Origin of the sequence: Plantibacter lichenum (assembly GCF_050587525.1) — a bacterium.
Classification (GTDB): Bacteria; Actinomycetota; Actinomycetes; order Actinomycetales; family Microbacteriaceae; genus Plantibacter.
In genome coordinates, this window is the sequence record NZ_JBOBFT010000001.1 from 687,471 (window position 1) to 744,387 (window position 56,917).

The following is a 56,917-nucleotide window of genomic DNA, read 5'->3' on the forward strand; positions in this document are numbered from 1 at the left end:
CGCACGCATCTGCGCGAGGAAGAACTGCAGTTCTCCGCTTTTCTCGCAATACTCCTTCGAGTTACCGGAGCTCGTGTGAATGTGGCGGCATGGTCCGTTGGCCACAGCACTTGTGAGCGACTTGTCGTGGAGCGCCCGGACACTGAACATGAACCGCCCTGCTAGGCGCCGAGGATTCAGAGGTCCGCGTCGGAGTACTGGGAGGTGTCGATGCCATCCAGCGCTCGTTCATACACATCAAGGTCGACTGCCATTGCGGAACCGATGGTTTGGAGCCTACGGAAGAGGCGCATGACGAAGAAGATCAGCTGTGTGCCCTCGTTTGAAACAACTAACCCGGGTGTCAGCATGTCTAGGTTGGCGGCGTCTGAGGTGTGGTCGAATGCGGCATCCGTGAGCGCGATGCCCAAGTCCAGGTGGGACTGCCCGTCATGCTTGGTGATGTTCGACGTACCCACACTTGAGCGGATGCCGTCCCTCCATCCGGTTCGGAGGCCGACGATGCCGCCAAGAATTGGACGTTTGTCCGGGGTTGGGCCGGGCTGCGTACCGTAGATGTCGACGATCTTCGCTGATGTGCGCCTCAGAGCTCGCACGCTGGCGACTTTCGCTGCCGCGTACGCCATCGTGGTGGCATTGAGTTCCTGTTTCACCTCAATGACGCAGTAAATACTCTCCACCGGAACGATCAGGCTGGTGCCTGCTTTGAACCACAGCGGCGAATACTGCCGATCGTAAATCGCGAGGTCCACTTGCTCGCTCTGCGCGCCGGTGGCGTCGAGGGCGAAAACGGGTCCAATCGCATACCGGCCGGGAAGAAACGATTTGAGCATTCGGCCCCAATTCGCCTCTGATGCGTCGCCGATGGTTGTTGGGTGATTAGTGAACTCAAGGGGTATCTCTAGCTCCGCCGACAGTAGTTTCTGTCGTTGTAGAAACGCTTGCTCCAAGTCCACCGTCTTCGGTCGCGCCATCTCAGCCTCAATCGTCTGTGACGCCACAAGCAATGACTCGGGCGCTTCTTACCCACGCTAGGCCATCACTTTGGCCAGATTGAGGATTGTCAGCTCGTATTTCGGGTTCGCCCGTCGGAGGAGACCGCCGCGGCACGTAGAGGTTCGCTTCGCGCAGCGTGTACGGCATGTCCGCGTCGGCGTCCCACAACACCTGGTCGTTCATATCCGGGGCGGCGGCCGCGATCCAGCTCCTGACAATCTTGGCGTTCGTGGCCGACATGGCCTCTGACGGCGCAACCTCGGCTCCGTAGGCCCTGAGTCCTCCACAGCGATCTGCCGCCTGGACCTACATTGCCTCGGCGACGCCCCAGCCGAACGCCATCACACCAAATGCCGGCGCAAACAGCACGGCCACGACGGCCGCTGCACCTCGCCAGCCGTATTCAGCTCGCGCCCGAGTTGCCTCGTTCGCACCGTCTCGATCACTCATTCGCCGCTCCAAAATTGAAATTAAACAATATATATAAGATACCGCAATCTACTGTGAAGCTGCTGGGCGCGTCGAGGTTCGTCCTTAGGAGAGGCGGCGTGCACGCCGTGACGCGCAAGCTTGCTGCGTGCTCACCGCCTAGGCCGCCGAAGAGCTCCGCGACCACAGGCTCGAGAGGCTCCGCGCCATCGACCATTTCCACCAGGCCTGACCCGGACCAGCCATGAGCGTTCGATCGCTTGCGCGCCAGAGCCCTCGTTGACGTGGAAAATTCCACAGCTGCCTAATCCTGAGCCCAGGCTGGGCATGATCCAGCAGACGGCTCGCGTTCCAGCCCGGTCGCCTGCTCGCGAGGCACCCTAACCGATCGTGTCCGAAGGACGACCTGTCGCCGCAGGTGCCGTGCGCCTCAGTTCAGGGGACCCCGGGCCGGCGCAGGAGCCTTCCGGGGACCGTACGCGGCGCAGGCGCTCCTTCTGTGAAGCGCGATTTCAGGCTGCTTCACCCTCGCCCTGGCGTTCATCGCCTCCTATCCCGGACGAATCTGACCTCGCAGGGCCGAGCTGTGATAGTTTGCATGAGACATTTAGAACAATATATCAATTGAGGTGGGCATGAAACGCAGGTTAACAGCAGTTTTGGCAGCGACAAGTCTCGCGATGGCCGGATCGGTGCTCGGGGCGGTACCTGCGCACGCAGTGGACTCACCGTACCTTGAGCTCGTGACGACCATTCCGGGGACACCCGCTCCTCCGGGATCGGCGGGCGATTATGGAATCTGGGTGAGCGAAGACAGCTCGCGAGCATACGTATCCAACCGGATCGACAGCACAGTGCAGTTCATCGACCTCAGCGACAATAGCGTCATCCAGACGGTGCAGCTCCCCGCCGGCGCGACACCGAACGGCGTGACCATTTCCCCCGACGGCTCGAAGGTCTACGTCGCTAGCGCCGTGTCGGGGACGCTCACGGTCATCAATACCACAACCAACCCCGCGACCATGCACACCATCGGCGCCGGCACGATTGGGACGAATCTGCCGGTCAGGGTTGTGCTGTCGGCGGATGGAAACTACGCATACGTCTCAGAGCAGACGACTGTTGCGGGCGGCTCACGGGTCGCCGTCATCAACCTCGCCACCGAGACCATCGCCACGACGATCTCAATTCCCGACCAGGCGTACGGGGTCACTGTCTCACCGAGTGGCTGGGTGTATGCCATGAGCACGAGCAGCAAGATCACGGCTATTGATGCTTCTAACCCCACTGCTTCTACATACCCGACGGTGAATGTGGTTCCGGTGGGAGCTGCTTCTTTGCCGGCGGGCTCGGTGCCATACGAGACCGATACGACGCCGGACGGAAAGCAGGTCTTCTACACGGACCGCGGCACGAACAAGGCCATCGGCGTCATTGACTCCGATCCAAGCAGCCCCACCTTCAACAAGGTTGTCGATACGATCCCAATGACGCCCTCGTCGGGTGGCCTCACCCCCGACCCCGTAAGTATCGTCGCGGAGAGCAAGTACCTGTACATCGGCGGGTACGTCTCGAACGAGATTTTGGTGTTCGACGTCGCCGCGCACACGCTCGCGAACCGGGTGCCGCTCCAGGCCGTGGGTCCGCACGATATGGACTTCTCGCAAGAGCGGTCCACGCTCTATGTGGCGGACGCCAACTCCAACGAGGTCTCCGTTTTCGCCGTTCCGCCGATCGCTGAGATCACCAGCCCGGCCGTCGGTTCCACCATCGATACGGAAACTCCTACGGCGTCCGGCAGCGGACAGGCCGGGGCGACCATTCAAGTGCAAGACACAAGCGGTACGGTTCTGGGATCCGCCACTGTCGGCGCTGATGGCACCTGGACCACGCCGCTGGCAACTCTGGTGACTGGGCCTCAGACGCTGACTGTCGTTCAGGAGACCACCGGCGGCAACCAGACAAAGAGTACGACGAGTATCACCGTCGCGCTCCCGGCAGCGGTTGTCATCACGAGTCCTACCAATGCATCGACCGTGGAAACGCTCACCCCGACCGTCACCGGCACCGGCCAGCCGGGCGCCACCATCACGTTGACAGACGGCTCTGGCGCGACTCTTGGCGCCTCAACGACAGTGGGCACCGACGGCACGTGGAGCATCCCGGTGACCTCACCATTGGTTGCCGGCTCGAACACGATCGTCGCGACCCAGAAGACCGCTCTGGGCACGACCACAACTCCCGCGAAGGTGCAGGTCACTGCTGCCGTGCCGGCGAGCGTTGCGATCACGACACCCGCAGCTAATGCGATCGTTGACACCCTCACTCCGACGCTCACCGGCACCGGGGCGCCGAACGCGACCATCACGTTCACCGCTGACGACGGCACGGTCGTCAATGAGGTCACGGTTGCCGCCGATGGCACCTGGTCGGCTACGACGTCGGCGTTGACTCCTGGAGTGCGCACGATCACAGCCAAGCAGACAACCGTTCTGGGCACTGAGAGTACGACGGACGTGACCTTCACGGCAGACGCTGCGGTGGCTGTCGCGATCACGAGCCCAGTTTCTGGCACGAGTGCGGAGACGCCGACGCCCACGATTTCCGGAACCGGGCAGGTGGGTGCCACGGTCACCCTCACGGACGGCAACGGCGACGTGCTTGGGTCAGGAATCGTCGACGCTAGCGGGAAATGGAGCATCACGACTTCGGCTCTGGCAGCAGGGAAGCACACGATTACGGCCACACAGGTGACGCCTGGAGGCACTAAGACGACGTCGAGCGTCACCATCAACGACATCGTGCCGGTGAACGTCGTGGTCACCGGGCCTGCAGGCGGGGCGGCCGTCGACTCCCTGACCCCAACTCTCACGGGCATAGGACAGCCATTCGCGACCGTCGTCTTGACGGATGACAACGGCACGGAGATCGGTCGCGGGACGGTTGCACCCGACGGTACTTGGTCGGTGATGACGTCGGCGTTGCCACTCGGCTCTCAGACCATCACCATCACCCAAACCACCCAAGGCGGGACGGAGAGCGCGACCGACGTGACGTTCACGGTTGTCGCGCCCACCCCCACCCCGACTCCGGGCACCGCGTCAGCAGACTCGACTGGCGGGCAGTTGACGTCAACAGGAATCGATCTCGCGGCCGGCACGGGCGTCGCTGCAGCCTTGGTGCTGCTCGGCGCACTGTATCTGTTGGCACACACTCGCGCTGCCAGAAAGACCCAGTAGCGGGTCGCTCACCTCGAGCCACTCCGACACACGGAAGCCCCGGGAATCTTGCGCTGAGCGCTGGCCCCCGGGGCTTCCCGTCTTCCCCTGGGCAGCCGCTGGCGAAGCTGTGCGTATTTCAGACCCTGCCCCGACGCTTTTCTGACTCCGGAACCCATCACCGCACCGGGCGCTCCGCCGTGACGACGCCGAGACTGATCTCGATCGATGACATCCGCTTGTCTCACATGCCCTCGCCGGATCATCCCGAGGAGAAGGCCCCTCTCACCGCCTGGGTGGCCGTGCGTGATCCGTTCGGCAGTCAGGGCGCCGCGAGCACATCTGGAGTGTCTCTCGATATCAACGGGGCCTCTCGAGATCCCGACGACACCCAAGTGACTGATGGGTTCGGCTACCCTCAGCTCACTGGGACTGCTGTTGCAGCCTGTATGCGATGAAGCCTCCGAGGGTGACCGCGACCACTAGCGCCGACCCGCCGATGAATGCGGTGAGGAGCAGGATGACGAACTGTGTGGGTTCGGCGTCGTCAGCTTGTTCGAGAAGCGCACGATGCTGCAGCGCCAAACTGATCAGGAGAACCGTCGCGCCGACCGCGAGGCTGAATGCCATCCAGGGGAGCAGCCGATCGTGGAGGCGGTCCGCGGCGATACGCGCGTGAAGCGCGAGTCCTGCTGTCAACAGCCCAAGACCGAGTAACCATGCGCTGATTCTGATACCGCCCTCACCAGCGATCCCCGAGAGCCCCATCACTGCGAGGCCTGCGAACGTCAGCGTGAGCGCTGCGGTTGACGTCGCCCCCGTTTGGCGGCTGGGATTCATGTCGTTCTCCTTCGTGCCACGACCGCTGGCGGTCTAGTGGGCATGATCGGCGCGCCGCGCGAGCGGTTTCTGCGAGTGGGGTTGCGGCCTTGCGGACCTTCCGCCCGAGCAGGGCACCCAATTGGCGCTGTTGCATGCGAGCCGGACGCAGCGAAGTTCGCCGTGCCCGAGCTGAGGGCCAAACGCGGGTGCGCGCACCGCATTCTGCTCACTGATCGAGGGAATGATGTGGGTTGCCGGCGCGCCGTAGACGAGCCAGTCCGCTCCCCGACGGGCATGTCCTGTTTGCGGTACCGGGGACGCCAATTGGAATGAAGTCGCGCCGGTCGAGGCGGCTTGATTCGTCCACTCGAAACTGAGGCGATACGCGCCGCCGATGTGTAGTGGTTTAGTCGGCATAGGATCCTCACACCCGTCATCGGGAAACAGCAAGATATTATTTACTTTAACACTACATGTTAATTCGCTGCGGGTGACAGCGTCTGAGTAAAAGCGAAACTATTGACAGGTTGTGTATTTTATTCCGTATACTAGGTGCATGCCTGTTCCTTCAGTCGTTGCACGTACCGGACCCCGCCGCACCATGCGCGATGAGGTGTACGACAAATTGCTACAAGCGATTTACATGGGCGAGGTGGCACCTGGGGAGCGGCTGGTCGACGCGGATATCGAGACACTCACCGGTGCTTCGCGGACGCCGATCCGCGAAGCGATCGCGAAGCTCGTCGAGGTGGGCTTTGTTGAGGTCTCGCCGCAGAGCGTGACTCGGGTCGCCCCGTTGGACCTTGCTTGGCTGCGAGGTTGCGTGCAGTTGATGGGCTGGATGTTCGCCGACATTGTTGCGAAGGTATCCGACGAACTCACCGACGAAGATCTCGCCGACATTCGGGCAGGCTTCAGCTCCGGAGTTCAGGCATCATCGTGGGCTGAGGTGCTGGAATCGCCCGACCCCCGCGGAGAGTCACTGGGCGTCCTCGTGCGCCGCAAGGGGAACGCGAGTTATGCCGCTTTTGAGGGCATCTACAGCCCCCATATCGGACGCGCTCTCAACTTGCACCCCGAGCTGCTTCCCCTGTCGGCGATGCAGCCGGCCGTGGAGTCGTTCCTCGCCGCACTGGAGGCCAAGGATGCAGCGCTGGCTTCGGCGGAGATCGAGTCGATCTTCACCGTCGTGTTCGGCGGCTTCCTCGATCGCCTCGACACCAAACTCGCAGAACAGGATGAGAGCTGATGCCCCTTCGTGATTCGGTCCAAACAACCGCGAAGCCGAAGCGTCGCCTGATGCGCACTCGGGCGTACGAAGCTATTCTCGACGCCATTCTGGATGGCCGTCTCGAGCCTGGCGAGCTCTTGCGCGACAGCGACCTGAGTGCATGGTTGGGTCTGTCTCGTACACCAATTCGCGAGGCATTGAATCAGCTGGCCGCGAAGGGGTTAATCGAACAGGAAGTCCACCGGTACACGCGAGTCGCACCTCTCGACGCCGCACGGTTTGAGCAGTCTTCGGAAGCCCTGACCATGCTCGTGAATCGGCTCTCATCCGAGTGCGCAAGACGTGACGTTCCACTGGCCGAGCTGAACGCCGCGTTTGCCGCAACACAGGATCCGTCATCATCTCTTCACGAGTTCACGACAGCAGCAAGCACCTACTGTGTGGCATTGGCTGACGTGGCGGGTAACCCCGTCGCTGCGCACGCCGTCTCATCGCTGTTGCCGTCGATGCAGCGCATGGTGCTGGCACGACCGGAGCGCTTCGACCGAGAGCAAGCCCGACGCGACCTGGCCCGGATGCACGAACACATGCTGCAGCAGCGGGCCGCTGCCGCGTAAGGTTCAACCCCGCTCCCAGGCGGGACCTGGAGCCCCGTCGTGGAGTGTCTACTCGGTGGCTCCCCCGGAGGCTTGGTGCGCCCTGTGCGCGGCGCACCTGGGGCTGCACTCATGTGCTCCCGCTGTGCAGCGCGAGTTTTGGCCGGATTCACCTTCGTTCCGTCGCTGGACAGGCTCGTTTCACACCGATGCGCGCAGGATCTCAGCCCTTCCAGTTGAGGGCGACGTTTCGCGTAGAGATTGCCTTCAGCACGCAGCACGCCGTGCCCGTTTGAGGCGCCTGGACCCTTGAGATTGTGGTCTGACACATTCCCCGATGCGGGACGGTGCGACGCCGCGGAGAGGTCACACATCGTTGCAACGTGATCTGCGCGGCCGTTTGGGGTCACCCCACGTCAAGGCTCCCCCGTTGATTTAAGCAACGCGAGCAGGTCGTGGCACGTGCCCTGACCCGCTTTGGGTGGCTCCGGCGGCCCCGGCTGACAGGCGCGCCCTTCGCGTGTCCACGCTCCAACTCCATTTCAGACCGTCAGCGCCCCCTCCTGCACGGCGCGGCTCTTTCGCATGCCAATAATCCAGCTAACATGTGTCAGGATATGTTAGATATGTCCAGATGGGTGTTTGTTCGCTGCCCGATTTGAACTCGCGTGGTCACGAGGCGAGCGGCGATGGAAGGGAAGTCATGCCGGTTCCAGAGGTCGTTGAACCCTGTATGCGCACGTCCAGCCGGACGATGGCAGCAGAGCGGCTCCGTGCGGCTATTTTTGACGGGACATTCGAACCGGGCGAGCGACTTCGGGATAGCGAGCTGAGCCACTGGCTTGGTGTTTCCCGCACCCCCCTGCGGGAGGCACTCCATGATCTCGGACAGGTCGGATTGGTTGAACGCTGCCCGCAGCGTCACACTCGCGTGGTGGAAGCCGAGCCCGGCCGCAAGACCGTACTGGCGGAGGCGCTTGAGGGAGTGATGGTTCTTCTCTTGACTTCTTCGCCGGCGCCCTGGCCATCAACGACGGTGACAGAGCTCAGCAAACAAGTCCGCCTTGCGGGCCAGGCCGTGCGGAGCATGGACGTGCGCGGGCACAATCGTGCATTTCGGGAACTTCTCGCCGGACTCAGCCACTCGGGCACGAACCCGGTATTGAGTTCGGTGCTGTCCCCCCACGTTCCCGTTCTCGCTCACCGAGTATGTATCGCGTGGGAGTCTCCTGCTGCCGGGCCAGTCGTCGAGCGGCGTTCCCTCCTTATGCAGGCGTATCAGGAGCTGTCTGTCCGTGTGAGCTCGCAATCCACGGAAGCGATCATCGAAGGCACCGCAACTCTCATCCACGCATTCCGCGGCTAGACCAGATCATGAGCCATGCATCGGTTGCCACTAGGTGCGCGTTGCGACAGAAGTTCTGCTCGTGGCCCGGCGTCGGCTCGGCCAGTTCAAGGCGTGGGGCAAGAACACGGACATGCTCGTATGACGCGACAGGGCCGAACGTTTGTGAGCTGGGTGCGTGGCTGTGGACACGAGCGAGACCTCCATACTGCAGGACACGGACGGCCCAGGCGTCTTTACTGCCTCGCTGCGATGGGTTTCGCATATGAGCTTCACGGGCGGGCCAGTCGGAGCGTCTCTCAGGACGGCTCGTCGCTGCGTCAGCTTCGGTTCTCCTCCGGGGACTCCGAATGGTGGGCAGGGAGTGGAGTCATTCCAGCCGCACCCCTCAGGATGCGCCACCGGCAGTTGACCGCGACCAGTGTCACCTGTGCCACAAAAAGGGAAGCTGCCCCGATCAAGGTGGCGCTCCCGATGCCATGCGGGTGGGTGGTGACGAAGAAGGACATCGCCACCGCCCACGCAACGAGGGCGTCGACGGAAGCCGTCCCGATGAGGAGAATCACAACGACCAAGGCCCCCTCAACCCGCCGACGCTGACTCATACCTGACACCGATCTACTCGTGATAAATTTAACATTATATTTGCAGAACATGCTGGGTTTTCGCTGACCACGCCCCTCGGGGTGAGCTGCTGCTAGACAAAGGAGAACGGACATGCCAATTCCCAAAGGCACCTTGGTTGAGCGGGTGTCGCTCCGTGAGGCCGCGCTCATTCGGATTCGGGCGGCAATCTTTGACAACACCCTGGAGCCAGGTGAACGCTTGCACGACCATCAACTGCAGTCCTGGCTTGGTGTCTCGAGAACTCCAGTACGCGAGGCTCTCAACGACCTCGCTCGAGTCGGACTCATCGAGATGTCCGCTCAGCGATTCACCCGCGTGGCTACCCCCGAACCGGATTCCCAGGCAGAGCTCGGGGCAGCACTGTTCTCCCTGCTGTGCGCTGGCATTCCCGAGGCGATTCCCGACCTCGACACCGTTCAACGGTCCCGGTTGATGGAGGCGTTGGATGACGTCGCCGCCGCCGGCATGTCGCCCGCAAGGTTCCGTCAAGCCTTCGTGCAGTTCGCTACCCACCTCGCCGACTCGGTGCCGAATCAGTTCCTGAGTTGCGCAACCTCAGCCCATATCGAGGCGTTGGCCTACCGGTTTGCTGTGTGCGCGACCACCAGCGGCCGGTTCGAGGCGGTGAACGAGGCATCGCTCGCGACACTTAAATCTGCGCTGGCCACCAACGACCCCGCATTCATCCGCAGCAGCCTGTACGCCTTTGTCCATTCAGTGGCGTAGGAAGCTAGATCGCGGAAGTTCGTTTCCGATGGGCTCCATCGTCATCGCCGTCATCGATTGAAACGGCTTCCTCCTGTCTTGAGGTCAGCCGAAACGAGCGCCAACGAGGGTCAGCCAGATGGCCCGCGTCGGCAAAGCGGGCCTCCCTGCGCATCGTGGGGTTGTTCTCCCGAACCGTACTTCAGCCCGGCGTTCCGAGACTCGAGCAGGCACACGGACGCAGGCATCGAAAGCGCTGCCGTTCACCATCCCGGCCGAGGCGAACTCGGCCGCGTCGCTGTTCTGCACTGAGAGGGCAGTCGCGGAATGCCTGCGGGCGAATCAGTTGTACACGCAGCACTCAGACACGACATTGTAATGTGAAATAACATGTTAGAAATCGACTTGTAGGAGCGTCATGCTTGCCATTCTTCTCGCTGTGGGCACCATTGCCTGCCTCGCGCTCGTCATCTCAGCTCTCATCGAGGTGTCGGGAGCCGAACTCACTGGAAAAACGAAGGCGCTCTGGATCATCGCGATCCTCGTTGCGCCCTTCTTAGGCGCCGGTGCCTGGTTCCTCACCTCCAAGCGAGACGCCACAGCTGACAACAGCTCTCAGTAGTCTTCAATGCTCGGCCTCACGGTACTGCTGCATTGTGCCGCCGAGCCCTGGTCGACGGGCCGCTTCAGTCTTCGACCGGGCTCGTGGGTCGCCTTCAACCGGCAGCAGGAAAGCGGTGGCGCAGATCATTTCTGGGCCACCGCTCCTGCGCTTAGATGGTGTGCAAGTGCGGGGTCAAGGTACCGAGTTCCGGCGTCTTCTGATCCACATGACGACGGCGTAGCCGCCGGCGAGGACAACGAGGCCTATGCCGAGAGCGAGAATTGCGCCGAGTCCCGCGTCGGCAGGCCGCCGAGCTGGAGCGGGCGGGGAGCTGCTGCCCGCCTCAGGGAAGCGTATTTCGGCTTCACTGCGCTCCTTCACGAGGCCGCTCTGCAGTTGCAGGTCCGCTTTCCATGGGCCGGCCGCAAGGTCATCCCCCGGCAAGATTTTGATTGGTTCCGATTGCCCTGGCGCGACGGTCGTGCCCAGCGCGGCGTCGTAGGGTCCGGCGGTGAGTGAGCCCGAAACGGATGCCAGGTTCAGGGTGCCAGTAATGTCGATGGCTCTCCCGCCGGTGTTGTGGACCTGGGCATATACGACGGGACGACCATCGGCATCTCGGGCGGCAGTCATCGAATCGACAACAAAAGCGGTCGCACGCGGATTGTCGCCACGCACTTCCAAGTAGATTCGAATTCCGACCCTGTTGACAAGCTTCACGCCGCTGGCCTCAGCGATGCCAACTTCTGCCCAGATGATGGCATAGGTCTCTCCTGGTGCCGCGTCGGCAGGGACGGCGATTGTCACGATGTTTTCCCCGACGCTCTGAGCAGCAAGCTCAAGCGTGGGCTTACTCAGCGTCGTCCAGGACGAGAGTTCGTTCGCTTCTCGCTCGTCAGCTCCGACAAAAGCCCCCTTTTCGATGGTCGCCGCCGCGGCATACCCAGTGACCTGAATCGGGGCAGCCGTTGTGTTGGAGATTTCGATCCGTCGGGTGATCGTGGTGCCGGGCAGCAGGGAGTCGACGATGTACTGGCGCGCCCGAGGGTCATCCGCAGCGTCCGCGGGAATGTCAACGAGTCGCACACCCACGTTCCCCGGGTCCGCTACTTCCTCTGTCATCGACGTGGCTGAGTTCGGTGCACCCCATTGGGGCGCGATCACTGTTGCGACCGTGGCTACAGCAACCGCACCCCGAATGAGACGTAACCGATACGTGAACATATTCCTTGAGGTGACGATCGTCTCGTGCTCTAGGAAACTGAATGGACCAACGTCGTTGAGTAGGTGCCGGCGAGGGCGTCGGCAGGAATTGTCACGGCGATGGTGGGATTCCACGTGGCAGCGTTCACGCCTGAAACTCCCGTTGCCGTTTGCACGACCCCGCTGGGGTACAGCGCGTTCAAGTTGCCGCCCGTGACGTTTGCGGTCCCGGCAACCACTGCCGGTGTTGCCGTGTAGGTCGCAACCCCCGGGCTCGAGACCGAAATGTTCTGCGGGCCGGTGAAGTCCGTTGCGCTTGCCGTTGCCACCCAGCCGGCGACGCCACCTCGGACATCCGTGACAGTGACCGCGCCAAGGCTGGCACTGACCGTTTGCACGCTCGCGCTGGCTTGGACAGACCCGAGCGAGACTGGCCCCCCAGGAACGCTGATGTTCAACGGGCCGCCAGTCACCGCGATCGTGATGGGGGTTCCCCCTGACGTGTCTGCCTGGGCGGGAGCCGCGATGGCAAGCACACCCACGATCAGTCCGCTGGTCAGCGCGGCGGCCAAAACTCTCTTCTGCTTCATTGGTTTCTCTTTCCCTCAGTCGCGCCCTGGCAAATTCGACCACGGGGTGAGGGCGCACCACCTGATCATCAGGTGATCACTTGTGTTGCACAGCCCCCGTTGCCACATTCGGCAAGTCAGTACCCTGCATGATCCCTGAATATGTGGAATATTATGCTAGATAATAAAGCGCTGTCAAGGTCCCCTTGGACTGGTTGCATCCCAACGAGCCGGGGCGCCTCAATGGCCTTGAGTGGGAGCCCGGGTTCCGGCTCGCAGGAGATCTACCAGCTGCTCCACTCGGTGATTCACGGATGAGGACTCGCTGCGCGCTTCCACCCACGCCCACACCATCACCTCCGTCCCCGGTGAGCTGCGGACCCACGCCTTCCGCGAGGCGGCGCGGTCTTCAGCCATACCGAGAAACGTTCGGAACAAAACGACCAGTCGAAGCCGTTCTTTGAAATTGGCATACTATGTTTGATAGTCACTGTTGCTCAAGTGAGGATGTAAGACCTGATGAGCGAGCTTCGATGCATGTCGCGCGTCTGAGGCCCGGCCCGGCAGTGAGTCTCGAGAGGAACCCATGCCCGATACGACCAATGGCACAGCTGGACCCGCATACCCATTCTTGGAGCGCGGTACGGGGGCGGGTTTCCCGTTTTGCCCACATGCCGACAGCTACCGCGAAGTGCACCCGACGAGCGCGCGGCCCATCGCTGTCGAGAATGACGAAGTGACGCTTCGGGGCGGGTCAGTTACCGCGGTTGCCAGTTTCGAACTCGTCCGTGGCTTACTCGGGAAGGTGGAGAGCGAGCTCTTCCCTGGCGTGCCGCAGATGAGCCAGTTCGACCTCTTCAGAAGCAGCGCCGCCGAACATGCCAGTATCCGGGCGGTTCTGAACCCTTACTTTTCGAGAAGGAACATCGAGCGCTATCGCGTCGCCCTCACTGGCATCGTCAACGATCAGATTGCTCTGCTTCGCGAGGCTGGGACGTCCGCTGACCTCGTCAATTCCTTTTCCGCACCGGTGTCCGGGCGGTCGATCGCGTGCCTGGTCGGCGCCCCAGAGGAGATGCACGCAGCCTTTGCCAGGACGGCATCGGCGATGTTCGATCCGAAGCAGTCTGAGCGCGAGATGCTCGAGTCGCGGAAGATCCTCGAGTCATTCATCGGCGACTGCCATCGCCTCGTCGCCCAGAAGCGGGAGCAGCCGGGCGATGACCTCCTCAGCTACCTCATCGACAAGCATGGGGGCGAGTTCTCCGACTATGACCTCGCCTGGTTGTGCACAGTTCTCCTCGCAGCGGGTTACGACACAACAGCGAACATGATCTCGTGGGGTGCATATGTGCTCCTCACCCAGCCAGAGGCCAGCAACGAACTCCGCGCCGATCCCGACCTCTGGGAGAACGCGATCGAGGAGCTCATGCGCTTTGTGTCTTTCTCGACGATGACGTTGCAGCGCTCGGTTTTGGTCGATACTCCTATCGCGGGCTTCACTTTCCAGGGCGGAGATGACTACTTGGGTCTCCCATTCATGGCCAACTGGGACGCAAGCGTGTTTCCCGACCCGCATATGTTTGACATCCACCGGAGCAATGCCCGGTCCCACCTCGGCTTCAGCCACGGCCCGCACCACTGTTTGGGTCAGAACTTCGCGCGCATGGAAATGCGTGAGAGTCTCAGCGCGCTGCTGACCCAGCTTCCCCAGCTGGCCCTCACGGAGCACGAACCGCACATCCGAAGGAAGAACACCATCTTCCTCGAATCCCTCAATGTGCGTTGGTAGGAGGTCTCATCCTGCCTGGGTGAGATGCGCGGGGTGGGTCCAGCCTTGTTGCCGTGTCTGTTTGTGAGCTCGGGGGCGCGAATCGTTGCCGGTTTGTGAGTCGATTGTTGCGGTTGAAGACGCGGCCAAGGCATGGTTGCATCTCACCCGGATGCGTGAGTGTCCCTGAGAAGGTTGAGTCTTCGTGATTACTCGTTCCTCCCGTTCGCTCCCGACATCGCGCATGAAATGCTGCGGCGTAGGGCTTCAGCGATGATCCACGAGTTGCTCATTGTTGCCGCTACGGCCGTGATCACGGCTGGGCTTGGCGCGGCGGGGTGGGCGTGGCGCCGCCGGGTGCACAAGCGAGACATCAACCAGGCGTTCTTGCGCAGCCGTATCGACCAGCGCGATCAGGGCTTCACCAAGCTGCTTGCCGGTGCCGATGGTCTGCAGTTTCTCAAAGCGGATGGGTTCGTGCGGTCCGTGCGCCATGAGGACCAGTCCGACTATCGACTCGCCGGCGTGCAAGCCACTGCGCTCTTTCACGACGGGATGGATGAGATCAGGTCAAACGTCGGCGACACCACCCCCGTTGATGCGGTCTGGAACTACCTTTACTGGGTGTTTGTCGCAGAACATGCTCCCGGCCAGGCACCTGCTGTGGATGAGTACGAACGCATCCGCGAGCTGGTCGTGCGATGCAAACGCATCTGTCAAGAACAAGACCGTGCCGAACTCACGGTAGGCGCGTACTCGCTCAGCGAGAACCACGACTACTACATACTGCTGCGCCTAGCTGCACAATCCAGCTCCAGTATTTCCGTGAGCGATGACGGCACGATGGCCATTCCCATGGACGGAGACGCGATGGCCCAATGGCTCGAGCAGTTCCCGAAATCGACAGAGTTGTGGTCCTTCAGCCGCGAAATCGCGCTCGACCGAGCGAACCGAAGCGGGCTATACACTGCTCTCCCGAGCGGCTTCGACCACGACACGAAGTAGTACGGGCACGGCTTGCGGCTCGACTGGGTGAGGTGGACGGCCTCGTCGCGCGGCCCAACCTCGGGCCCTCGCCATGTCGTGGACGACTGCAGGGCCTACCACCTCGTTTCCGAAACGAAGAAGTAGGCCCTGAGATTCAGATTCAGAAGTCGCTGTAGTGCCAGTTGCTGCCCGCAACAGAGGCGACGACGACGATCCAGAAGACGACCACGATGACGCTGAGCAGGATGAAGACACCACTTACGATCGTGCCAGCGAGCGCGAGCCCGTGGCCCTGCTCGCCGGTCTTCTTGATCTGGTTGAGGCCGATGATGCCGAGCACGAGCCCGGCGAGCGAGAAGCCGACGAACGGGGCGATGATCGACAGAATCGCCATCAGATTGGTTTTCTGCGCGGCGGGCGGAGCGTACTCATAGCGCTGGTCAGACAGGGTCCGCTGATGCTCGTAGCCAGAATGCGTCACGTAGTTCGCGGGATATGAAGAAGTGGTCTCTTCTGTCATTGCCCGCGGCTGCGGGTCGTGGGGAGCGTTGGGCTGGTTCGAGAATTGCCCGCCCGGGTTTACATCTGTCATTTTCAACACCTTCGTATATATGTGATTTACGTTTCTAGATCGAACGGTCACTGTGTGCAAGGTCAGAGACGATACCAAGCATACACATTTTAATATTGACATTTGTATGTCAATTTTAACTCGCGGAGTTCCATCGCTCCCGAGAGTCCCGGATCGTGTCGCCAGCGCGGCGGACCGAGACAGATGACCGCCTTAGGCCATTTCCCCCGCCCGAACGCGGGCGGGCTTCGTACCGGAAGGAGACAGGGCAGGTTGCGGGGTAGAGGCAAAGAGCGGATGGATCCGAGGCTGACTGGATTCACGCACCGAGCGGCGGTCAGCCCAGTGGGTCTCAGAACTTCCGAACCCTACCGGCGTCATGCGCAACAGCCAATTGCTGACCACGCGGGCCACCGGCCGACTCATTCTTCACGAGCGCGATCAGGCTCCACATCGAGACCACGCATCGCTCACGCGCATGCGGACACGGCGCCTCAGGGGATCATCGGCACGGTGGCTCACCCGCAACCGAGCAAGGCTCCGATGTGACAAACTCAGAACATCCCACAACACCCGAGGCAGTCACAGTGATCGTCGCGCGATATCAACCGCAGCCTGGTAGTTGGGCTCAGCCATCTGGTCGGCGATGTACTCGACATGCAACAGCTTGCCGTCCTGGTCGATGACGAACACGGCACGCTGAAGCATCCGCCACTCACGCAGGTGGATCCCGTACGCGGTCGCGAACGCCTCGTTCTTGTGGGAAGACAACATCGTCTGAGTGAGGCCCCTGTCGACTCGGGCGCGCTCGAGCGTAAATGGAAGATCCATGCTAATCGTGACAACGGTTACACCCTTGAGTGCGGCGGTGTGCGATTCCCAGGCCGTCAAGCTTGTGGAGCAGACCGGGGTGTCCACAGCATTGATGACATTGAGGATGCGCACTTCAGCGGTTTCACCCCACACTTCTCGCGGGCGAATCGCGCCCTTCTCGGGGTCGAACTGCTCAAGCACAAACTCCGGAGCCAGCCCGCCTACCGACAGCCGACCACCCTCAACTGTCAGCTGCTCCTCGAATTCAAAAGCTTCCCCGATACGCACGAGCGTCATTGCCGGCCCTCCACACTTGTCGTTCCGGAGCCGAGAGTCGAACTCCGTGATTGACTCATATTATATTCCAATATGAACGAGATGATGTACACCTGAGCTGAAGCTGACACGCTTCCGGCAACAGGGCCGTGGGCCGCCTTCACACATGGTCGCGCACCAGGGCGACAACACCAACGCCCCGTCATGACGCAGACCGTCGGGCACTTGCGCCATGAGTGATCCCGTCCCACCCTACGAGCACGCGCGACATGAACCGCGAGATTATGGGTGAATTTCATGCACTCTCGCACGACGATGTGACTCTGCGCGGTTTTTGTCGCAGGCTGCGGAACTCTCTACTGGTGGCGCCGTTGGCGGCCGGGCCAGAGATCTGCGCCAAGGCCGAGTTCGAGCTTCGCGATGGTGTACAGATCCGGCCACACCCGCCCGCCGAGGATCGCGAGGATCGTGGTGTGGTCAACACCCGTGTCTTTCGCGACCGAGCGGACGCTGCGATCACCGATGGCCGCCTGGACGTTCTTGGCCAGCTGGCGGGCGACCTCGCCGATCGGATCCGCTGATTCCACGTCAGGCCATCCGGGCGCGACGGCGCGCGGGGAAGGGCGAGCCGGCCGAGACATGGTTCGAGCGTAGACGAGAACCCGGGCACCCCGTGGCACCCGAACTCCTTCGATGACCAAGTCGCAGCATATGCTTATTCTAATACGCACTACCTAGTCACCAGGAAGCCTCGCCTGGGTGACGCGAAAACCATTGAACCTCATGCCTGACGCCCGGCGACGCTTCCCTCGTTCGCATGCAATCGCAGTCAGATGCCCCTCGTAATTCAGTCACCGGATGCGTATTCTAATAACCGAGGTGGTGTGATGCCCCGACGCGGTGAACGCTCCGGTGAGTCCAATGCCGCGCAGGCGGCGGCATTCGAGCCCATCATGCCCGCTGAACGATGGGCTCTGATTCGGCCGTTCGTTACCGAAGCGGTCATCGAGGCCGCCGATGCGACGCCCTACTCGGTACCCGAGCTCATGTATGCCCTCACTCGCCATACCTCTTGGTGTCTATTCAGTGCGGGCTTAGAACTTGATCGAGAGTCCGTGTTCGATCGGCGAACGATCGCACATGCAGTCAGTCAACAGCGAGGGCTCTCCCCCGCCAGTCAGGCCAACCTACGCGCACAGCTGCTGCGCATGGCCGAGTTCCTCCTCCCCGCGGAGACACTTCCTCGACTGCCGACCCTGCCCGCCGCATCACCGTCCACCCCGTATCCCATACCAGAGCTCAACTCGTTTCGAGCGTGGGCGATCGGGCAACCAACACCGCACGCCCGCCTGAGCGCTGCAGCTCTCATCAGTCTCGGGGCTGGCGCCGGCCTCGCCGCCCGAGAGCTCGCTGCCATCACCTCAGAGGACATCATCATCGACGACGACGGGGTGCTCGTGCACGTCAAGGGCCCTCGCCGGCGCGTGATACCACTCCTGCAGAGCTGGGAAAGCACCCTCCTCGAGGTGCTCGAGCAGACGCCACGCACCACTCCACTGTTCCGACCAGGTCACCAAGCGTTCTATCCGAACATCGTCACCAACTTCGTAGCCCGCAGCGCCGGCGTTGAGCTGAAGCCGCAGAGCCCACGGCTGCGGGCAACCTGGGTGGTGACCCTGCTGTCGTCAGGAGCGCCTCCGCGAGCTCTGATGGAAGCGGCTGGAGTGAGCTCACTCGAGGCCCTCACCCGATACCTTCCATTCGTCCCTGCCCCCCAGCCGGCGCTCGCCAGGTTCGCGCTTCGCTACGCGGAGCTCTGACTCTGCCCCGTCAGTGGGTCTCGTCAGGGACAAGGGACACAGTGCCTGTCTGTGTGAGACGCACCCACTCCCAGGACAGATCACGCATCCGGAGGAGTGCGAGATTGCCGTCGGAACCGTCGGCTGCCAAGCCATACACCACTCCACGATCGGGAAAATGATGCGTCCCCTGCCGGTGCAGATGCCCGTGGGCGAGGACCGCGGGTGAGACCGACCGCCACACCTCACCAATGCGCGCGGCCGACGCGGCCACGTATCGGCGCGCGTCGGGCGACATCTCCTCGCCGGTGGTCACCAGATCCGCAAGTTCCGGCGGAGCATCATGGGTCAGCAATAGGTCCACTGCCCCTGGTGCGATCGCCGCCGCCACGTCGGCGATCGTCGGCATCTCAGCCGCCCACCAGGTGCGCCCCGGGATCCGCTCAGCGGCGTCGAACGAGGCGGCACCGCCGAAGGACATCACAGTGCGGCCGCCGATGTTGAACCGGTATCCCCTCGGCAACGCCCACACGTACTCACTCAGCTGCACAGGCTCCCCCGGTGCAGCCTCGAACGCAGTCACGAGCTGGTCCCAGTCGTCGTGGTTCCCGGGCGTCACGAGGATCCGTTCGAAGCCGGAACGCCGGCACCAGTAATCGACCGTGCCGAGAAAACCCGGGGGCCGCCCCGGCCAGATCCCGAAGTCCCCGAGATGCAGCATCGTCCTCACATGCGGAGCCACACGCACCAAAGCAGGGAGAGCACGCTGAACCCAGCGCACGTTCCCGTGCCAGTCCCCGGCCACGGCGACCACCTCGTCACCCAACTGCCACGCCACCATGCGGGGATTCTAATACGCACACTGGTGGACGGCCATCCTCGAGGGCCGGTCACTGGCCGCTGAGCTGGGCCACAAGCGGGCCTTCGCGCCCTATTCCGATGGGGTCAGGAGCGCCACTCGGGCTGACCATCGCCCACCAAGACACCACCCGCGTCAGCGATTCGCTCAAACTGGCTCGACAGGCCGCCGCGGAACGATCGTCACCGCCCTCCTACCGCTCGAGACCGGTCTTCACGTCAGTGTTGCGAGTGCACCGATGAATCGCGTTGCACGCCAGCAGGGCGACGTCGACGCTCGAGAGCGTCCGTGGGCCAGCGTCAGGTAAGCCCCAGAGCGTTTCGGCTACTTTTGTTGTTCGCAGACGTGTTGACGGATCCAGTCCGGAGCTTCAGCGGGCGCGAGGTCACCTCGCCGTATGCGTGTAGTGAAGGTGAGCGCGGCTTCAGCGAGTTTCCCGTCTGGTGATGTCGGGGCATCTCTCAACAAGTAGATGGAGAGCCATCGTGTGAGATGGGTGCCGAGCCGGGTGCAGACGGCGACGGTACCGGCGAAGTGTCTCGCTTGACCGTTCGTATTGTCGTCGTAGGCGCGCCTGAATCCGCGACCAGAGATTGTGTTGCGTCCCCCGCGGGCGGCGTCGACGATCCACAGCGGGCCTCGCCGGACACCGCCGGCGCTCTCACCGAGCTGGGTGAGAAACGCTCGAGGGGTGGGGTGCAAGGCTGCGACGCGTCGAGCTTCGTCGACCAGACCCGAACACGCACTCATCTCCAGCACAGTACGCGACTCAACCTGACCACGAACATCACGCCACCATTTCTGGCAAGGGTCCTGTCGAGATGTTGCTGTTGATTCCCGGTCACGTCCAGAAGGCGGCCGGTGCTTCCGAAAGACTGAAAGGCATCTCTGAGAGCAGGAACGTGCTCGGCCAAGCGCGCACCTGCCCCACCACGCGGGTCATCACACGGCCCCTTCTTCGTGTCCCGGGTCACTGACCGCGGAGATAGTTGCGCAGCTCAGGCATCCGGGGAAGATCGACCCACATCTGGATGCTCGAATCGCTCGTTCCCGCGCCGCCGACGGAGAACGCATCGTAGGGAAGCGGGTCGAGCAGTGGGGCGAGCGCTGCGGCTTTGGCTGCCGACACATATCCCACCTTGCGACCGCGCCCGTAGATCGCGATCGCGTTTTCATCGTGCGAATTGGTTGGCTCACGAACGAGGAGGTACCGCTGCGCGGAGTACCGCTCGCGTTCTTCGTCACTCACGCACCCGAAACTTCCCTTGATACGTGCCCGAATCGACGGCAGTTGCTCCAAAGAGAGAATCTGCAATGCAGCCGTATCGATGGTCGCGACGCTCACCCGATGGGTTGCGACGTCATGGCGCTTCCCCACAGTGGCTGACTGGACTGCAGAATTGAGTGCGGCGTCACGCAGTTGCGCATTGCGCGCCGCAGCATGCTCGAATCCATCACGGTCATCGGAAACCGGCGGGACGGGTTTTGCCCCCTTCACCATCGCGACGATGACCAACACGACGAACACGCCAACAACGATGAGTAGAAGCTCCACCCTCAGAGCGTAGTGACCGCCTCACCTCAACCGCACACCCTGTGGGGAACGCCACCGGCGCGGACACCCGACACCCCGCCGAGCCCGTTCCCTGGCCTGGCGCCACACGAACAGTTCGGGTATTCTAATACCCTATTTCAGTTGGTTGCGTCATGAACCCAGCCCTTCACTTACCATCCCGCGATACCGCGGTTTCGACTACTCGCCGGAGCCGCGCTGACTGGCGCATCTGGCCGCGCAGCTTCCTTGCGTTCGAGCGCCAGCGTGAACCCGAGATATCGGGATGCGAGCATGACATCTTCGAGCTTCATGACGATCTCCCCGCACAGGATGCGGGACATCCGCCGGTAATCGAGGCCGAGCTCACTCGTGTACTGCTTCAACGTCGTCCCGTGTTCATCGAGACCGTCCCGGACCAGGCGCGCGAATTGGTGTTGCAGGATCGCCGAAGCCCGCTGCAGCGATGCACGCTGCCCCTCCACTGCCGGCCACACGATGTGGTTGGAGCGGCCGAACCGCTTCGGCGTCGGAGTGAACGACCTTGGTTCGAAACGAGGGCTGACCATGCCCTCAGAACCTACTCGAATCGCCGCTTCTCCGCGATCATCGCGTTTCCTCCGCGATTCCGGGGGTCAAATCGGACGGTTTTCGGCGACCTCGTGCGGATACCGCGCACAGGACTTCACATGAAGCATGAAACCGACACCGCCAGAAGATTCATCACCACCTACACGCCCACGATGCCAGCCCCGCACTGGCAGCCGATCGCCGAGTTCGTTCGAGACGCTGTCCGAGACTCTGACCTCGACACCTACGAACAAGTCCGACGCGCACTTATTTTCACCGCGGCGTTCGTCCAATGGGCCTACACAACGTGCGGGCTACCGCTTGAGCGAGACGAAATCTTCACGGCAACCCTGGTCGAAGAGTTCACCATCGCACACCGCGCCAAGTACAGCACTCAATATATTGAGCGGAACCGTCTCTGCCTGCTCAGCCTGACAGCAACGCTGACCGGAGACGACTCACGCGCCGCGCTACGCAGCGCGAACGATCGATGCCACCCATACGCCTCCACGGAACTGGCGCACTTCCGCAGTTGGGCAGGCGGGCAACCCACCGCCCGCCAACGACACAATGCGCTCACGATCCTGACGCTCGCCGCTGGGTGCGGACTTCGGCCGCCGGAGATCCGGATGGCACGCCCGGAGGACATTCGCTTAAAGAGCGCCACCCCAGGCATTCGCGTCGGCCGCGAGCTGCCACGATTTGTGCCCGTGCTCGCCACTTGGGCTGAAGAGCTCGAACGCCTAGCCGCCGGATGCTCCACCGAATGGGTGTTCACGACCAAGGCAAGTCGTAACGAGGGCAACACGGTCCCAGCCTTCCTCCGGTGCGCGTCTGGCATCGGAGCACGCCCCACCCCGGCGCGACTGCGCTCCACCTGGATTGTCACCCACCTGAACAGCGACACTCACGCGCCAGCGCTGCTCCGCGCTGCAGGCCTAACTTCTCTCGGAAGTCTCGACGGATACCTGCCCTGGGTGGATCCGAGACCTGACCACGACAATCAGCTCGACCTCCGACAGGCAGTCGCAGCATGAACGGCTGCGACGACGACGCCCTCGCCGGACTGTTCAATGACGACACCACCGTTGACACTGTCCGCAGACGCGACCCGATCCCGGGCAAAAGCGTCAACTTCATCATTGATTTCATCGACGGCGCCGGCATCGTCGAACACTTTGACGCTTGGATCGCCGAGGACCGGAAGCGCACCCGCCCCGGCGGTCGGCCACCACAGGTCAGCATCCGGTTGGTACTCATCCTGCTGTTCCTGCTCGCGATTGAACACTCACCACTGCAGGTGCAAGCGATGGCTGACATCCTTGACCACCGACTCACCCGCAAAACCCGACGCAAGCACAACCTCCACGTCACTGCAACGAACGCGCAACTCTACGACCAGATCTGGCGGACGTTCGAGACGATCCGCACCACCCTCGACCCGCAACCCACACCCGGCGGACGCCGCCGACGCCTACAACCCGACGAATACGCCACCATCGTCGCCGCACGCACCGAAGAACGCTACGAATCGCGGAAAGCACGACTCGACTGGCTCGCGAACCACCTCCTCGAGGCCACCTACCAACTCGTCCCCCACGAACACCGCAAATGGGGCGGCAACCTCGTCGTCGACGCCACCCCCGTCAAAGCGTGGGGCCGGTACCGGTTCCCCGGCCGCAGCGGCGGCATGTCCGCCGATCCCGACGCAGGCCTCTACGTTCGCGAGCCCGACCAGCGCGAAGAATACTCCGACGTCAACAACCCCATCCTCAACAAGAAGAAGCACCGCAGTGCAAAATACATCTGGGGATGGGAAGCAGAATTCGTCGTTCAGACAACCAACGACCCGTTCAAACCAGTCGACTTCCCGCAGCTGATCCTCGGCATGGGATTCCACAAACCATCCCACGCCCCCGCAGCACACGCGCTCCAGGCGTTCCGGTCGATCGCCGCCCGCGGCCACAAACCCGGCTACATCATCACCGACCGGCTCTACTTCCCCAGCAGCAACGCCGAAGCCTTCCAGCTGCCGATCCGGCAGCTCGGATACATCCCAATCCACGACTACCGAATCGACCAGCTCGGCATCCAAGACCAGTACGGCGGAGCGAACCTCATCGACGGCAACTGGTACTGCCCCTCGATGCCAGAAGCCCTAGTCAACGCCACCGCCAACTATCGGGCGGGGAGGATCGACGAAACCACGTGGCGCAACTACCTCGAACGCCGCAACATCTACCGAGTCCGGAATAAGGAGCGACCAGACGCCGACGGCAGCGCACCAATGATGTGCCCAGCCGCAGGACCCGGCGCGACCTGCGCGTGTCCACTGAAGCCGCAGAGCCTCCAGAAGGCCGCCAGCACCAAAGTCGGCGTGATGATCAGCATCCGAAAACCGCCCTCCAACCCGGACCGAATCTGCCGGAACAAGTCCTCCGTGGAATTCCCCGTCAACGCCGGCGCCAAGTACTGGCAGCCCCTCGCTCACGAGTCCCGCGAATGGCGGCGCTGGTACAGCGTCTGCCGTAACGGCAACGAAGGTCTCAACGGCGACATCAAGAACCCCTCGAAAGAACAGCTCGCCGAACCCGGCCGCAGACGCTTCCGCGGATACGCCGCCCAATACATCGTCACCGCGATCCTCGCGGCCGCAGCCAACATCCGCCGCATCGTCACGTTCCTCAGCGACCTCAAGATCACCGCCGCCTCCGGGCCAGGCGGTCACGCCGCACCACGCGGGAACGCAAGCTCCACACCCGACGTCATCAGAAAGACCAGGGCCAAGCGCCGCGAGACCACATTCGCCGACTTCTCCGGGCTGACGCCAGGCGCGGAACGATCCAGCGGCCCGCCTCGCTGACCTGACCCCAACACGTCACCTACTTCTCTTATAGAGAGGTACTGCACCACCAGACAGACCGTCGCGCCCGAAACCACGGCGCGGCGGTCTTATGCATGCCATGGGCTGCTCACCAAAAGGCTCCAAACGCCCCGGCAACTCGAAAGGCCCCCGATTCCTCGGGGGCCTTTCGTTTTCGGAGAGTTTCGCGAACTGATTCACTCAGTTTCGCAAACTCCCCTCCGGTGCGCGAGGGGGGACTTGAACCCCCACGCCCTTTCGAGCACTGGCACCTGAAGCCAGCGCGTCTGCCAATTCCGCCACTCGCGCGAACACCGGCCGCCGCTCACGCGGCAACCTACCGAGGATAGCATGCGGCACAGCCCGATCTGAACAGCCGGGTGGCAACGCGTCTCCCTCCCGGTTACGCTTGCGTGCGGCATCGATCGCATGGGGAATCGACCGAAAGACCACGGAATCACCGTCCACTCGGGCATTTCTCCTGGCCCGAAGCACATGACTCGCATCACGAGCAAGCCACGCAGCATGAGTCGGTTGTTCAGGCAATCCGGCTAACATTGCTCACACACCGACACGAATCGAGAGACCGTGGGCATTCTGGACAACTTCGAGAAGGGACTCGAGCGCGCCGTCAACGGCGCTTTCGCGAAGACCTTCAAGTCTGGACTGCAGCCGGTCGAGATCACGAGCGCACTGCGCCGCGAACTCGACACGAAGGCCGCAGTGGTCTCACGCGACCGCATTCTCGTCCCCAACAAGCTCACCGTCCGCATGTCTCCGACGGACTACGAGCGGATGACGAACATCGGTCCGGCACTCATCGACGAGCTCACGTCGCTCGTGCAGAAGCACGCGACGAGCCAGGGGTATTCGTTCCCCGGCGCGATCATGATCAAGCTCACGGCGGATCGATCCCTTCCTGACGGTCTCGTGCAGATCGACAGCGTCAACGTGAAGGGCACGGTATCGTGGTCGCCCGTGCTCGACATCGGCGGGAAGCGGTACCCCATCACCCAGGCCAGGACCGTCATCGGTCGTGGTTCTGAGGCTGACATCACCGTCAACGACACCGGAACGTCTCGCAAGCACGTCGAGATCCTGTGGGACGGCCGCAGCGGCCAGGCCCGCGATCTCGGCTCCACGAACGGTTCCAAGCTCAACGGTCAACCGTTCCGTCAGGCCGCGCTCGCTCCGGACTCGGTCGTCGAGATCGGCCGCACGAGCATCGTCTTCCGCGTCGTTCCGAAGGCCTCCGGCGGCAACGACGACTATGCGAGCAGCCGCGTGGATGACGCGACGAAGCGTCACACCATCGGATCCTGGGAGGACGTGTGAGTGAACTCACCCTGTTGGTCCTCCGCATCGGCTTCCTGCTGTTGCTCTGGATCTTCGTCTTCGGCATCGTCTACGCCCTCCGAACCGATCTGTTCGGTCAGCGCACCCGCAAGCCCCAGCCGCAGGGAGCCGGCGCTGCACCGAGCACGCCGCCGTCCTCACCGGTCACTCCTGCCAACAACATGCAGGCGCCGCCGATCTCCACGATGCCGTCCGCGGGTCGCAAGAAGGCCTCCGGCGAGCAGGCGAGCATCCACAACGCTTCCCGCCTGGTGATCACGTCGGGCCCGAAGCAGGGCACGGAGCTCGCGCTGGGTCGCGACCCCATCACGATCGGCCGTTCCGCCGATTCCGGCCTCATCATCCGCGACGACTACACGTCGACGCACCACGCCAGGCTCATGCTCTGGAATGACGACTGGATGGTGCAGGACCTCGATTCCACGAACGGCACGTTCCTCGACGGCCGTCGCGTCAGCGTTCCCACGCAGATCCCGCTCGACACCCCCGTCAAGGTCGGCCAGACCAGTTTCGAGCTGCGGCGGTAACCCGGGTGACGACATCCGGCGCCGGCGCTGCGCTCTCCCATGTGGGTAAAGTGCGCTCAAACAACCAGGATTCGGCGTATTCCGGGCATCAGCTGTTCGTCGTCGCCGATGGCATGGGCGGGCATGCCGGCGGCGATGTCGCGTCCGCGATGGCGATCAATCGCATCATCGAAGCGGATGAGCCCTACCCCTCGTCGGAGGCGGCGGAGGCGACACTGCAGTCCGCGATCCTCGCCGCGAACTCGATCCTCAACGACACGGTCTACGAGCACCGCGAACTGACCGGCATGGGCACGACGGTGTCGGCTCTGGCCGTCATCGGTACGGAGGTGGCGATCGCCCATATCGGCGACTCGCGCATCTACCTGTTCCGTGAGGGCGAGCTCAGTCAGATCACGGTCGACCACACCTTCGTGCAGCGTCTCGTCGACTCCGGCCGCATCACGCCGGAGGAGGCGGCGGTGCATCCGCGTCGTTCCGTGCTCATGCGCGTCCTCGGCGATGTCGATGCTTCGCCGGAAGTGGACACGATGACGCTCGGCACCCAGCCGGGCGACCGGTGGATGCTGTGCTCCGACGGTCTGAGCGGTGTCGTCGACGACGAGCACATCGCAGCCACCATGGCCGAGGGCCTGACGCCGCAGCGCACGAGCGAGAAGCTCGTCCGCCAGAGCCTCGACCGCGGCGCCCCGGACAACGTGACGGTCGTCGTCGTCGACATCGTCGATCACGCCCTTCCCACGGTGACGCCGTCGATCGTGGGATCAGCGTCGCGTCCCGTCGCGTTCGGCGTCTCGCCGCAGCCGCGGAAGTCGTCGATCCTCCCGAACCTCTGGCTCCACCCCGGCCGCGTGACCCCGAGCGGCCCCACCCACTTCGAGCCGGCGTCGGCGGACTATCTCGATGAGCTCATCGAAGAGGACGAGCGCAGGGCCCGCCGCCGCCGGACGACGTGGCTCGTCGGCCTCGTGGTCCTCATCATCGCGATCGTCGCCGCCATCGGCCTCGGATACGCATGGACGCAGACCCGCTACTTCGTGGGCGGCGACACCGACACGGTTGTCATCTACCAGGGCATCCAGCAGGACATCGGCCCCATCAAGATGAGCAGTGTCCGCGAGGACACCGGCATCCCCCTGAAGTCCCTGTCCGATTTCGACCGCCAGGCCGTCGAACAGACGATCAGTGCGTCGTCGTTCCCGGAAGCGCTCGACATCGTGAAGCGATTGCGGGTGACCAATGACAAGTGACCTCGCCTCCGACACCATCCAGGCCGACACCGGCGTGATCCGCACGATGCGTCGCCTGCGCCTGCCGAAGAAGCTCCGCAACATCGAGCTCGCGCTGCTCGTGTTCGCCCTCGTGATCAACACCTCGGCCGTGGTGCTCGTGCAGCTCGGCGCGCTCGGGCACCTCGATTTCCAGCTGCTGACGTTCGGCGCCGGCCTCTCCGCACTCGTCCTCGGGCTGCACATCTGCCTCCGTTTCACGGCTGCGGACGCCGATCCGTTCCTCCTCCCGATTTCGACCGTGCTCGGCGGTCTCGGCATCGCTGAGATCTACCGGATCGACATCGCCCTCGGTGAGTCCGGCTGGGCGAGCGCCTCGGTGCGTCAGATCGTGTGGAGCGCGATCGCGATCGTGTGCGCGATCATCGTCATCCTCGCCATCCGCAACCACCGGGTGCTGTTCAAGTACACCTACCTCGCCGGCCTGTTGGCGTTCGTCCTGCTGCTCCTCCCGCTCCTGCCCGGCATCGGTCGGGAGATCAGCGGCGCACGCGTGTGGATTGGCATCGGCGATTTCCTGTCGTTCCAGCCGGGCGAGCTCGCGAAGATCGCGTTGGCCGTGTTCTTCGCCGGCTACCTCGTGCGCACCCGCGACAGTCTCGCAATGGTGGGTCGCAAGTTCCTCGGGATGCAGTTCCCGAGGTTCCGGGACCTCGGCCCGATCCTCGTGGTCTGGGCGTTGTCGATGGCGGTCATCGTCTTCCAGCGCGACCTCGGCACCGGTCTCCTCTACTTCGGCATGTTCCTCGCGATGCTGTACGTCGCGACGGGCCGCGCCAGCTGGGTCATCCTCGGTGTCACCCTGTTCCTCGCGGGCGCGTTCGCCGCGAGCCAGACGCTCGAGTACGTCAACGGCCGCTTCCACAACTGGTGGGACGCCTTCAACCCGGAGATCTTCGACCGCGACGGCGGCAGCTACCAGCTCGTGCAGGGCATCTTCGGGCTCGCGCACGGCGGCCTCATCGGCACGGGCCTCGGGCAGGGCATGCCGTACGTGACCCCCGTCTCCCAGAGCGACTACATCATCGCGAGCCTCGGTGAGGAGCTCGGCCTCGCCGGACTGTTCGCGATCTTCGCGCTGTACCTGCTGTTCGTCTCGCGCGGCTTCCGCATCGGCTTCGCCGGTCAGGACGATTTCGGCAAGCTCCTCTCGGTGGGCCTGTCCTTCCTCGTGGCGCTGCAGGTCTTCGTCGTCGTCGGCGGCGTGACGCGTGTCATCCCGCTGACCGGCCTCACGACACCGTTCCTCGCGGCGGGTGGTTCGTCGCTCGTCGCGAACTGGATCATCGTCGCGATCCTCCTGCGCGTGTCCGACACGGTCCGCAATCAGCCGAGGGTGGTGGCATAGATGAATCGGGAAGTCGGGCGCGTGAGCGTCGTCGTGCTCGCGATGTTCCTGGCGCTCTTCGGATCGACCACGGTCATCCAGATGTTCCAGGCGGACTCGTTGCGCGCAGACGGTCGCAACACGCGCAGCCTCTACGAGAGCTACCAGACGGAGCGCGGACCCATCCTGCTCGCCGACGGAACCGCGATCGCTTCCTCCGTGCCGAGCAACGACCGCTACAACTTCCAGCGCGTCTACTCGAACGGTCCGCTCTACGCGGGCATCACGGGCTTCTTCAACCCGACGCAGGGTTCGTCCGGCATCGAGCAGGCGACGAACGACTACCTGAGCGGCACCTCGAACTCGCAGTTCCTCGACTCCATCAACCGCCTCATCTCCGGTCAGCCGCCGAAGGGCGCCGCCGTCGAGGTCACGATCGACCCGGCCATCCAGCAGGCCGCCGCCGAAGCCCTCGGCGACCAGCAGGGTTCGGTCGTCGCGATCGAGCCCAAGACGGGCAAGATCCTGGCGTCGTACTCGACGCCCGGGTACGACCCGAACACGCTCGCGAGCCACGACTCGGACGCCGTGCAGGCCGCGTACAAGGCGCTCGACGCCGACGGCAACGAGCCGCTGCTCAACAAGAGCATCGACGGCGACCTCAACCCGCCGGCGTCCACCTTCAAGCTGATCACGGCCTCTGCGGCGCTCGGCACGGGCAAGTACACCCCGGACAGCCAGCTCCCGAACCCGTCCTCGTACACGCTCCCTGGCACGAGCGAAGTCATCTACAACACCGAGGGCGGCTCCTGCGGCGGCGGCGCGACCGTCAGCATTGCGACGGCCCTCGCCCTCAGCTGCAACATCCCGTTCGCGGAACTCGGCGTCGAACTCGGCAACTCGCTCATCAAGAAGACCGCCGAGCAGTTCGGCTTCAACACCGACATCAATTTCACCGGCACCGGGCTGAGCCCGCTCCAGATGACGCAGAGCCGCTACCAGGGCGGCCTCGACGAGGCGCAGACGGCGATGAGCGCCTTCGGCCAGTACTCGGACCGCGCATCGGCGATGCAGATGGCGATGGTCTCGGCCGGGATCGCGAACGGCGGTACGGTCATGAACCCGCAGATGGTGCAGCGGATCGTGAACCCGGACCTGAGCGTGCTCAAGCAGTTCGAACCGGCCGAATTCAAGCAGGCGATCACCCCGGAGGTGGCCAAGACGATGACCGACATGATGATCCAGAACGTCCAGAACGGCGCGGCCAGTAATGCAAGAATAGACGGGGTCGACGTGGCCGGGAAGACCGGAACGGCGCAGAACGGGACGAACGATCCGTACACGCTCTGGTTCACTGGTTTCGCCCCGGCGAACGACCCCAAAGTTGCCGTGACTGTTGTTGTTGAAGATGGTGGCGGGCTCGGCCAGGAAGGCTATGGCAACCTGGTGGCTGCTCCGATCGCGAAGAAAGTACTAGAGGCGGTGCTGAACAAATGAGACCGACAGCCGGGCTGACCTTCGGGGGTCGCTACGAACTGCAATCGCGTATCGCTATCGGCGGGATGGGCGAGGTGTGGCAAGCGACCGACCTCGTCATCGGTCGAACCATCGCCATCAAGATCCTCAAAGACGAATACATGGGCGACCCGGGCTTCCTGGAGCGCTTCCGCGCCGAGGCCCGCCACGCCGCGCTCGTCAACCACGAGGGCATCGCCAACGTGTTCGACTACGGCGAGGAGGACGGCAGCGCCTTCCTCGTGATGGAGCTCGTCCCCGGCGAAGCCCTGTCCACCGTGCTCGAGCGCGAGCGCGTGCTCCCCACGGACAAGGTGCTCGACATCGTCGCGCAGACCTCTTCCGCACTGCAGGCCGCCCACGCGGCGGGCCTCGTACACCGCGACATCAAGCCGGGCAATCTCCTGATCACGCCGGACGGCCGCGTCAAGATCACCGACTTCGGCATCGCCCGCATCGCCGACCAGGTGCCGCTCACGGCCACCGGTCAGGTCATGGGCACGGTCCAGTACCTGTCGCCCGAGCAGGCGAGCGGTCACCCCGCGTCGCCGTCCACGGACATCTACTCGCTCGGCATCGTCGCGTACGAGTGCCTCGCCGGCCGGCGCCCCTTCACGGGCGAGTCGCAGGTGGCCATCGCGATGGCGCAGATCAACGAGGCGCCGCCCGAGCTGCCCGTCACGATCGCGGAGCCGGTCCGCCGCTTCGTCATGTCGATGATCGCGAAGAACCCGTCAGACCGTCCCGCGTCGTCCGCTCACGTGGCCCGCGCCGCGCAGGCGCTCCGTCGTGGCGACCTCAACGCGGCTGCTGCAGCCGTGCCCGCCATCCTCGGAGGTGCGGCGGCAGCGACGACCGTCCTCGACCAGACCCGCCGCATGCCGGCCCCTGGCGACGACGCGACGACGCAGTTGCTCTCGAACTCCGGGCTCGAGGAGCCGCCGACGGACACCGCCGAGGTGCCCGTCGAGAAGAAGAAGCGCAGCAAGTGGACGTGGCCGCTCATCGCCCTCGTCGCGTTGCTCGTCGTCGTCCTCGTCGGCTCGCTCATCGCCGTGTTCTCGCAGAACAAGGGCGGCGACGCTGGCGCCTCAACCCCGCCGGCGACCGTCTCGAAGACGCCCACACCGAAGCCGAGCCAGACGCCGACGACGGTCCCGGTCCCGCAGGTCGTCCTGTCGGAGATCCAGGGCCGACCGTTCGACGAGGTCGCCGCGATGTTCGGTGCTGCTCCGTACAATTTTGCCGTGAGCAAGGTCGTCGGCAAGGCCGCCGCAACCGAGGACGAAGTCGACCTCGTCTACGACGTGAACCCGACGGGCAACGTCAAGGCCGGTTCGGCGATCGCGCTCACCGTGTACGGTCCGGTCGCCGCGGTCGTCCCTCCCACGGCTCCGACCGAAGCCCCCAAGATCAGCCAGGACCAGCTCGACGATGGCGGCAAGATCGAACTTCCCGCCGCAGGTGGGACCAAGGACGTCATCGTCAACTGGCTGCCGACCCCGAACGCATGCCCGACGGGCGATGTGCAGGGCTACACGGTCACCGTGCAGGGCGGATCGTTCACGAACAACCCTTCGGGCGACTTCGGCGCGAACGCTTCCAGCGGAACGGTCACGGTCTCGGCAGTGGGCACGCTCAACATCTACTACTCGGTGAAGTGCACGACCGGTTCATCCGAAGCGTCGCCGGTCGGTACGTGGCAGGTCATCAAGGCCCCCACCCCCTGACATCAGGGTTTCAGCGGCATCCGAGTAAACTGTTAGTGTTTGTGCTCCGAGGGGAAACAGGGGTGGTACGTGGCTGACGATCAACGCCTGCTTGCAGGCCGATACGTCGTCGGCGACCTCATCGGCCGCGGTGGCATGTCCAACGTCTTCCGGGGCATCGACACGAAGCTCGGGCGTACGGTGGCCATCAAGGTCCTGAAGTCCACGCTCGCCACCGACCCCGCGTTCCGTTCGCGTTTCCGCCAGGAGGCTCAGGCGGCCTCCCGCATGGCGCACGCCACGATCGTCCGCGTCTACGACGCCGGCGAGGAGCGGGTGAAGGATGACTCCGGACACGAGGTCATCGAACCGTTCATCGTCATGGAGTATGTCGAAGGACGGATGCTCAAGGATCTGATCGCCGAAGGGCCGATCGAATCCAAGGAAGCCGTGCGCATCGCGAGCAGCGTGCTGACGGCCCTCGAGTACTCGCACCGCGCCGGTGTCGTGCACCGCGACATCAAGCCCGGCAACATCATGATCACGAAGACCGGCGACGTGAAGGTCACCGACTTCGGCATCGCACGTGCCGTCTCCGACTCGTCCACGACGGTCGCGCAGACCACGGCCATCCTCGGCACCGCCGCGTACTTCTCACCGGAGCAGGCCAAGGGCGAGACAGTCGATGCGCGCACCGACCTGTACTCGACGGGTGTCGTGCTCTTCGAGATGCTCACGGGCAAGGCCCCGTTCCGCGGCGACACCGCCGTGGCCGTCGCGTACCAGCACGTCAGTGAACGCCCGGTCAAGCCGAGCAGCATCAACCCCAAGGTCTCTCCCGCGCTCGACCAGGTGGTCATGCGGGCCCTCGCGAAGGACCGTTTCGAGCGGTACCAGAGCGCCGTCGAGTTCCGTGAGGACCTCGAGGAAGCCGGTGCCGGCCACGTGCCGATCCGTCGCGAAGACCCCGACTCCCTCTTCGGCCCGTCGCCGACAGCGTCCTCCAGCACCGAGCAGGCGATCCGTCAGCTCACCTCCGACGAGACGGTCACGCGCACACAGCGCCGCCCACCTGTCGTCTGGATCTGGGCTGCCATCGCGGGCATCGCCGTCATCCTCTTCTCCCTCGTGTTCTGGGTCACGCAGCTGCCTCCCGCCACGAGCGTGAAGACCGATGCGCGCGCGGTCCCCGATCTCGTGGACGCCACGTGGGAGGAAGCGAACACCACGATCGAGAAGCTCGACCTCGTACCGACGAAGTTCGACGTCCCGAGCGGCGATTACGCGGCCGGCCATGTCGTCCGTACGGACCCGCCCGGTGGAACGACCGTCTCGCCGAACACGCAGATCAAGGTCTACGTGTCCTCTGGCAAGGAGAAGGTTGCCGTCCCCGATGTCGTGAACCAGAGCTCTGAGGCCGCCTGGGAGGCGATCACGGGCGCAGGACTGGCTCAGGGATCCGTCACCAAGGAGAACTCTCCGACGATCCCCGCGGGCGTCGTGCTGCGTACCGATCCTCCGGCAACGACTGAGGTCGACACGGGTTCGACGGTCAACATCATCGTCTCGAGCGGCAACGTCACCCTCACGGATGTGAGCGGGCAGCCGCTCGCCGATGCGACGAACTTCCTGCAGGACGCCACTCGTCAGTTCGTGGTGCAACCGCAGGCCGATCCGACGTGCAAGAGCGTCGCGGGCGATCCTGTGACCAAGCAGTCGCCTGGCCCCGGCGACGTCCCGCAGAAGTCGACGATCACCCTCACCTACTGCACGGGCTGACGCCCGCCGCACCCGGCGCCGGTCCCTGGTCCCTGAGCCGCACCCCGCCCCTTGAGCCGCACCCGGTCCCTGAGCCTGTCGAAGGGCTTTGGCGCGCATAACTCCTTCAATTCGGACCGCAGCGGTGACCCCGCCCCCGGAATTCCGGGGATGTTGGTCGGCGCCGGTCGAAATCGAAGGAGTTGTGCTCGATGGACTCCAGACTTCGACGCACTCAGCGATCGGAGACGAAGCCGCAACCGGTCCCTGAGCCTGTCGAAGGGCGCGACCGCGAGCAGCCCCGACCGTTTCCGCTACAGGCTGACGAGCGGGCTGAGCCCCACGGCCGTCTCGCGTGCCTCGGGCAAGCCGGCGACCGCCAGCCAGTTCCCGAGCATCCGGTAGCCGCCCTGCGTGAGCACGGACTCCGGGTGGAACTGCACGCCGTAGATCGGTGCGTCCACGTGGCGCAGCCCCATGATGACGCCACCGCTCGTGCGGCTCGTCACGACGAGCTGGTCGGGGACCGTGCCGTCGACGACCGCGAGCGAGTGGTACCGCGTTGCCGTGAAAGGCTGCGGGACGCCGTCGTAGAAGTCGCTGCCATCGTGATCGATGAGTGAGGTCTTGCCGTGCATGAGCTCTTCGGCGTTCGTGACCGTGGCTCCGAAGGCCTCCGCGATGGCCTGGTGCCCGAGGCACACGCCGAACAACGGCACACCGGCCGCATGGGCGGCGTGCACGGCCGCGATCGACACACCGGCGTCTGCGGGTTTGCCCGGGCCCGGCGAGACGAGGACGCCGTCGTAGTCCGCGAGGCGGTCGGGCAGTTCCTCTGCCGCGAACGCGTCGTTCCGCAGCACGTCCGTCTCCGCGCCCAGCTGCAGCAGGTAGCCGTTCAGCGTGTACACGAAGCTGTCGTAATTGTCGATGACGAGGATCTTCGTCATTCCTGGACCGTCACGTTCTGGTCCACGATGAAGGAGTCGATCCACGGGAAGACCCAGGTGAAGAGCGCGGCGATGACCGCGAACAGCAGGATGAGCATCAAGATGATCCGCAGCCACACGGGGCCGGGGAGGATGCGCCACAGGGCGGCGTACACGGTCAGCCTCCAGCTGCCGCGACGGACGCGGCGATCTCGGCGGGCGGACCCGCGGCGGTGGGACGCCACGAGTCGTAGACCGCGTAGGCGATGCTGCGTTCCGCTGTCGAGTACAACGGGTTGCAGGTGGTGAGTGTGAGGATCCTCTGCGTGGGCGGATTGGTGTCGGTCTGCGGCACGGGGTTCAGCACGTCGACGCCCGTGGGCTGCACGTAGACGATGTTGCGGAACTCGTAGGTGTACCAGCCGTCGGCCGTCTGCACGTAGACCTTGTCGCCCAGCTGGAGGTCGCCGATGAGGTGCATCGCCCCGCCGTACGCGCTGCGGTGGCCGGCGACGACGAAGTTGCCCAGCTCCCCGGGCATCTGGGTGCTCGCGTAGTGTCCGACGCCGAGGTTGAAGCTGTTGAGCACGCTCGCCGTGTCGACGCCCTCGGCCACCACGCGACGGTAATCGGCACCGTACCGCGGGATGTAGAGCACTGCGAACGGGTCGCCGGACGCGGGCCGAGCCGTGACCGGAGGCGGACCGAAGTCCTCGGTGCCGTCGGGGTTGGTCGTCGGCGTGGGTGTGGGAGCGTCCGTCGCCTTCTTGATCCACTCCTGCGCCTGCTGGTTCGCCGCGTTCGCCTGGCTACCGGCCATGACCATGTCGTTCCACCAGAGCTGCCAGGCGAGGAACAAGAGGACCGCGAGCCCGGCGGTGATGAGCAACTCACCGGCGACGCCGAAGAACGTGACACGTCCACGCCGTTTGCGGCTCGCGTGCCTGTCGGCCGCGCGAGACGCACTGCGCGTGGGGAAGTCATCGGTCACGAGCAGATTCTACCGAGAAGTCCAGTGGAGAAGCTGATCCTTTGGGCGTCTGTGGAGGTGAACCGCTAGAATGGGCCGCATGGCACGGACGAAGTCAAGCAAACAGCCCAGCCGCGAGCCCGAACAGGCGAGCGGGGAGCAGGCTCCCAACGCGGTCTGGTTCAAGCCCGTGATGTTCGGCTTCATGCTCATCGGGCTGGCCTGGATCGTCGTGTACTACCTGAGCGGCACGGTTCTGCCCGTGCAGTCGCTCGGCCCGTGGAACATCCTCGTCGGATTCGGCATCGCGTTCATCGGCTTCCTCATGACCACGCGGTGGCGCTGACCACCAGCCATTCTTCGTCTGAGCGGGTCGCCATCGGCGGCCCGCTTTTTCGTGTGCTCGCGGGGCTTCGGGGGACCGCAGGCTTCAACTCGTACCTGAATGACACGCGTGTAATTATCCCCAGTGTGCACAACCCTGTGGATAACTTTCGAGTGGGTCCGGGCGCATACAACAGGGCCCGGATCGCACGGGCGGCCGATCATGGCATCACCAGACGGGATCAGTTGCCCGAGCGAGCGATCAGGTGAGCGCGGGGATGAGGCTGACGCCGATGAGCGCGACGCTCAGGAGCGAGAGCAGCCCGATCTGAGCGGTGCGCTGCGAGATCTTGCGCGTGCCAACGAGGATCAGACCGACGAGGGCGCCGCCGACGAGGCCGCCCACGTGCGCCTGCCAGGCGATGTTGATCCCGGGGATGAACCCGATCACGAGGTTGATGCCGAGGAGCACGAGGAGGCCGGTGGTGTTCCCACCGAGCTTCCGCTGGATCACGAGGAACGCGCCGAGCAGACCGAAGATCGCGCCGGATGCGCCTACGACGGGCACGTTGGGTGCGGCGAGGAAGAGCACGCCCAACGAGCCGGCGAACCCGCTGATCAGGTACAGGGCGAGGAATCGCCAGTGGCCGAGCATCGTCTCGAGCATCCGCCCGAAGATCCACAGCGTGTACATGTTCAGCAGGATGTGGAACAGGAAGCTCTGCGAGTGCACGAACACGGCCGTGAGCATGCGCCACGGCTCGAACGCGTAGGCGGGGTTCGAGTACAGGCCCGCGTAGAGGAGCGCGTCCGTGACGTGAAGTCCCGGGATCCATTGCAGAAGGAACACGAACGCAGTCACGGCGATGATCGTGTACGTGACGATCGGTGACGACGAGGTGATGCGAGCACCCACCCGGTTGCGAGGAGCGGATTGCCGCTGCTCCTTCATGCACTCCGGGCAGATGAAGCCGACCGCCCCGGGGGTCTGGCACTCACCGCAGATCGTCCGCCCGCACCGCTGGCAGAGCACGAAGCTCTGGCGGTTCGGGTGGCGATAGCAGGTGTTGGAAGACGTCGCCCGGGGATCGGTCACGCTACGCCTTGACGACGGTGATGCTCTCCACGACCACGGGGTCGATCGGCTTGTCGCCGGAACCGGTGGGGACCGCTGCGATGGCGCGCACGACGTCGCGGGACGCCTCATCGGCGACCTCGCCGAAGATCGTGTGCTTGCCCTGCAGCCACGGGGTGGGGTCCGTGGTGACGAAGAACTGCGAGCCGTTGGTGCCCTCGACGGCGCCCGTGAGCGGGTTGCGGCGCTTGCCGGCGTTCGCCATGGCGAGGATGTAGGGCTTGTTGAAGTCGAGTTCCGGGTGGATCTCGTCGTTGAAGTTGTAGCCGGGTCCGCCGGTGCCCGTGCCGAGCGGGTCGCCGCCCTGGATCATGAAGCCGGGGATGATCCGGTGGAAGGTCACACCGTCGTACAGGTTGCCGACGCCGGGCTGGCCCGTCTTGGGGTCGATCCACTCCGTGGTGCCCGTTGCGAGGCCGATGAAGTTCTCGACCGTCTTCGGGGCGTGGTCTCCGAAGAGGTTGATGACGACGTCACCGTGGTTGGTGTGCAACGTGGCTACTGCGGTGTGCTGTGACATACCCACAATTCTTACATACAGCGCGGACACTCCCGGGTTTTACAGGGTTCCTCAAGTCATGCATACAGCTTGAGGACTCTCGGGTGGTATCCAGCCCTGCAAGTGGCAAGATGGAGGTTACGTTGTTGCCGCGATCATTGGAGATGACCACATGAGCCTGTCACGCAAGCGCACGAAGGAACTCAAGCAGCTCAAAGGATCGGCCGCTGAGCTGTGGGAGGCTCAGCAGGAAGTGCTGAACCACGCCAACTCGGTTGCCCGTGAAGCCAGCCGTCAGCTGAGCAACTTCTCGCGCGAGCAGGTCGTCCCGACCGTGCGCGACACCTACGAGCACCGCGTCGTCCCCACGGTCGACCGCGGCATCCACTACACCCGTGGCGCTGTGGACGGCGTGAAGCGCGGCATCACCGATGGTGTGGTTCCGGCTGTCGGCGGCGTCGTCGGCACGGTCCTCAGCATCGGCGACATCGCCAAGGACACGCGCGTCCAGGCCGCACTCCGTCGCCTGCACGCTCCCGAGGCGCTCGTTCCGGCCAAGAAGTCCGGCCCCGGCGCAGGCACGGTCATCGCGATCGGCCTCGGCGTCCTCGCCGCAGCCGGTGTCGCGTACGCCGTGTGGCAGACGTTCCGCGCGGACGACGAGCTGTGGGTCGCCGACGACGAGCCCGTCACCGCCGCCAACTGAACTCAGGCAACTGAGCAGGCTCCTTCGGGAGCCGTGAACCCCGCCGCCGTCTGAGCGCCGGGGTTCAGATGAGACCCGCGAAACGGCGTCCGACGTCCACGAGGCTCACGCGATCGAGTGCGTCGATCTCGTCGAGTGGGAACCAGGCGGCGTAGTCGGTGCTTCCGTCGAGTTCGTACGTGAGCGCGCCGCCGGTGACGTGGGCGCGATAGACGATGCGCAACGCGTGGAGTGCGTTCTCCTTCGTGCCGATGCGACGTTCCGCCGGAACCACGTGCGAGTCGACGCCGATCAGATCCTCGAGTTCCGCGGCGAAGCCGGTCTCCTCGAACACTTCCCGCACGGCCGCGTCCGCCGGGTCCTCGCCCGGGTCGATGCCGCCTCCCGGCAGTGTCCAACCGCTGTAGCCGCCCTCGTTCCAGTGGGACAGGAGCATTCCACGGTCGTCGACGATCACGGCGTACGCAGCCACGCGAATATCCATGGCGTCAGCCTAACCCGGCCGCCTCTGCGGCGGCCGGGTGGCTGACTTCCGTCACTCGATGGTGAGCCAATCGGTGCTCAGTCACCGTCGCGGCCCGCGGCTCGACGACCGTTCCCTCGTCACAGCCCGTTCCTGTGCCTTGAGGAGCGCAGATCCTTACTCAAGGCTCTGCTCGTAGCCCTGAGTAAGGAAACAGGCCTGATGCGTCTCAGGGCATCCGTACTCGCTCGAGGACGATGTAGTCCGGCTCGGGATTGGTATTGCCGATCCACACGACCTCCGGCCGATCCACGAGCCAGCCCATGAGGCCGATGTCCGACTCGACCAGCGCACCGTCCGGCACGGCCGCAACGGCGCTGCGCGCCGCATCGCGTCGGTGTGCGGGGAACGTCTGATCCGAGTCGCCGAGTTTGGCGAGCGGAAGCTGGGGAACGATCAAGACAAGGGTCACAACCGCGACGGCTATGGACGGACGAGCCATCCGCCGGCCCCATCTCCTCCGACCAAGGCGATCTCATGGAACTGCGCCTCGACGGCGCCCTGCAGGCCTCAACCGAAGCCGAGCGTGATGCCGAGCAGAACACCCATCCGCTGACGTCTCCGCACCTGGATCGCGGAGCGGGTCACGATCGCGCTCGCCATGCCGAACCGAACGTTCCGGATGATCAGGAGCCCGAGCGCACTCGGGAGAACTGAGCAGCCGATCAGGTACGAGGCAAAGCGTTGATTCATGCCTGGAAAACGAAGAAGCCCCCGACGATGTCGAGGGCTTCTGAACTGTGGAGCCTGGGAGAATCGAACTCCCGACATCCTGCTTGCAAAGCAGGCGCTCTACCAACTGAGCTAAGGCCCCGGATGAATCCGGTGGATCACTGCCTCCGGGGAGGAAGCGACCGTTTCACTGTATTCAATTTGTGTTGCACGTGGGGCTACCAGGACTTGAACCTGGGACCTCTTCGTTATCAGCGAAGCGCTCTAACCGCCTGAGCTATAGCCCCGTTTGAACCTTGTAGAGACTACCGGATGAAGAGCGAATCTCCCAATCGGCACCCTCTACGCGGTTGCTAGTTGTTGGTGAAACCGACCAGGAGGCCGCCCGTCACCTTCACGCTCAGGTTGTAGAGCCCCGCGATGAGGGCTCCCATGAGCGTGATGACGATGAGGTTGAGGAGGGCGACGACCCCCGCGAAAGCCATCACCTGAGGCAGGTTGATGTACTGCAGGAGGTTGTTGCCCGGTCCGGCGATGTCCGTGAAGAGACCTCCGACGCGCGTGAACACACCGGTGCTGTTGAGCACCGTGTACACGAGGAAGAAGAAGACCACGATGACCACGGCGACGGCGATCGCCGCGAGGAACGACAGTTTCACCGCCGACCAGAAGTCGATGTACACCAGCTTCAGGCGCACCTGCTTGGTGCTCGTGCGTTTGGTCGACTTCTTGGCCAGTTTCTCGGCGACGCTACTGCTCATCTACTTCTTCCTTCTCCACCGGATTGTCATCCGGTCCAGAGGTGGTTTCCGGGACGGTCTCGGCTGCTTCGGTCCCGTCCGCTTCCGGAGAGTCCTGAGTGTCAAGATTCCTGTCACTGTTCTTGGCCAACGCGATGATGCGGTCGTCTTCTGCGAATCTCGCGAAAACCACGCCCATGGTGTCGCGTCCCTTCGCTGGAACTTCGGCCACGGCAGACCTTACCACCTTGCCACTGGCAAGAACCACAAGGACCTCATCGCTCTCGTCGACGATGAGAGCGCCCGCGAGGTCGCCCCGATCGTCGCTCAACTTGGCGACCTTGATGCCCAGGCCACCGCGGTTCTGGCCGCGGTACTGGTCCACATTCGTGCGCTTCGCGTAGCCGCCCTCGGTCACGACGAAGACGAACGCTTCGCGGTCCTCCTCAGTGTTCGAGGGGACCACAGAGGCGGAGAGGAGCTTGTCCTCGTCGCGGAAGTGCATGCCGATGACACCGCTCGTGGCGCGTCCCATGGGGCGCAGCGCGTCGTCGGTCGCGGTGAACCGGATCGACATGCCTTTGCGGGACACGAGCAGGATGTCGCTGTCGTCCTCGACCAGGAGGGCCGACGTGAGTTCGTCGCCTTCTCTCAGGTTGATGGCGATGATGCCACCGGAACGGTTGGTGTCGTACTCCGACAGCGCCGTCTTCTTGACGAGGCCGTCGTGCGTCGCGAGCACCAGGTACGTGGCCGCCTCGTAGTCGCGGATGTCGAGGATCTCAGCGATCTCCTCGTCCGGCTGCATGGCGAGCAGGTTGGCGACGTGCTGGCCCTTCGCGTCGCGGCCGGCCTCCTGCAACTCGTACGCCTTCGCTCGGTAGACACGGCCCTTGGTGCTGAAGAACAGCAGCCAGTGGTGCGTGGTCGTGACGAAGAAGTGGTCGATGACGTCGTCGGCCCGCAGCTGGGCGCCCTTGACGCCCTTGCCGCCGCGGTGCTGCTGACGGTAGTTGTCGCTCCGCGTGCGCTTGATGTAGCCGCCGCGCGTGACGGTGATGACCATCTCCTCTTCGGGGATGAGGTCTTCCATGTTCATGTCGCCGTCGAAGCCGAACATGATCTCGGTGCGACGGTCGTCGCCGAACTTGTCGACGATGGTCGTGAGCTCTTCGCTGACGATCGTGCGCTGACGCTCGGGCTTCGCGAGGATGTCCTTGAGGTCGGCGATCTGCGCCTCGATCTCGGCAGCTTCGTCGATGATCTTCTGACGCTCGAGGGCGGCGAGACGACGCAGCTGCATGTCGAGGATCGCGCTCGCCTGGAGCTCGTCGATCTCGAGCAGCGTCATGAGTCCCTGGCGGGCTTCGTCAGCAGACGGGGAACGACGGATGAGGGCGATGACGTCGTCGAGCGCGTCGAGGGCCTTGAGGTACCCGCGGAGGATGTGTGCGCGCTCCTCCTTCTTCCGCAGGCGGAAGACGGTGCGGCGGACGATGACCTCGATCTGGTGCGTGACCCAGTTCGTGATGAAGCCGTCGAGCGGGAGGGTGCGCGGGATGCCGTCGACGATCGCGAGCATGTTTGCACCGAAGTTGTCCTGCAGCTGCGTGTGCTTGTACAGGTTGTTCAGGACGACCTTGGCGACGGCATCGCGCTTGAGCACGATGACGAGGCGCTGGCCCGTTCGGCCGGACGTCTCGTCGCGGATGTCGGCGACGCCGGAGAGGCGGCCCTCCTTGACGAGGTCCGCGATCTTGAGCGCGAGGTTGTCGGGGTTGACCTGGTACGGCAGCTCGGTGACGACGAGGCAGGTGCGGCTCTGGATCTCCTCGACGCTGACGACGGCGCGCATCGTGATGGAGCCACGACCCGTCCGATACGCGTCCTGGATGCCCTTGGTGCCGAGGATCTGGGCGCCGGTCGGGAAGTCGGGTCCCTTGATGCGCTGGATGAGCGCTTCGAGGAGTTCGTCGCGCGAGGCGTCAGGGTTCGCGAGGTGCCACAGGGCGCCGTCCGCGACCTCGCGGAGGTTGTGCGGCGGGATGTTCGTGGCCATGCCGACGGCGATGCCGACGGAGCCGTTGACGAGCAGGTTCGGGAAGCGCGCAGGCAGGACGACGGGCTCTTCCGACTCACCGTCGTAGTTGGGCTGGAAGTCGACGGTCTCCTCGTCGATGTCCCGCACCATCTCGAGGGCGAGCGGAGCCATCTTCGTCTCGGTGTACCGAGGAGCAGCCGCGCCGTCGTTGCCGGGGGAACCGAAGTTGCCCTGGCCGAGCGCCAGCGGGTAGCGCAGGCTCCACGGCTGCACGAGACGCACGAGCGCGTCGTAGATCGCCGTGTCGCCGTGGGGGTGGAACTGGCCCATGACGTCGCCGACGACACGTGCGCACTTGGAGAAGGAGCGGTCCGGGCGGTAGCCACCGTCGAACATCGCGTAGATCACGCGACGGTGGACGGGCTTCAGGCCGTCACGGACGTCGGGCAGTGCACGCCCGACGATGACGCTCATCGCGTAGTCGAGGTAGCTGCGCTGCATCTCGAGCTGGAGGTCGACCTGGTCGATCCGGCCGTGGATGCCGTGATCCTCAGGCGTCGTGGTCTCGTCGTTCGTTTCGTCTGCCATGTTCTACTGCTTCTCCTGGTCCCTGAGCCTGTCGAAGGGCCTGTTTCGTGAGATCGTGTGGTTCCTGAGCCCGTCGACGTTCGACAAGCTCAGGGACCGGTGACTAGATATCGAGGAAGCGAACGTCTTTCGCGTTCTTCTGGATGAACGTGCGTCGGGATTCGACGTCCTCGCCCATGAGCGTGGAGAAGATCTCGTCGGCGGCGGCCGCATCGTCGAGGGTGACCTGCAGGAGCGTACGGGTCTGGGGGTCCATCGTGGTCTCCCAGAGCTCCTTGTAGTTCATCTCGCCGAGACCCTTGTACCGCTGGATGCCGTTCTCCTTCGGGATGCGCTTGCCGGCGGCGAGGCCGTCGGTGAGCATCGCATCGCGTTCGCGGTCGCTGTACACGTACTGGTGCTCGGCGTTCGACCACTTGAGGCGGTAGAGCGGCGGCTGGGCCAGGTACACGTAACCGAGGTCGACCAAGGGGCGCATGTACCGGAAGAGGAGCGTCAGCAGCAGCGTGGTGATGTGCTGTCCGTCGACGTCGGCATCGGCCATGAGGACGATCTTGTGGTACCGCACCTTGTCCGGGTTGAAGTCCTCGCCGATGCCGGCGCCGAACGCCGTGATCATGGCCTGGACCTCGTTGTTGGCGAGGGCGCGATCCAGGCGCGCCTTCTCCACGTTGAGGATCTTGCCGCGGAGCGGGAGGATCGCCTGCGTCTCGGGGTTGCGGCCCTGGACGGCGGAACCGCCTGCGGAGTCACCCTCGACGATGAAGATCTCGGAGATCGACGGGTCCTTCGACTGGCAGTCCTTGAGCTTGCCGGGCATGCCGCCGCCCTCGAGGAGGCCCTTGCGACGAGCGGTCTCGCGCGCCTTGCGTGCCGCGAGTCGTGCCGTCGCCGCCTGGAGCGCCTTGCGGATGATCTCCTTGGCCTGCAGCGGGTTCCGGTCGAACCAGTCGGTGAGCTGCTCGCTCACGACCTTCTGGACGAACGCCTTCGCTTCGGTGTTGCCCAGCTTGGTCTTCGTCTGGCCCTCGAACTGCGGCTCGGACAGCTTGATCGAGATGACGGCGGTGAGGCCCTCGCGGACGTCGTCGCCGGAGAGGTTGTCGTCCTTCTCCTTGAGGATGCCCTTGTCGCGCGCGTAGCGGTTGACGAGACCCGTCAGCGCTGCACGGAAACCTTCCTCGTGCGTTCCGCCCTCATGCGTGTTGATCGTGTTCGCGTAGGTGTGGACGCTCTCGTTGTACGCCGTGGTCCACTGCATCGCGACTTCGAGTGCCATCTTGCGCTCCGAGTTCTCCGACTCGAAGGAGATGATCTCGTCGTTGACGAGCTCAGCGCGCTTCGCCTTGTTGAGGTACTCGACGTAGTCGGTGAGACCGCGCTCGTAGAGGAACACGTCCTTCCGCTGGCTGTGAGCGGCCGAGTTGTCGTCTTCGTCGTCCATGAGGACGGCGTCGCGGAGCGGACGTTCGTCGGACAGCTCGATGCGGAGGCCCTTGTTGAGGAAGGCCATCTGCTGGAAGCGCGTGCGGAGCGTCTCGTAGTCGAAGTCGGTCGTCTCGAACGTGTCTGGGCTGGGCCAGAACGTGATCGTCGTACCCGTCTCCTCGGACGCCTCGTCCTCGTGGAGCGGAGCGTCCGGCACACCGTGCTGGTAGCTCTGACGCCACACGGCGCCCTGACGACGAACCTCGACCTCGAGCTTCGTGGAAAGGGCGTTGACGACGGAGGAACCCACGCCGTGGAGACCACCGGAGACCGCGTAGCCGCCGCCGCCGAACTTGCCGCCGGCGTGCAGCACCGTGAGGACCAGCTGCACGGTGGAGATGCCCTCGGTGGGGTGCATGTCGACCGGGATGCCTCGACCGTTGTCGATGACGCGGACGCCGCCGTCCTCGAGGATGGTCACGACGATCTTGTCGCAGTAGCCGGCAAGGGCTTCATCGACCGAGTTGTCGACGATCTCGTAGACCAGGTGGTGCAGACCACGCGGACCGGTGGACCCGATGTACATACCGGGCCGCTTCCGGACGGCTTCGAGACCTTCGAGAACCTGGATGGCACTTGCGCCGTAGTCGTTGTCCTGGGCGTGCGTATTCGGTTCTGATGTCATAGGAAAAGAGGGCTCCAAACCGTCGATATTCGACCTCTCCATCCTACCAAAAATGGGTGGTCGACTGGTCGGAAAACGCCCGTTTGAGACACTTTTTCAACCCCTGGTACCGAATTTGCCTTCCTAGCCGTAAGTATCGCGTGGACCACGCCCAGGAATCGACCTGGGGCCTCTTTTCCAGGACGGTGCACCGGGCCCTTGGAAACGGATCGAGTCGACCCCGGCGTCCGGATACCGTTCCGCGATCTTCACGAGGAGTTCATGACGCATGAGACGCAGCTGGGTCGCCCAGGCCGTCGACTCGCACTGGACGACGAGCACACGATCGGTGATCGAGACCGGTTCGGAGTGCTTGGCGGTCTCGTCGCCGGAGAGCTGGGACCAGTTGGAGAGCAACTCGTGCTGCGCGAGAGGCGAGTCCCAGCCGAGGCGCGTCGTCAGGTTGTCGATGACGTCGCCGAGTCCGCGAGGGTCGCGGCCGACGCCGTACGGCACCGAGTCCTCCGTCCGGGCCGCGGCGCGTTCACGCCTGGCACGGTCACGGGAGACGCGTTCGCCGCCGAAGAGTTCTTTGAACCGGCCGTAGACGGAGAGTGCGAGTTCCGCGGAGGATTCGTCGGTGCGGTCGAACCTGCCGGCATCACTCATCGCGCTCACCATCCTCGTCATCGCTCACGACGCCCTCCGCGGCCGGAGCCGGTTCGACGTCATCGCCTGCCTCGATGATACGTCCGGCCTCGATGTGGACGACGTGCGCACGGAACTCCTCCGGGACATCGTCGAAGACCGCGGCCGTGATGATGACCTGGTCGTAGACCGAGACGGCTGCCGCGAGTCGTGCACGACGACGGGTGTCGAGCTCCGCGAAGACGTCGTCGAGGATGAGCACGGGGTCGCCGAGCGACGAGTCTGCGCGGAGCAGTTCCGCGGAGGCCAGCTTCGCGGCGAGGGCGAACGACCAGGACTCGCCGTGGCTGGCGTAACCCTTGACCGGCAGGCCGTTGAGCCCGAAGAACACGTCGTCGCGGTGCGGGCCGACGAGGGTGAGACCGCGATCGAGTTCCGCGGAACGCTTGGCGGCGAGAGCCTCGCGGAACCGATCGGCCACGACCGCGATGTCGGCGAGGTCCGCAGCGGCGGCGGGAGATGCGTCGTCGTCACCCGCTGCAGTCTCGTCTTCCGCATCCGAGCCGGTGATGCTGAGCACCGGGATCAGCACCGGGCCGTGGTCGTCGCCCGCGACGGCCGCGTATGCACCGCGAAGCGGTTCTGCCAATTTTTTCACGAGCCGCACTCGTTCGGCGATGATCTCGGAGCCGTACTGCACGAGCCGTTCGTCCCACACGTCGAGGGTCGCGAGCGGACCGTCCTTGAGACCACGGGAGCGCGCGGACTTCAGCAGGGAGTTGCGCTGTTTGAGGGATCGCTCGTAATCCGACATCACGCCCGCGAGTCGAGGCGTCCGCTGGACGAGCAGTTGATCGATGAACCGGCGCCTGGCGGACGGGTCGCCGCGCACGATCAAAAGGTCCTCCGGTGCGAACAGAACCGTCGAGACGTACCGCGGGAGCTCACGCGGTTTGATCTGCGACCGGTTGACCTGTGCACGGTTCGCGGATCCGCGATTCAGCTGCACCTCGGCGAGGAGTTCGCGTTCGTGGTGGGCGATGCGGATGCGGATGATCGCGGCATCGGCCCCATGACGGATGAGCGCCTGGTCCGAGGAGACCCGATGGGACCCGAGCGTGCTCAGGTAGCCGATGGCCTCGACGAGGTTCGTCTTGCCCTGCCCGTTGCGACCCACGAACAGGTTGGGGCCGGGTTCGAGAGCCACGTCGACCGCCGCATAGTTGCGGTAGTCGGTGAGGTTCACATGCCGCACGATCACCACGTCACCCTACCGTGGCCCACCGACCGCCCTTCGACAGGCTCAGGGACCGAGCTCGGGTCACTCGACGCAGCGAACCGGTCACTGAAAGGCAGAAACCCGGTCACTGAGCCTGTCGAAGTGCACTTCGACAGGCTCAGTGACCGGGGATTCGGCTCAAGTGGCGGGTGTTCGGCTCAGTGACCGGGCACGACGCCCGGCGACCAGGACGGCTGCCTAGTCTTCGGCTTTCTTGACCGCGTGGCCACCGAACTGGTTGCGCAGAGCGGCGACGGCCTTCATCGCGGGCGAGTCCTCCTGGCGGGAGACGAAGCGGGCGAAGATCGACGCGGAGATCGTGGGGACGGGAACCGCATTGTCGATGGCTTCCTCGATCGTCCAACGGCCTTCACCGGAGTCCTCGACGTAGCCTTCGATGTCCTCGAACTCCGGGTCCTCCTCGAGCGCACGAACGAGCAGTTCGAGCAACCAGGAGCGGACGACGGTTCCGCGCTGCCACGCCTTGAACGTGCCGGGCACGTCCTTGATGATGTCCGAACGAGCGTCGAGGAGCTCGTAGCCCTCGGCGTACGCCTGCATGAGCGCGTACTCGATGCCGTTGTGCACCATCTTCGCGTAGTGGCCAGCGCCGACCTCGCCGACGTGGACGAAGCCTTCTTCGCGCGGGCCCTCAGGACGCAGAGCGTCGAAGACGGGCATGACGCGCTCGACCTGGGCGGCGGAACCGCCGACCATGAGGCCGTAGCCGTTCTCGAGGCCCCAGACGCCGCCGGAGACGCCGGCGTCGATGTAGTCGATGCCCTTCTTCGACAGCAGTGCGGCGTGTTTGAAGTCTTCCGTGAAGCGGCTGTTGCCGCCGTCGATCACGAGGTCACCCTCATCGAGCAGCTCGTTGAGCTCTTCGACGACGGAGTCGGTGACGGCACCGGCCGGCACCATGATCCAGACGGTGCGAGGGGCGGGAAGCGCTGCGACCAGCTCTTCCACGGTGGCCACATCGGTCACCTCGGGGTTGCGGTCGAAACCGGTGACCTCGATCCCTTTTTCGCGAAGGCGGGCACGCATGTTGTTGCCCATCTTGCCGAGACCGATGAGTCCGATGTGCATGATGATCCTTTGTATGTCAGCGCAGCAGCAGGTTGGGCTGCAGCAGGTACTTGTAGCTGTCAGCGCCCGGCTGATCCTTCGAGGACTGGCTTGTGATGAGCATCGGCCCGGGCTTGTTCGTGTTCTCGGTCTTGGTGAACGAGAAACGCACGAATTCGCTGCGGACGGCCGTGAGGCCGTCGATCAGGAACTGTGGCTTCAGTGAGAGCACGATGTCGTCGCCGGTGAGGAGGGCGTCAATGCCTTCCGAGGCCTGCGCCTGCTCGGAACCGATGGCTTCAAGCGTGAGGCCGTCGATGGTGAATGTGAATCGGAGGGCGGCTTCTCGTTCGAGGACGAGCGAGACACGTCTCGTCGCTTCGATGAGTTCCGCGGTGTTGATGATCGCGTAGTTGTCGACGACCTCGGGGAAGAGTCGCTTGACCGGCGGGAAGTTGCCCTTGATGAGCAACGAGGTGACGGTCTTGCGGTCTGCGCGGAACGCGATGAGCTCGCGGTCGTCGCGGTTGGTGATCGCCACGTTGATCGTGCCGCTGTGGCCGAAGGTCTTGCCGACCTCCTGCAGGGTCCGCGCGGGGACGAGTGCGGTCACGGTCTCGCTGGAACCGGTGCCGGTGCCTGCGTCCCAGTCGATCTCGCGGACGGCCACGCGGTAGCGGTCCGTGGCGACGAGGCTGAGGCTCGTGTCCGAGACTTCGAGCTGCACGCCCGTGATGACCGGGGTGACGTCGTCACGGCTTGCCGCGACGGCGACCTGGCTGACGGCCGTCGCGAACTCCTCAGCGGGGACGAGACCGAAGTCGGCGTCCACCTGCGGGATCGTGGGGTACTCCTCGACGGGCATCGAGCCGAGGGTGAAGCTCGCGGAGCCGCACGTGACCTGGATGCGGTTCTCATCCTTGCTGAAGCGCACGGGAGCGTTCGGGAGACGGCTGGCGATCTCCGAGAGCAGGCGGCCGTTGACGAGTGCCGTGCCGGCTTCCTCGACCTCGGCCTGGATCTCCGTCTGGCTGGACACTTCGTAGTCGAAGGACGACAGGACGAGCCCGTTGTCGTTCGCTTCGATCAGGATGCCGTTCAGGATGGGCAGTGTCGGACGCTGCGGCAGAAGTTTCACCGCGAACGAGACCGCCTCGCTGAAGACATCACGGTTGACACTGAATCGCACGACAAGACCCCTGTCCTCAGTTACACGATGACGTCACCAATGCTAGTGGGTGCGGCTCCGAGTCCAGTGATCCAGTGGCGAGACAGTGGGCATCGCCCGCTGTGGAGAAGCCCCGCTGGGGAAAGGTTGCTTCAGGGGAGATCGATTAATTAACGGTTAACAGTCTTAACCGGTGTGGAAACTGTGGATAACTCGGTCGATCCCGCTGAATCATTGGGAACTACAGGGTTGTAGCTTGTACACGCGGTGTGGGAACTGGGGTGCCGGGGTGTGGCGCCGAGGCCCCGTCGGTCCGAGTTCACTCACAAGCAGAGCCGATTCATCCACATCTCTCCACAAGTTATCCACAGCTGTGAACAGCCGACTGTGGAATCGACGCGGATCGTCTCCACAGGCTCGTTTCGTCTCAGGGCTTCTGAGCGAACGAAATCGGGCCTTCCGCGGCGCCGAAGCTCGCGAAAGGCCCAAAACGTGCTCCAGGAACGCTTGTGCCGAATCAGGACCCGTAGCGCAGGTTCTGCTTGATCCGGCTCGTCAATTCGGTCACCTGGTTGTAGATCGAACGCTTCTCCTGCATCAGATCCGTGATCTTGCGATTCGCGTACATGACCGTCGTGTGGTCGCGGTTGCCGAACAGCTGACCGATCTTCGGCAATGACAGATTCGTGAGCTCACGGCACAGGTACATCGCGATCTGACGCGCCGTCGCCACGGCCTGCGACCGGCTCGACCCGTAGAGGTCGTCGACCGTGAGCTTGAAGTAGTCAGCCGTCGTGTTGATGATGTCGATCGGCGAGATGACGTTGTCGTCGTCGAGGCTGATGACGTCCTTCAGGACGGTCTGCGCCAACCCCATGTCCACCGCGGTGCGATTGAGGCTCGCGAACGCCACGACCCGGATGAGCGTGCCCTCCAGTTCGCGGATGTTGCTCGACACCTTCGTGGCGATGAACTCGAGCACCTCGTCCGGGATGTGCAGCTTCTCGTTCTGCGCCTTCTTGCGGAGGATCGCGATACGCGTTTCGAGGTCGGGGGCCTGCACGTCCGTGATGAGACCCCACTCGAAGCGGGATCGCATCCGCTCCTCGAAGCCCGTGAGCGCCTTCGGCGGCAGGTCGCTCGTGATGACCACCTGCTTGTTGTGGTCGTGGAGCGTGTTGAAGGTGTGGAAGAACGCCTCCTGCGTCTCCGCCTTCCCCTGGAGGAACTGGATGTCGTCGATCAGGAGGATGTCGATGTCGCGGTACCTCGACTGGAAGAACGAGCCGCGGTTGTTGGCGATCGAGTTGATGAAGTCGTTCGTGAACTCCTCGCTCGACACGTAGCGGACGCGGATGCCGGCGTAGAGGTTCATGGCGTAGTGGCCGATGGCGTGCAGGAGGTGCGTCTTGCCCAGACCGGAGTCGCCGTAGATGAAGAGCGGGTTGTACGCCTTGGCCGGCGCTTCCGCGACAGCCACCGCGGCCGCATGCGCGAAGCGGTTCGACTGGCCGATGACGAAGTTGTCGAAGCTGTACTTCGGATTCAGTCGGGTGTCGTTCTCCCTCGCGGGGAGTGTGGGCGTCGGCGTGAGCTCCGGCTGCGCGTACTCCATGGGAGCCGCGACGGGCTCCGGGTGCTGGAACGCCTGCTCGTACTGCTCCTCCACGATCTCGGGATTCACGACGATCGCGTAGTTGTTCACCGGACCGCCGTCGACGATCGTGGACAATGCGCTGACGATGGGAGCGCGCATGCGCTGGTTGAGCATGCCCATCGTGAACTCGTTGGGCACCTCGAGGTAGAACGTCCCGCCCATGATGCCCTTCGGCACCACCAGATTCAGGAACCCGCGAAGAGGCGGGGTGACGCGGTCGTCGACCGCCAGGATCTCGAGCACCGATTGCCAGGTCCCAGCGATCGCATCATCGGCGTCCGACATGTTCTCCCCACACTTGTTCACAGGTTCATCCACAGGGTCTGCCCTGTGATTCCGGGGCTTTTGGCGGAAAAGACCGCACTCTGTGCATAACCCGAGCACTCACGCTAACAACATGGTGGCCGAGTCCCAAATCACTGTACGACCGGCCTGCGTGTCACTGCTAGCCTTTCTGGGAATCCTGTGGATAATCGATCTTTTGGGTGCAGCCGGTTTGACCTGCGTCACTTCAGGCCGTAGCTTTAATCAGTTGACTTCTGCCCGCGGGCACCTTTCCGTACCCTGCTGCCGCCTGTGCAGCGGTGAGTCATGATCCGGAGATCAAAAATATGAGCAAGAGAACGTTCCAGCCGAACAACCGCCGTCGTGCCAAGAAGCACGGCTTCCGTCTGCGGATGCGCACGCGCGCCGGCCGCTCGATCCTGTCGGCCCGCCGGGCCAAGGGTCGCACGGAACTTTCCGCGTAGCACCCGGTGCTCACCAAGGCGAACCGGATCACCGCCGCTGACGACTACCGAGGGGTAGTTCGTCGTGGGGTCCGGTTCGTCGGGGCGAACACAGTGCTGTACGTACGCAAGAACCCGGAGGGCGGTCAGCCGCGCTTCGGGTTCATTGTCGCGAAAACCGTGGGGAATGCCGTGACACGCAACCTGGTCAGACGCCGCTTGAAGGCGATCTGTTTCAGCAGTCTTGCGTCGAGCGCGCCCGGTTCCGACATCGTGATCCGCGCCTTGCCGCCTTCGGCGACCGCTCCGTGGCCGGATCTCGATGCCGAGGTCCGTCGATCCCTGCGCAAGAGCGGCACGCTCCAGAACACCGGTTCGCCGGTATGAACGACGTGATCTCCACGGCTGTGCTGCTGCCCCGGAATGCGGCCGTCCTGGTCCTCCGCGGGTACCGCGCCGCGATCTCCCCGCTCTACGGCGATGTCTGCCGGTACTATCCCAGCTGCTCCGCGTACGCTTTGGGTGCTGTCCAACAGCACGGCGTCGTCATCGGTTCGGCCATGGCGGCGGCGCGCATCGCCCGTTGTCACCCGTGGGCGGCGCCGCGCTTCGATGAAGTGCCGCCGAAGAAGAATTTCCGTTACAGCGTGACGCCACACGGATTTGTAGTGAACCCGAGCCACGGAAAGGGCTGACCCGCACGATGGACATTATCGGCACACTTCTCTGGCCGCTCAAGTGGGCGGTCGAATTGCTCCTGGTGGGCTGGCACCTGCTGTGGACGGCCATCGGGCTCGACCCTGCAGCCGGCATCACCTGGGTGCTGTCGATCGTGGGCCTCGTGCTCGTGGTCCGTGCCGCCCTGATCCCGCTGTTCATCAAGCAGATCAAGAGCCAGCGCAAGATGCTCGAGATCGCACCGCAGATGAAGAAGGTGCAGGAGAAGTACAAGGGCAAGCGCGACCAGGCCAGCCGTGAGGCGATGTCGCGCGAGACCATGGACCTCTACAAGAAGCACGGGACGTCGCCGGTCAGCGGCTGTCTCCCCCTGCTCGTGCAGATGCCGATCTTCTTCGCCCTGTTCTCCGTGCTCAACGACGCCCAGAAGAGCAAGGCCGGCGTCGGCCCCCTCAACGAGACGCTCGCCGTGCAGTTCGGCGACGCGAACCTCTTCGGCATCGCTCCGCTCCACACGAGCATGCAGGCCGCATTCGCCGCCTCCCCCGTCAACTGGGCCGTCGTCATCATCGCCGGCATCATGGTCGTCCTCATGACCTCGTCGCAGTTCATCACGCAGCTGCAGATCGTCTCGAAGAACATGTCGGCCGAGACCAAGGCCAGCCCGCAGTTCAAGCAGCAGCGGATCCTCCTCTACATCCTCCCCTTCGTGTTCCTGTTCTCGGGCTTCGCGTTCCCCCTCGGCGTCATGTTCTACTGGCTCACCTCGAACATCTGGACGATGATCCAGCAGTTCCTGGTCATCCGGAACATGCCGACGCCGGGTTCCGAGGCCGCAAAGGCCCGTGAAGAACGCCTCGCTCGGAAGGGCAAGCTCGTCAACCCCAACGGTGAGATCATCGTGGTGGGCGAAACGACGCCGGAGACGAAGAAGACCACGCAGCGCCAGCAGCCCATGGGCAAGGCGCGTGCGAAGAAGCAGACCGACGGACGAGACAAGTAGGAGTATCCGTGACTGACCAGGAACTGGCCGAAGCACAGGTCGAGGCGCCCGCGCCCACCATCACGCAGCTCGAAGAAGAGGGCGACGTCGCCGCGGACTACATCGAGGAGTTCCTCGATATCTGCGACATCGACGGTGACATCGACATCGATGCCCGCAACGGTCGCGCGTACGTGTCCGTCGACTCCCCCACCGAGAGCAACCTGCGTCTCCTGTCGCGTCCCGACACGGTCAACGCGTTGCAGGAACTGACGCGCCTCGCGGTGCAGAACCGCACGGGATCGTTCTCACGTCTGATCCTCGACATCGGCGGATCACGTGAAGCTCGCCAGCAGGAGCTCGGTGCTCTTGTCGACCGCGCGATCGAGCGCATCGAGGCCGGCTCGACCGAGGCTGCGCTGCCCCCGATGTCGAGCTACGAGCGCAAGCTGGTCCACGATGTCGTTTCTGGTCGGGGATTCGTCTCTGAATCGCACGGCGAGGGCCGCGACCGCCACACGGTCATCACCCGTTCTTGAGCACCGTTCCACGTGAAACAATGACTGCTCTCGAGACGCTCGAACCGGAGCCCGCGGAGGCCGCAGCCCTCTTCGGCGACGAGATCGAGCGAGGACGCGCATTTGCGACGAACCTTGCGACGCACGGTGAGCCTCTTGGTCTCGTCGGACCGCTCGAACTCCCCCGCCTGTGGACCCGTCACATTCTGAACTGCGCGATCGTCGCGCCGCTGCTGCGTCCCGGACGCGTCGGCGACGTCGGCTCCGGCGCTGGTCTGCCGGGGCTTGTGCTTGCGATCGCCCGCCCCGACGTGCACATGGTGCTCATCGAGCCGATGGAGCGTCGCATTGCGTGGCTCAACGATCAGGTCGCCGAACTCGGGCTGCAGAATGTCACCGTGACCAGGGCTCGAGCCGAAGACGCCGGCCTCACGGAGCCGCTCGACCAGGTCACCGCTCGAGCTGTCAGCGCCCTTCGCAAGCTCCTCCCCCTCACTGCTCCCCTGCTCCGCAGCGGTGGCGAGCTGGTGCTCATGAAGGGTGCCGGCGCTCAGGCCGAGGTCGATGCGTCGACGAAGGAACTCCGGAAGTACAAGGTGACCGACGTCCGCGTCGAGACACTCGGTGAAGGTGTTCTCGCCGAACCGACCCGGGTGATCCTCGGCACGGTTCGCGCTCCTCGTCACGCCGCGGAGTAGTTCGGTCCGGGTTCGAGATCGCTTCGTTCCTTTCTCGCCTTCACCGCCTGGCCACTCGCTCGGCTTCTTCTGCTCTGGTTGTGAATCGCGATCTCCGCTCTCTGAGTGTCTGGGCTCCGTCCGGTACCCGAGCCACCCCGGCTCTGGGTACCTGAGCCTCCCCGGCTCTGGGTTGTGAGCGTTCCGCCAGCTCTTGTCCCGGGCCTTCTGCGAGCTCTGGTCCCTGAGCCTGTCGAAGGGTACGCATCCGGTCCCCCGAGGCCGGCCCTGCTTCGGCCCCGTTCACTGAGCTTGTCGAGGGGTGAATCTGCACCGTCGTGTCGACGCTCGCTTGCACCGGACGGTCCTGTCGCGGGCACATCGATTTCCTGAGTTCCTTGTGTTGCTGGGGCTGGCCTGGCTCGGTACAGGAGAGTGCTACGGCTGCACCGTGGGTTCGGTTCGGTCACCGTCGGTGTCCGTCGGGTCCGGTCCTTGAGCTTGTCGAAAGGTGAAGATCTTCCGACTCCCGGACGCCCCGACTCCCCGACTCGCCGGACGGCACCAGGCTGGTTTCATGCAGCAGCCATTCTGAGCTGTCCGCGCTGAGATGGTCGCGGGTCTCGATTGTGGCCAAGTGACGCGATAGTCGTGCGATGACGATCGGGTTGCACGTTCATGGCCGCCATCTGCTGGCGTCCGACGCACTCGACCATGCGTTTGAGCCGCTTCGTCAGAACGGATTCTGACGGGGTGCAGTTTTCCGAGATGGTGAAAAGTGCTCAAAAAGTTCGTCAGGAGCCATTCTGCGGTCAAAACAGGGTCCTCCTCGGCGGTCATTCTCACCATTTTCGAGGTGGTATTCACCACTTCGAGTGACTGGTTAGCGCCGCTCGGCCCATTTCTGCCAGCCCCGGGGCAGCTCCCGAAGCTGGTTGTGTGGGCGATATCCAATCGAACTCGCTCAGAGACATCGGACCTTTGTGTGCGGGCGCGGCGTGTGGCTGGGAACTTCGGCGCGTGTACCGAGGCGTCCGGCCCGCGCGTGAGGTCCTGCGCGGAGAGGCCCGTCGTCCTGAGTGCCAGATCGCGGTGAGCCGAGTGCGGCTGAGGCATGCGTGATGCGGCAACGATGAGACTACTCGAGCACCTTGGTGCGGACTGGAGCGCGCGTGATCTGCGCGTGGCACCTACGCCAGTCGCTGGACATTCCGGTGAGTGACACGTGCCCGGCTTGGATACTCGACCTGGTCCGTGATCTCGGCGCTTCTCCGCCGGGCTCACGGTGGTGGTCGAGAAGCGTAGTTGTGACGCAAGTCGCTCTGGATTCTGGGGTCCGTCGTGTCGAGCGTGCCTGGTTTCGCGGCGAATCTTCCGCGTTGGGACCTGTCTCCCGCGAAGCCTGACAGCCACATTCTGTCGGGTGCTCCTTCTCCGCGCGCAGCACAATCCACGACTGGCGGCGCGCGTGAACGCATCTCGAGGCCCGTCTCGCGGGTTTCGCGGTGGGAGCGAAGCGGTACTCGATGTCTATCCGGCTCGGTTCAGCACGAAGCGTTTCGCGGGAGGATCCTCGGTGTCGGTGTCGGTGTCGGTGTCGGTGTCGGTGTCGGTGTCGGTGTGGTGCCCGCGCGGGTGTTCCGACGCGGGTTCCGGTTCTGTTGAGCCGGTCTGGAAAATGGTCCTCGAGGCTCGGGAGAGCGATGTGCGAGGGTGTCCGTGCTGCCGTGCTGCCGTGCTGCCGTGCTGCCGGAGTGGCAATGGGTGCCCGGTGACATCTCATGCGTCTGGAGGACGGAGCGGTGACGGATATTCGATGCGAATGCGTGTGGCGGTGTCTCATTCATCGTTGTGCCGCGTTCCCCTGCAACGACCTGCGCACGGTGCACCCGGAGCGACGAATCCATGTGTGGATCCAGGCGCGTTCTGTAGCCATAGCTGTCTGTACGCGTGATTGGAGTACCCGGCGCTTCGAAGCATTGGTTTGGTTGCAAGGCGGATCGATCGAGGGGGCAAAGGGTCGTTGCTGGGAGCGGACCAACGGAGCGCTCCAGAGAGCGGCGGAGGCATTACTGTGGCCTTGTGTTGGTGGCTCTGTCGTTCTTCCTGTGCTTGCGGCGACACTGTTCGAGCACGTGCCCCCGTGTTCTTCGGGATTCCGCAGCTGCTAGGAGCGTGCTCCCCAGGTTGATTGCTTGTGATTGCGGCGCGGGCTGGCATATGCGGTTCTGGCAAGGGTGGAGTCTCGACACTCGTCCGTCTCCTGTATCTCGCAAGTAGTCCATCGGGGCTCGTTTCACGTGAAACGGGCGAGATGTCAGTGTGGCGTTTCGGTGCTCGTGCTCGTGGCCGTGGCTCGGTGTGGACACCAATCGAGTTGGGTCCGAGTCCATTTCACACTGCCTGAC

At 64.0% G+C, this 56,917-nt stretch carries 54 protein-coding genes and 3 tRNA genes (1 of these 57 running past the window's edge); 28 read left to right on the top strand and 29 right to left on the bottom strand.

Going from position 1 to position 56,917, the window contains the following annotated elements; translation table 11 throughout:
- Positions 1–165, top strand: the 3' end of a protein-coding gene (locus ACQ3HB_RS02995; RefSeq protein ID WP_430917765.1) for a Mov34/MPN/PAD-1 family protein. The gene continues 270 nt to the left of window position 1, outside the view; only the last 165 of its 435 coding nucleotides appear in the window; the start codon falls outside the window, past its left edge; it ends in the stop codon at positions 163–165.
- 11 nt (positions 166–176) lie between these two features.
- Here ACQ3HB_RS02995 and ACQ3HB_RS03000 read toward each other — a convergent pair whose 3' ends face one another.
- Positions 177–1,001: a DUF6602 domain-containing protein gene (locus ACQ3HB_RS03000; protein WP_430917585.1), complete on the bottom strand. Its 825-nt coding sequence runs from the start codon at positions 999–1,001 to the stop codon at positions 177–179.
- A gap of 1,227 nt (positions 1,002–2,228) precedes the next feature.
- Here ACQ3HB_RS03000 and ACQ3HB_RS03005 point away from each other — a divergent pair.
- A complete protein-coding gene (locus tag ACQ3HB_RS03005) occupies positions 2,229–4,664 on the top strand; it encodes an Ig-like domain-containing protein (RefSeq protein WP_430917587.1) in 2,436 nt (811 codons plus the stop codon).
- 402 nt (positions 4,665–5,066) lie between these two features.
- On the opposite strand, the gene ACQ3HB_RS03010 is transcribed toward ACQ3HB_RS03005, so the two are convergent.
- Positions 5,067–5,483, bottom strand: coding sequence for a hypothetical protein (locus ACQ3HB_RS03010; protein ID WP_430917589.1), 417 nt, complete (start codon positions 5,481–5,483; stop codon positions 5,067–5,069).
- A 538-nt stretch (positions 5,484–6,021) separates the two neighbouring features.
- Here ACQ3HB_RS03010 and ACQ3HB_RS03015 point away from each other — a divergent pair.
- The 5 genes from ACQ3HB_RS03015 (at position 6,022) to ACQ3HB_RS03035 (ending at position 10,591) form a co-directional block, all read left to right on the top strand.
- On the top strand, positions 6,022–6,714 hold the full coding sequence (locus ACQ3HB_RS03015; protein WP_430917590.1) for a GntR family transcriptional regulator: 693 nt from the start codon (positions 6,022–6,024) through the stop codon (positions 6,712–6,714).
- Positions 6,714–7,313, top strand: a complete 600-nt coding sequence (locus ACQ3HB_RS03020; RefSeq protein WP_430917592.1) for a GntR family transcriptional regulator — start codon at positions 6,714–6,716, stop codon at positions 7,311–7,313. Before ACQ3HB_RS03015 ends, ACQ3HB_RS03020 begins: the two co-directional genes overlap by 1 nt.
- A 682-nt stretch (positions 7,314–7,995) precedes the next feature.
- On the top strand, positions 7,996–8,658 hold the full coding sequence (locus tag ACQ3HB_RS03025; RefSeq protein ID WP_430917594.1) for a GntR family transcriptional regulator: 663 nt from the start codon (positions 7,996–7,998) through the stop codon (positions 8,656–8,658).
- A gap of 696 nt (positions 8,659–9,354) precedes the next feature.
- Positions 9,355–9,990 (top strand): GntR family transcriptional regulator, encoded by a 636-nt coding sequence (locus tag ACQ3HB_RS03030; protein ID WP_430917596.1) that lies wholly within the window; start codon positions 9,355–9,357, stop codon positions 9,988–9,990.
- Between the two features lie 397 nt (positions 9,991–10,387).
- Positions 10,388–10,591 (top strand): PLDc N-terminal domain-containing protein, encoded by a 204-nt coding sequence (locus ACQ3HB_RS03035; RefSeq protein ID WP_430917598.1) that lies wholly within the window; start codon positions 10,388–10,390, stop codon positions 10,589–10,591.
- A 174-nt stretch (positions 10,592–10,765) separates the two neighbouring features.
- On the opposite strand, the gene ACQ3HB_RS03040 is transcribed toward ACQ3HB_RS03035, so the two are convergent.
- Positions 10,766–11,659, bottom strand: coding sequence for a COG1361 family protein (locus tag ACQ3HB_RS03040; protein WP_430917600.1), 894 nt, complete (start codon positions 11,657–11,659; stop codon positions 10,766–10,768).
- A 167-nt stretch (positions 11,660–11,826) separates the two neighbouring features.
- Positions 11,827–12,366 carry a WxL domain-containing protein gene (locus ACQ3HB_RS03045; protein WP_430917602.1) on the bottom strand — a complete coding sequence of 180 codons (540 nt, stop codon included), beginning with the start codon at positions 12,364–12,366 and terminating at the stop codon, positions 11,827–11,829.
- A 565-nt stretch (positions 12,367–12,931) separates the two neighbouring features.
- Between ACQ3HB_RS03045 and ACQ3HB_RS03050 the strand changes: the two genes are divergently transcribed.
- Both ACQ3HB_RS03050 and ACQ3HB_RS03055 read left to right on the top strand, forming a co-directional pair.
- On the top strand, positions 12,932–14,137 hold the full coding sequence (locus ACQ3HB_RS03050) for a cytochrome P450 (RefSeq protein WP_430917604.1): 1,206 nt from the start codon (positions 12,932–12,934) through the stop codon (positions 14,135–14,137).
- A gap of 252 nt (positions 14,138–14,389) precedes the next feature.
- The gene (locus ACQ3HB_RS03055) at positions 14,390–15,121 is read left to right on the top strand and encodes a hypothetical protein (protein WP_430917606.1); all 732 of its coding nucleotides are present in this window, start codon (positions 14,390–14,392) and stop codon (positions 15,119–15,121) included.
- Positions 15,122–15,263: 142 nt separating this feature from the next.
- On the opposite strand, the gene ACQ3HB_RS03060 is transcribed toward ACQ3HB_RS03055, so the two are convergent.
- The 3 genes from ACQ3HB_RS03060 to ACQ3HB_RS03070 form a co-directional block, all read right to left on the bottom strand.
- Positions 15,264–15,497, bottom strand: a complete 234-nt coding sequence (locus ACQ3HB_RS03060; RefSeq protein WP_430917608.1) for a DUF4190 domain-containing protein — start codon at positions 15,495–15,497, stop codon at positions 15,264–15,266.
- 759 nt (positions 15,498–16,256) lie between these two features.
- Positions 16,257–16,784 carry a redoxin domain-containing protein gene (locus ACQ3HB_RS03065; RefSeq protein ID WP_430917609.1) on the bottom strand — a complete coding sequence of 176 codons (528 nt, stop codon included), beginning with the start codon at positions 16,782–16,784 and terminating at the stop codon, positions 16,257–16,259.
- A 335-nt stretch (positions 16,785–17,119) separates the two neighbouring features.
- Complete coding sequence (locus ACQ3HB_RS03070) at positions 17,120–17,350, bottom strand: helix-turn-helix domain-containing protein (protein ID WP_430917611.1); 231 nt, start codon at positions 17,348–17,350, stop codon at positions 17,120–17,122.
- 621 nt (positions 17,351–17,971) lie between these two features.
- Between ACQ3HB_RS03070 and ACQ3HB_RS03075 the strand changes: the two genes are divergently transcribed.
- The gene (locus ACQ3HB_RS03075) at positions 17,972–18,583 is read left to right on the top strand and encodes a tyrosine-type recombinase/integrase (protein ID WP_430917613.1); all 612 of its coding nucleotides are present in this window, start codon (positions 17,972–17,974) and stop codon (positions 18,581–18,583) included.
- 10 nt (positions 18,584–18,593) lie between these two features.
- On the opposite strand, the gene ACQ3HB_RS03080 is transcribed toward ACQ3HB_RS03075, so the two are convergent.
- The 3 genes from ACQ3HB_RS03080 to ACQ3HB_RS03090 form a co-directional block, all read right to left on the bottom strand.
- The gene (locus tag ACQ3HB_RS03080; RefSeq protein ID WP_430917615.1) at positions 18,594–19,403 is read right to left on the bottom strand and encodes a metallophosphoesterase; all 810 of its coding nucleotides are present in this window, start codon (positions 19,401–19,403) and stop codon (positions 18,594–18,596) included.
- A 988-nt stretch (positions 19,404–20,391) separates the two neighbouring features.
- Positions 20,392–20,976 (bottom strand): HIRAN domain-containing protein, encoded by a 585-nt coding sequence (locus ACQ3HB_RS03085; protein WP_430917617.1) that lies wholly within the window; start codon positions 20,974–20,976, stop codon positions 20,392–20,394.
- 170 nt (positions 20,977–21,146) lie between these two features.
- Entirely contained in the window at positions 21,147–21,458 is a 312-nt protein-coding gene (locus ACQ3HB_RS03090) for a hypothetical protein (RefSeq protein WP_430917619.1), read from the bottom strand.
- Between the two features lie 204 nt (positions 21,459–21,662).
- Here ACQ3HB_RS03090 and ACQ3HB_RS03095 point away from each other — a divergent pair, with 204 nt between their 5' ends.
- Positions 21,663–22,580 (top strand): hypothetical protein, encoded by a 918-nt coding sequence (locus ACQ3HB_RS03095; RefSeq protein ID WP_430917621.1) that lies wholly within the window; start codon positions 21,663–21,665, stop codon positions 22,578–22,580.
- Here ACQ3HB_RS03095 and ACQ3HB_RS03100 read toward each other — a convergent pair.
- Positions 22,547–22,831 carry a hypothetical protein gene (locus tag ACQ3HB_RS03100; RefSeq protein ID WP_430917623.1) on the bottom strand — a complete coding sequence of 95 codons (285 nt, stop codon included), beginning with the start codon at positions 22,829–22,831 and terminating at the stop codon, positions 22,547–22,549. The two genes, ACQ3HB_RS03095 and ACQ3HB_RS03100, sit on opposite strands and share 34 nt — an antisense overlap.
- A gap of 21 nt (positions 22,832–22,852) precedes the next feature.
- On the opposite strand from ACQ3HB_RS03100, the gene ACQ3HB_RS03105 reads away from it, so the two are divergent.
- Positions 22,853–24,406, top strand: coding sequence for a hypothetical protein (locus tag ACQ3HB_RS03105; protein ID WP_430917625.1), 1,554 nt, complete (start codon positions 22,853–22,855; stop codon positions 24,404–24,406).
- Positions 24,407–24,631: 225 nt separating this feature from the next.
- On the opposite strand, the gene ACQ3HB_RS03110 is transcribed toward ACQ3HB_RS03105, so the two are convergent.
- Positions 24,632–24,715 (bottom strand) — tRNA-Leu (locus tag ACQ3HB_RS03110).
- Positions 24,716–24,994: 279 nt separating this feature from the next.
- Here ACQ3HB_RS03110 and ACQ3HB_RS03115 point away from each other — a divergent pair.
- The 7 genes from ACQ3HB_RS03115 to pknB all read left to right on the top strand — a co-directional run bounded on the left by ACQ3HB_RS03115 (position 24,995) and on the right by pknB (position 33,908).
- Positions 24,995–25,741: an FhaA domain-containing protein gene (locus ACQ3HB_RS03115; protein WP_430917627.1), complete on the top strand. Its 747-nt coding sequence runs from the start codon at positions 24,995–24,997 to the stop codon at positions 25,739–25,741.
- A complete protein-coding gene (locus ACQ3HB_RS03120) occupies positions 25,738–26,289 on the top strand; it encodes an FHA domain-containing protein FhaB/FipA (protein ID WP_430917628.1) in 552 nt (183 codons plus the stop codon). The genes ACQ3HB_RS03115 and ACQ3HB_RS03120 overlap by 4 nt, the downstream gene beginning before the upstream one ends.
- A 5-nt stretch (positions 26,290–26,294) precedes the next feature.
- The gene (locus ACQ3HB_RS03125) at positions 26,295–27,539 is read left to right on the top strand and encodes a Stp1/IreP family PP2C-type Ser/Thr phosphatase (protein ID WP_430917630.1); all 1,245 of its coding nucleotides are present in this window, start codon (positions 26,295–26,297) and stop codon (positions 27,537–27,539) included.
- Complete coding sequence (locus tag ACQ3HB_RS03130; RefSeq protein ID WP_430917632.1) at positions 27,529–28,926, top strand: FtsW/RodA/SpoVE family cell cycle protein; 1,398 nt, start codon at positions 27,529–27,531, stop codon at positions 28,924–28,926. Before ACQ3HB_RS03125 ends, ACQ3HB_RS03130 begins: the two co-directional genes overlap by 11 nt.
- Positions 28,927–30,402, top strand: a complete 1,476-nt coding sequence (locus ACQ3HB_RS03135) for a peptidoglycan D,D-transpeptidase FtsI family protein (RefSeq protein WP_430917633.1) — start codon at positions 28,927–28,929, stop codon at positions 30,400–30,402. It abuts the gene before it with no gap.
- Complete coding sequence (locus ACQ3HB_RS03140; protein WP_430917635.1) at positions 30,399–32,150, top strand: serine/threonine-protein kinase; 1,752 nt, start codon at positions 30,399–30,401, stop codon at positions 32,148–32,150. The genes ACQ3HB_RS03135 and ACQ3HB_RS03140 overlap by 4 nt, the downstream gene beginning before the upstream one ends.
- A 69-nt stretch (positions 32,151–32,219) precedes the next feature.
- Positions 32,220–33,908, top strand: coding sequence for a Stk1 family PASTA domain-containing Ser/Thr kinase (pknB, locus tag ACQ3HB_RS03145; protein ID WP_430917636.1), 1,689 nt, complete (start codon positions 32,220–32,222; stop codon positions 33,906–33,908).
- 293 nt (positions 33,909–34,201) lie between these two features.
- Here pknB and ACQ3HB_RS03150 read toward each other — a convergent pair whose 3' ends face one another.
- The 3 genes from ACQ3HB_RS03150 to ACQ3HB_RS03160 are packed head-to-tail and all read right to left on the bottom strand — an operon-like array spanning position 34,202 to position 35,807.
- Positions 34,202–34,837: an anthranilate synthase component II gene (locus tag ACQ3HB_RS03150; protein WP_430917638.1), complete on the bottom strand. Its 636-nt coding sequence runs from the start codon at positions 34,835–34,837 to the stop codon at positions 34,202–34,204.
- A complete protein-coding gene (locus ACQ3HB_RS03155; RefSeq protein WP_430917639.1) occupies positions 34,834–34,992 on the bottom strand; it encodes a hypothetical protein in 159 nt (52 codons plus the stop codon). The genes ACQ3HB_RS03150 and ACQ3HB_RS03155 overlap by 4 nt, the downstream gene beginning before the upstream one ends.
- Positions 34,993–34,994: 2 nt before the next feature.
- Positions 34,995–35,807, bottom strand: coding sequence for a class E sortase (locus ACQ3HB_RS03160; RefSeq protein ID WP_430917641.1), 813 nt, complete (start codon positions 35,805–35,807; stop codon positions 34,995–34,997).
- Positions 35,808–35,886: 79 nt separating this feature from the next.
- On the opposite strand from ACQ3HB_RS03160, the gene ACQ3HB_RS03165 reads away from it, so the two are divergent.
- Positions 35,887–36,132 (top strand): cell division protein CrgA, encoded by a 246-nt coding sequence (locus ACQ3HB_RS03165; RefSeq protein ID WP_430917643.1) that lies wholly within the window; start codon positions 35,887–35,889, stop codon positions 36,130–36,132.
- Positions 36,133–36,372: 240 nt separating this feature from the next.
- Here the strand turns inward: ACQ3HB_RS03165 and ACQ3HB_RS03170 are convergent, their stop codons facing one another.
- Positions 36,373–37,206, bottom strand: a complete 834-nt coding sequence (locus ACQ3HB_RS03170; protein ID WP_430917645.1) for a rhomboid family intramembrane serine protease — start codon at positions 37,204–37,206, stop codon at positions 36,373–36,375.
- Position 37,207: 1 nt separating this feature from the next.
- Positions 37,208–37,765 carry a peptidylprolyl isomerase gene (locus ACQ3HB_RS03175; protein WP_430917646.1) on the bottom strand — a complete coding sequence of 186 codons (558 nt, stop codon included), beginning with the start codon at positions 37,763–37,765 and terminating at the stop codon, positions 37,208–37,210.
- A gap of 151 nt (positions 37,766–37,916) precedes the next feature.
- Between ACQ3HB_RS03175 and ACQ3HB_RS03180 the strand changes: the two genes are divergently transcribed.
- Positions 37,917–38,450: a DNA helicase gene (locus ACQ3HB_RS03180; protein ID WP_430917647.1), complete on the top strand. Its 534-nt coding sequence runs from the start codon at positions 37,917–37,919 to the stop codon at positions 38,448–38,450.
- A gap of 64 nt (positions 38,451–38,514) precedes the next feature.
- On the opposite strand, the gene ACQ3HB_RS03185 is transcribed toward ACQ3HB_RS03180, so the two are convergent.
- Together ACQ3HB_RS03185 and ACQ3HB_RS03190 are read right to left on the bottom strand one after the other, a co-directional pair.
- Positions 38,515–38,934 carry an NUDIX hydrolase gene (locus ACQ3HB_RS03185; RefSeq protein ID WP_430917649.1) on the bottom strand — a complete coding sequence of 140 codons (420 nt, stop codon included), beginning with the start codon at positions 38,932–38,934 and terminating at the stop codon, positions 38,515–38,517.
- 208 nt (positions 38,935–39,142) lie between these two features.
- Entirely contained in the window at positions 39,143–39,385 is a 243-nt protein-coding gene (locus tag ACQ3HB_RS03190; protein ID WP_430917651.1) for a hypothetical protein, read from the bottom strand.
- Positions 39,386–39,450: 65 nt separating this feature from the next.
- Here ACQ3HB_RS03190 and ACQ3HB_RS03195 point away from each other — a divergent pair, with 65 nt between their 5' ends.
- The gene (locus ACQ3HB_RS03195; protein ID WP_430917653.1) at positions 39,451–39,630 is read left to right on the top strand and encodes a hypothetical protein; all 180 of its coding nucleotides are present in this window, start codon (positions 39,451–39,453) and stop codon (positions 39,628–39,630) included.
- 84 nt (positions 39,631–39,714) lie between these two features.
- Here ACQ3HB_RS03195 and ACQ3HB_RS03200 read toward each other — a convergent pair.
- The 10 genes from ACQ3HB_RS03200 to dnaA form a co-directional block, all read right to left on the bottom strand.
- Positions 39,715–39,787: transfer RNA gene (locus ACQ3HB_RS03200), tRNA-Ala, on the bottom strand.
- 71 nt (positions 39,788–39,858) lie between these two features.
- Positions 39,859–39,932: transfer RNA gene (locus ACQ3HB_RS03205), tRNA-Ile, on the bottom strand.
- 66 nt (positions 39,933–39,998) lie between these two features.
- Positions 39,999–40,406 (bottom strand): DUF3566 domain-containing protein, encoded by a 408-nt coding sequence (locus ACQ3HB_RS03210; RefSeq protein ID WP_430917655.1) that lies wholly within the window; start codon positions 40,404–40,406, stop codon positions 39,999–40,001.
- Entirely contained in the window at positions 40,396–43,014 is a 2,619-nt protein-coding gene (gyrA, locus tag ACQ3HB_RS03215) for a DNA gyrase subunit A (protein WP_430917656.1), read from the bottom strand. Before gyrA ends, ACQ3HB_RS03210 begins: the two co-directional genes overlap by 11 nt.
- A gap of 103 nt (positions 43,015–43,117) precedes the next feature.
- On the bottom strand, positions 43,118–45,127 hold the full coding sequence (gene gyrB / locus ACQ3HB_RS03220) for a DNA topoisomerase (ATP-hydrolyzing) subunit B (protein WP_430917658.1): 2,010 nt from the start codon (positions 45,125–45,127) through the stop codon (positions 43,118–43,120).
- A 123-nt stretch (positions 45,128–45,250) separates the two neighbouring features.
- A complete protein-coding gene (locus ACQ3HB_RS03225) occupies positions 45,251–45,775 on the bottom strand; it encodes a DciA family protein (protein WP_430917660.1) in 525 nt (174 codons plus the stop codon).
- Entirely contained in the window at positions 45,768–47,015 is a 1,248-nt protein-coding gene (gene recF, locus ACQ3HB_RS03230) for a DNA replication/repair protein RecF (protein WP_430917662.1), read from the bottom strand. Before recF ends, ACQ3HB_RS03225 begins: the two co-directional genes overlap by 8 nt.
- A gap of 216 nt (positions 47,016–47,231) precedes the next feature.
- Positions 47,232–48,122, bottom strand: coding sequence for a phosphogluconate dehydrogenase (NAD(+)-dependent, decarboxylating) (gene gnd / locus ACQ3HB_RS03235; protein ID WP_430917664.1), 891 nt, complete (start codon positions 48,120–48,122; stop codon positions 47,232–47,234).
- Positions 48,123–48,138: 16 nt separating this feature from the next.
- Positions 48,139–49,290, bottom strand: coding sequence for a DNA polymerase III subunit beta (dnaN, locus tag ACQ3HB_RS03240; RefSeq protein WP_430917666.1), 1,152 nt, complete (start codon positions 49,288–49,290; stop codon positions 48,139–48,141).
- A 496-nt stretch (positions 49,291–49,786) separates the two neighbouring features.
- The gene (gene dnaA, locus ACQ3HB_RS03245; protein WP_430917668.1) at positions 49,787–51,211 is read right to left on the bottom strand and encodes a chromosomal replication initiator protein DnaA; all 1,425 of its coding nucleotides are present in this window, start codon (positions 51,209–51,211) and stop codon (positions 49,787–49,789) included.
- A gap of 326 nt (positions 51,212–51,537) precedes the next feature.
- Here dnaA and rpmH point away from each other — a divergent pair, with 326 nt between their 5' ends.
- From rpmH to rsmG, 6 genes are read left to right on the top strand one after another with little or no spacing between them, the layout of a single operon-like run.
- Positions 51,538–51,675, top strand: a complete 138-nt coding sequence (gene rpmH / locus ACQ3HB_RS03250; RefSeq protein WP_042541555.1) for a 50S ribosomal protein L34 — start codon at positions 51,538–51,540, stop codon at positions 51,673–51,675.
- A 6-nt stretch (positions 51,676–51,681) separates the two neighbouring features.
- Positions 51,682–52,041, top strand: coding sequence for a ribonuclease P protein component (gene rnpA, locus ACQ3HB_RS03255; RefSeq protein ID WP_430917670.1), 360 nt, complete (start codon positions 51,682–51,684; stop codon positions 52,039–52,041).
- Positions 52,038–52,349: a membrane protein insertion efficiency factor YidD gene (gene yidD, locus ACQ3HB_RS03260; protein ID WP_430917672.1), complete on the top strand. Its 312-nt coding sequence runs from the start codon at positions 52,038–52,040 to the stop codon at positions 52,347–52,349. The genes rnpA and yidD overlap by 4 nt, the downstream gene beginning before the upstream one ends.
- Before the next feature lie 8 nt (positions 52,350–52,357).
- Positions 52,358–53,335: a membrane protein insertase YidC gene (gene yidC, locus ACQ3HB_RS03265; RefSeq protein ID WP_430917674.1), complete on the top strand. Its 978-nt coding sequence runs from the start codon at positions 52,358–52,360 to the stop codon at positions 53,333–53,335.
- Positions 53,336–53,343: 8 nt separating this feature from the next.
- Positions 53,344–53,853 carry a Jag family protein gene (locus tag ACQ3HB_RS03270; RefSeq protein WP_430917675.1) on the top strand — a complete coding sequence of 170 codons (510 nt, stop codon included), beginning with the start codon at positions 53,344–53,346 and terminating at the stop codon, positions 53,851–53,853.
- A 20-nt stretch (positions 53,854–53,873) separates the two neighbouring features.
- Positions 53,874–54,530: a 16S rRNA (guanine(527)-N(7))-methyltransferase RsmG gene (gene rsmG, locus ACQ3HB_RS03275; protein WP_430917677.1), complete on the top strand. Its 657-nt coding sequence runs from the start codon at positions 53,874–53,876 to the stop codon at positions 54,528–54,530.
- The last annotated feature ends 2,387 nt before the right edge of the window (positions 54,531–56,917 follow it).

Bases quoted from the DNA above. Each gene is read 5' to 3' on its own strand.
- ACQ3HB_RS03095 (WP_430917621.1), top strand. From the start codon at position 21,663: ATGAAGCATGAAACCGACACCGCCAGAAGATTCATCACCACCTACACG.
- ACQ3HB_RS03050 (WP_430917604.1), top strand. From the start codon at position 12,932: ATGCCCGATACGACCAATGGCACAGCTGGACCCGCATACCCATTCTTG.
- gyrB (WP_430917658.1), bottom strand. From the start codon at position 45,127: ATGACATCAGAACCGAATACGCACGCCCAGGACAACGACTACGGCGCA.
- ACQ3HB_RS03130 (WP_430917632.1), top strand. From the start codon at position 27,529: ATGACAAGTGACCTCGCCTCCGACACCATCCAGGCCGACACCGGCGTG.
- ACQ3HB_RS03025 (WP_430917594.1), top strand. From the start codon at position 7,996: ATGCCGGTTCCAGAGGTCGTTGAACCCTGTATGCGCACGTCCAGCCGG.
- ACQ3HB_RS03065 (WP_430917609.1), bottom strand. From the start codon at position 16,784: ATGACGCTCGTGCGTATCGGGGAAGCTTTTGAATTCGAGGAGCAGCTG.
- gnd (WP_430917664.1), bottom strand. From the start codon at position 48,122: ATGCACATCGGACTCATCGGTCTCGGCAAGATGGGCAACAACATGCGT.
- ACQ3HB_RS03075 (WP_430917613.1), top strand. From the start codon at position 17,972: ATGGCCGAGTTCCTCCTCCCCGCGGAGACACTTCCTCGACTGCCGACC.
- ACQ3HB_RS03035 (WP_430917598.1), top strand. From the start codon at position 10,388: ATGCTTGCCATTCTTCTCGCTGTGGGCACCATTGCCTGCCTCGCGCTC.
- ACQ3HB_RS03055 (WP_430917606.1), top strand. From the start codon at position 14,390: ATGATCCACGAGTTGCTCATTGTTGCCGCTACGGCCGTGATCACGGCT.
- ACQ3HB_RS03020 (WP_430917592.1), top strand. From the start codon at position 6,714: ATGCCCCTTCGTGATTCGGTCCAAACAACCGCGAAGCCGAAGCGTCGC.
- ACQ3HB_RS03010 (WP_430917589.1), bottom strand. From the start codon at position 5,483: ATGAATCCCAGCCGCCAAACGGGGGCGACGTCAACCGCAGCGCTCACG.
- yidC (WP_430917674.1), top strand. From the start codon at position 52,358: ATGGACATTATCGGCACACTTCTCTGGCCGCTCAAGTGGGCGGTCGAA.
- rpmH (WP_042541555.1), top strand. From the start codon at position 51,538: ATGAGCAAGAGAACGTTCCAGCCGAACAACCGCCGTCGTGCCAAGAAG.
- ACQ3HB_RS03080 (WP_430917615.1), bottom strand. From the start codon at position 19,403: ATGGTGGCGTGGCAGTTGGGTGACGAGGTGGTCGCCGTGGCCGGGGAC.
- ACQ3HB_RS03195 (WP_430917653.1), top strand. From the start codon at position 39,451: ATGGAACTGCGCCTCGACGGCGCCCTGCAGGCCTCAACCGAAGCCGAG.
- ACQ3HB_RS03015 (WP_430917590.1), top strand. From the start codon at position 6,022: ATGCCTGTTCCTTCAGTCGTTGCACGTACCGGACCCCGCCGCACCATG.
- ACQ3HB_RS03140 (WP_430917635.1), top strand. From the start codon at position 30,399: ATGAGACCGACAGCCGGGCTGACCTTCGGGGGTCGCTACGAACTGCAA.
- ACQ3HB_RS03210 (WP_430917655.1), bottom strand. From the start codon at position 40,406: ATGAGCAGTAGCGTCGCCGAGAAACTGGCCAAGAAGTCGACCAAACGC.
- ACQ3HB_RS03225 (WP_430917660.1), bottom strand. From the start codon at position 45,775: ATGAGTGATGCCGGCAGGTTCGACCGCACCGACGAATCCTCCGCGGAA.
- ACQ3HB_RS03180 (WP_430917647.1), top strand. From the start codon at position 37,917: ATGAGCCTGTCACGCAAGCGCACGAAGGAACTCAAGCAGCTCAAAGGA.
- ACQ3HB_RS03175 (WP_430917646.1), bottom strand. From the start codon at position 37,765: ATGTCACAGCACACCGCAGTAGCCACGTTGCACACCAACCACGGTGAC.
- ACQ3HB_RS03105 (WP_430917625.1), top strand. From the start codon at position 22,853: ATGGCTGACATCCTTGACCACCGACTCACCCGCAAAACCCGACGCAAG.
- ACQ3HB_RS03060 (WP_430917608.1), bottom strand. From the start codon at position 15,497: ATGGCGATTCTGTCGATCATCGCCCCGTTCGTCGGCTTCTCGCTCGCC.
- ACQ3HB_RS03135 (WP_430917633.1), top strand. From the start codon at position 28,927: ATGAATCGGGAAGTCGGGCGCGTGAGCGTCGTCGTGCTCGCGATGTTC.
- ACQ3HB_RS03150 (WP_430917638.1), bottom strand. From the start codon at position 34,837: ATGACGAAGATCCTCGTCATCGACAATTACGACAGCTTCGTGTACACG.
- ACQ3HB_RS03045 (WP_430917602.1), bottom strand. From the start codon at position 12,366: ATGAAGCAGAAGAGAGTTTTGGCCGCCGCGCTGACCAGCGGACTGATC.
- dnaA (WP_430917668.1), bottom strand. From the start codon at position 51,211: ATGTCGGACGCCGATGATGCGATCGCTGGGACCTGGCAATCGGTGCTC.
- rsmG (WP_430917677.1), top strand. From the start codon at position 53,874: ATGACTGCTCTCGAGACGCTCGAACCGGAGCCCGCGGAGGCCGCAGCC.
- yidD (WP_430917672.1), top strand. From the start codon at position 52,038: ATGAACGACGTGATCTCCACGGCTGTGCTGCTGCCCCGGAATGCGGCC.
- ACQ3HB_RS03165 (WP_430917643.1), top strand. From the start codon at position 35,887: ATGGCACGGACGAAGTCAAGCAAACAGCCCAGCCGCGAGCCCGAACAG.
- ACQ3HB_RS03185 (WP_430917649.1), bottom strand. From the start codon at position 38,934: ATGGATATTCGCGTGGCTGCGTACGCCGTGATCGTCGACGACCGTGGA.
- gyrA (WP_430917656.1), bottom strand. From the start codon at position 43,014: ATGGCAGACGAAACGAACGACGAGACCACGACGCCTGAGGATCACGGC.
- ACQ3HB_RS03030 (WP_430917596.1), top strand. From the start codon at position 9,355: ATGCCAATTCCCAAAGGCACCTTGGTTGAGCGGGTGTCGCTCCGTGAG.